Below are 57,671 nucleotides of genomic sequence, written 5' to 3' on the forward strand. Positions count from 1 at the left end.
GAGGGTCATCAATGTTCGAAAAGTACTTGAATAGCTGTAGTTGCGACATGGGTTAACTCACTTCTTACTAAAAAGAAGTATAAGATCACAAACTTAAGTCAAGGTAAAGCTTCGTGATCTTGCCCTGAGTTTATTGCCTACCGACATTTCCATTGCTTATACCGGTGAGTCAAAAGACTTTAAAGAAAACCAATCGGGTGTACTGGTGGTATTTGGCCTAGCACTTCTGATTGCTTACCTGGTATTGGCTGCACAGTTCGAGAGTTTCATTAACCCAGCCGTGGTTATGTTCACCGTACCTATGGGTATTTTTGGTGGTTTTATCGGCTTAGCTCTCACAGATCAAGGCATGAATATTTACAGCCAAATTGGGATGATCATGCTTATCGGTATGGTAACCAAAAACGGCATTTTAATTGTCGAGTTTGCCAACCAATTACGCGATAGAGGTTTACCACTTGATACCGCTATTATCGATGCTTCTGCACGCCGTTTACGGCCTATTCTTATGACCGCATTTACCACCTTAATTGGTGCGATCCCGTTAATCATGTCAACAGGTGCAGGTAGCGAAAGCCGAATTGCGGTTGGAACTGTGATATTCTCCGGCATGGCATTTGCTACTTTCGTCACCTTATTGGTGATCCCAGCAATGTACCGCTTAATCTCAGCCTCAACTCACTCTCCAGGGTACGTTGAAGCGCAACTTAATGACGCCATTGCCGCTCAACAAGCGCAGCAGCCTTAATCAAACAGGTGTAATAATGACTAACCTTGCAGTATTTGTAGACGTACAAAACATTTATTACACCTGTAAACAAGGTTTTGGCCGCTCGTTTAATTACCGGGCCTTGTACCAACAATTGTCACAACGCGGCCACATCAGCCATGCCATTGCATATGCCATTGCACCTGCTGATGATGGCCAAATTAAATTTCAAGATGCCCTCAAACACATTGGCTTTACCGTAAAAACCAAACCTTATATTCAGCGCAGTGACGGTTCAGCAAAAGGTGATTGGGATGTTGGCATCACCATTGATATGCTGGAGATTGCGCCTGAAGTAGACGAGGTTATTTTATTGTCTGGCGATGGCGATTTTGATTTACTCCTTAAAAAAATAAATCAAAGTACACAGTGTTATACCCACGTAATGAGTGTTGAGCGATTAACCGCAAAATCGCTCAGTGACCAATGCCAACAATTTACCCCTATAGACCGCACATTATTGCTTTAATGATTTGATCATTAGCTGCATTTCATATACAACTTACCGACAGTTTTTTACAATATTTCATCCTGTATGGTTGTGTCACGACTTACATCTAGCAATGATCACTCTATAAAAGGTCAGTTATGTTTTTCCCTTTTCACAAAATAACCCATTACCTTTTAGGATTATTGTTATCGTTAACACTCGTTTTAGAAGCTAACGGCAAACAATATCAAATCGAGCGACTCAATGTCGCCGACGGTCTCCCCTCTTCGATGGTGACCATGATTTACCAGCAACAAAATGGCTTTATGTGGTTTGCAACCGATGCAGGTGTTAGCCGATATGATGGCCAAGAGTTTGTTAATTTTCAGTTTTCACCTGGCACAAAAAACCATATATCCAATAACTTTGTGACCGATGTTATCGAAGACAACCTGGGCAATATTTGGTTTGCTACCGAAGACGGTTTAAATCAACTCAACCTTGATGATGAGGTCGTAAACTTCCCGTTATCGCAACAGCACTTTAGCCAAAACACCAATTGGATAATGAAAATGTATCAAGACACAGAGCAAAATCTGTGGGTCGGTACGGGCAGTGGCTTACAATTAAAGCAGCCTAATTCAAGCCAATTTATTTCCATTCCTTTATATCTAAATCAGCAAAACATTGCGGTTGAAACCTCGATTTACAGTATCGTTGCCGATGCACAAAATCGATTATGGCTTGGAACCGATTACGGTTTAGCCATTGTCGAACCTGAACAAAGAAGCATGCGATTATTTGATGCCAGCAAAGCCACTTCAGCAATCGAAAACACCGCGGCGTCCACGTTATTTAGCGATTATGTGCTCGCCAGCGAGGTTGACGCAAAAGGTCAACTTTGGCTAGGCACCCAACACTTTGGACTGGTTCAATTCAACCCAATATCAGCTGAATACCAACAATATGCAAACAGTAAGAAAATAGGCGCTATTCCAAGTGATTATGTCACCAGCATTACCATCGATACAGACAGCAATATATGGGTAAGTACAGACAAAGGTGCTGCGCTCTTATCTGTTAAAACCGGCCTGTTTGACTTGGTTCAAGCGCAAGCATTTAATGAACACACTATCCCGAGTAATTTTGTCGATGATGTGTTTATTGATTCATCTGGGCTCGTTTGGTTTGCCACCACTCAAGGGGCTGCTTATTACAGCCCACTAAAACAACCGAGTCGCATTTATAAACCATTAGCAACAGACTCTGAACTCTCTGGGGCCAACACTTACGCCATATCTGTCAATTCCCAAGGCCATGCATGGATAGCCAATGACGGTGGTATTGATAACATTGACACCCAAAAACAAACCGTCAATCTGTCACCATTAACCGTTGCTCACAATGACGCATTATCAGGCAATATTTGGAACGTCAAAGCCGACAAAAATGACAATGTGTGGATTTCACATTCCAAAGGTTTGAGCTACCTGGACAATAACACTCAGCAAGTGAGTCACTTTAGTAACAAACCTGGCAATATTTATGGTTTTCCTGATACCGACTTCTACACAGTAAACCCTGATAATCGAGGCAATGTGTGGGTTACGGGTTATTTAGATGCTGGCGTCATGCTATTTAATCCAAAACAGGGGCTGTTAAAGCATTACTTTAACGATAATAATAACCTCTACACCTCAGGCGGTAATTTTACTTTTGATTCAATCATCGCCAACAATGGTGATTTGTGGCTCGCGACAACCAGTGGCATTTTTATTATTGATCCCTCAACCGATACAACCGAACATTTAAGCTTGGGTAATGAGCGAGAAAACATACGTATTGGTGGCATTTATCAAGATGAACAAGGCAATATCTGGGCAGCAACTCAAGGCCTTGGGCTAGCCCAAATAACCCCAACACCCAACGCTGAACAGCCTTACCACATTGAATATATTACTCGTAAGCAAGGGTTAGCCGACAATAGAATTAAAGCGGTAACCGGAGATGGTAAAGGTAATTTATGGTTAACCAGCCGTCATGTATTAAGCAAATACGTTATACAAACAAAGCAGATCACCGACTATCCTAGCGCCATTAATGACACAAACTTAACCTTTAATGAAGGTGCGATTGAGTTAACGCAAACTCAACTATTACTGGGCAGTAATAAAGGGGTGATACAAGTTGATACCGACCGTATTAGCCAAAATCACTTCATTGCTCCGGTGCATATCACTTCGGCTAAAATAGCTAATAAAGCTTACACTTACGGTAACACTAACAAGGTCATTGCACCGCCCAGTGTCGATTACGACAACAATATGATCCAATTCTCTTTTGCCTCTCTCGATTTTACCGCACCAGAACGTAATATTTACCGATTTATGTTAGCCGGATTTGACCAGGATTGGATTACCACTCAACAACCTAATGCAATGTACACTAACCTTGCTGCAGGTGATTATATCTTTAAAGTTCAAAGCACTAACAGCGATGGCATATGGAGTCCACAACAAGCTGAATTTGCCTTTACGGTTAATAAAGCATGGTGGTATTACGCGTTAATTGCATCGGCAATGATCATTTTATTGATTGTTATACTGTTTATTTTATCGCGCATTAAACAAATTAAAGAACTCAGCAGTAGAGCTAATTATGACAGCCTGACTGGACTTGCAAATCGATTTAACTTCAATCAGCAATTAGCCTTACTCATTAACGATCCACAAAAGACAGCAGCAGTTGTCTTTATCGATTTAGATCATTTTAAAGAAGTGAATGATTCTATGGGACACGATATTGGCGATGAGCTAATTATCCAGGTCAGTAAACGCTTACAACACTGTTTAAAACAACAAGATGTGCTGGCTCGTTTAGGGGGGGATGAATTTGCACTTATCATAGAATACGAACCAGTTGAAAATGAGGTTAATCAAGATTTAGTCAACATCATCGAACGGATCAGAATGGCCCTTAACGCTGGCTATCAAATTAATCAATATTGGCTCAACAGCTCAGCCAGTATTGGAGTAGCTTGCTACCCAAGTGACGGCTCTGACGCTAAAACATTATTAAAACACGCCGACACGGCGATGTACGCGGCTAAACAAAATGGTCGAAATGGCAGTTATTTCTTTAATGAAAAACTTTCTACTGCACTTTTAGAGAGGCTGTTGATTAAAAATCAGTTAAATAATGCCTTGCCAGACAATCAACTCAGTGTGTTTTATCAACCAAAATGCTGCGTCAGCACCAGCAGGATTTTGGGACTTGAAGCGCTATTACGATGGAACCACCCAACGAACGGGATGATTTCGCCTAGTCGCTTTATTGATGAGGCAGAAGACAGTGGGTTAATTATCGACATTGGTTTATGGGTATTAGCACAAGCGTGTCAGCAAGGTTATCAATGGTATCAACAAGGTATTTTACACGGTAATATTTCAGTCAATATTTCGCCATTGCAATTGTCTCAACCCAGTATAGTGGCCGATATAGCGGCCATTTTACAGCAAAGCCAATTTCCGGCTCATATGCTAGAACTTGAAATTACCGAGTCGTTATTAATTAAAGACATCAAAGCCGCCAAGGCGGTGTTATTCCAGTTAAAACAGCTCAAAGTGCGTATTGCACTCGATGATTTTGGCAAAGGCTATTCATCACTTAACTATCTGACTCAGTTTCCTATCGATACTTTAAAAATTGATAAAGCCTTCATCAACTCAATGCTTCCAAGAGAAACCAGTAATATCGTATTAAAAAGCATCATAAAGCTAGGGCATGAACTAAAATTAGACGTGGTCGCAGAAGGGGTAGAAACCCATGCTCAATTAATAAAACTAAAGCACTACCAATGTAAAATAGTACAAGGCTTTTTATTCAGTCCAGCACTTAACTCAGCGGGCACCCAAAATTTATTGCAACAAAGCAGCATCATGAACGACGAGCTCGAAGCGGCGTATCCATAACGGTTAATATGCTCGCTTACACGCGGGCAACCCAGTCGCACAACATAGAAACGCCTTAACGCAGTGCATATCACTTTGGAGATAAAAGGTGTTATCATCGCCCGTAAAATTAGGGCCAGTCAAAAAGGATTACATGTTGTTTATCGGTTGTTCAAAAAACCTACTTGAAACTAACTTTACGCGTTATTTTACGCGGATTTATACTCAAGTAATGTTTTGTTTACTTGCCATTTTTTGCGCCAGTATGATGACTCATAACGCGATGGCTGAACCGATAAAAATCACCTTAGCCGCCGAAGATGGTTGGCCGCCATTTGCCGACGAATTTGGTAGCGGTATATCTCACAACCTTATCCAACACGCTTTTAAACAAGTCAATGTAGAAGCTTCAACCATTGTGGTTCCCTATACACGCGGGCTCATCATGACCGAGCGCGGTACCGTTGATGGCGTGTTTAATGTCACCAAAGAACAAAGCACACAAGAGCGATTTGTTTTCGGCAACGAGCCATTATTCACAGTAAACGCATCCTTTTTTTTCGCCAAAACACAAACAGTCATCGCTAAAGACAAATGGCAATTACCATTGGGTAGTGTGATAGGCATTATCGACGGTTACGAATATGGCGATGAGCTTCTGCAGCTAATAAACCAACGCCAATTAAAGATAGTGAAGGTAAATAGCCAACGACAATTGATTAATTTACTGCTAGTCAATCGAATAGACGGTGCCATTATGTATGATATGGTTGCCGATGTTTATATTGAGCAAATGGGTGTTAAGCAAGATATTGTCGCTCAGTTTATGAATCACACCAGTGAAATATTCGTGGCATTTTCAAAACAGAATCCACAAGCTACAGAGCTAAGCTTACTGCTTGATAAAGGCTTACAACAATTAAAGCAACAAGGTCACTATCAAAAGTTACTTGTACCACTCGATTTCTAAGCCCTAAGGTCACTGCAAAATGAGCCCAACTGCTAATAAACCACAATACAGCCCGGTCCACACTTTTAAAGTACAAATCTACTACGAAGATACCGATTTTTCAGGTGTGGTTTATCACCCTAATTTTTTAAAGTATTTTGAACGAGCGCGGGAACATGTCATTGGCGCTGAAATACTCAGTGATTTATGGCAGCAACAGCAACTTGGTTTTGCCGTGTATCGAACTGACATGGTGTGCCATGACGGGGTTGAGTTTGCCGATATTATTGAGGTTCGTACTCAATTTTATTTTGAAAGTAAATTTCGCACAGTTTGGCAGCAATCTATTTGGCGCCCTAACGCAACCAAAGCAGCGGTTACCGCTAACATCGAAATGGTGTGCATGAATCAAAAACGACAGCTCGCACCTATGCCGCCATCATTGATTACGCTCTTGTCGAGTGGGATGACGAGCACTTAACGATAAGCGCTCCTGATAGGCCAGTTATAGAGAATGCGTTAATTGCGGATAGATATGTTCAAACTCATCTGCCGTGGCGGGTTTAGCAAAGTAATCACCTTGAATGGTATCAACACCAAACTCATGTAACGTTTCTAACACCGACTTAGATTCGACCCCTTCTACCGTGACCTCAAACCCTAAACTTTTTGCCAATTCTATACTGGTTTTTACAATTTGTTTTGCTGCTTTTGAGGTTTCAAATTCATCTAAAAACGCTTTATCTATTTTGACTTCATCCACAGGTAAAAAACGCAAATACGCTAACGATGAATGACCTGTACCAAAGTCATCAATGGCAATTTTTACGCCGATATCACGTAATTGATTGAGGGTAATAATGGTTTGCTCTAACGACACCATCAAGGCACTTTCAGTGATTTCAATCATAATGCATTCAGCAGGGACTAAATACTGCGCCAGTTTAGTAGCGACATCGTTCGCCAAATTAGGATTATCAAGATCGGTGGACGATAGGTTAAGGGCGACTTTAACGTAAATCCCCTTTTCTCGCCATTTGGCTTGCTGGGCAATAACCGCATCTAACACCCAGGTACTTAACAGATCAATCATGCCCGTTTGTTCTGCTAAAGGGATAAATTCATTGGGTGATATTAACCCTAACCCTTCATGCTGCCAGCGAATTAACGCCTCAACTTGTTGGCACTGGCCACTTTGAATATCAAGTTTGGGCTGAAACACCATAAATAATTGATTGAGCTTTAATCCCTTGGGTAAACCATTAATGATCAGCAGTTCTCGATGCCGAGCTTTATCATCATCATGATCATAAAAAGCAATCGGTTGTTTTAGGGTTTTGGCTTTTTTAAGCGCTAAATCTAAGCGCCTTAACATCAAACTGACATCGGCATGATGTTCTGCTAAAGACAACACTCCTAACTGCATTTTGATACTTATTGGCTGTTGTTCAATCTCAAACGGTAATTGTAAATCCTGCTTTAGCTGGACCAGTTGCGCGAGTGTTAGAGCCTGCGGGAAAAATAACAAAAACTCATTGCCGTTCATACGGGCAATAAATTGCGGTTTGTTATCGACATTCTCTATGCGTTTTGAAAATGCTTTAAGCAGCTTGTCGCCAAACAAAAAGCCGAATAAGTCATTCACAAACCGGAACTGCTTAATGTCCACCAGCACTAACATGCCCTCAGACACAGGCATTTTTGCCAGCATTTTACGTTTAAATCCAACGCGATTTGTTAAGCCGGTCAATTTGTCTCGTTCAGTGCTAAAAAGACTGGATTGATGAAAGTTTTTAAGCGCGATAATGAGGGGTTTTAACGATGAGGATGACGTATCTAAGGTAAAAGTATCTTGATTAAGTATTTGCAACGCTAATGCTTGGGTTAATTGCCGCAACGCACGTTGCTGTCGCCAATGAATAACGCCGACGATACAACTCAATATCACCGCAATAAACACAATCAGTGTCAGCAAATTATTCATTTAAAATGTTTCATTAATAAGTGCTACTTCATTATTATAGGCTAATGGATAATCTCTCCAAGCCACGCTACTTTGAGCTATGCTGTGATTGTTTACACAGTAGGCAACCACCTAATTGACGGCAGAACATACCGTCAATTAGGTCAAGGCATGACGCTTACTCGTAACTTTGTTTAATCGAATGGTACATATCGATAAACTCATCACTGGCTAAGTCTTCTGGCGTTACAGGCAAACCTCTATCGGCAAACACACCTAAACGCTCATCTAACTCTTCACCCGCACGCAATTCACCAGTGTAAAAGGCAGCCGAGCGAATAAAGTCTAAATAAGTGACTTTTTCTGGCATGTAATGCAAGTCAGCCCAACGTTCAACCACTTCCATCACTTCTGGGGCAAAATCCCATGTTTTAAGCACCGCACGACCAATGGGGCCTTGCATTTTGCGCACAAGACTGCGTAATTGATCGATTTTGCTAAACAGTTCAGGATGAACTTCAGCTTCGGTTAAGACAGGTAAGGCACCAATGTTATGGACTAGGCCTGCAAGCGTTAATGTATCGCGATCTAACTTCTTGCCGGGATTTCGTTTGTTGTATATTTCTAACATGGCGCAAGATGATGCCGTCACCTCAATGGAGGTTTTCCACACTTCATCCATTACTTCCCACACCATTTCATTGGTAGAGATAAACAACTGCTCCATGGCCACAGAAGTGGTAATAGACTTAATTTGCACTAAACCAATACGGTTGACGGCTGCGCTAATGTTCTCGGCTTTGTTACCGCGTGAATATAATGCACTGTTAGCCACTTTAATAATACGCGCTGAAATCGCTGCATCTTGGCCAATTACATCACCAACCTGCTTGAGACTGGAATCTTTACGCGCCACCACCTCTTGCACTCTCATGGCCACTTCTGGCAATGTTGGCAACACCAACGCATCGTCTTTAAGCTTCTTTAATAATCCAACCAAGAGTTGATGTTCGGTAGACATGCGGTCTCCATAAAATAATGTTCACTAATGCTAAGATTATATACCCAAACGCATATTATTTGCGACGACTCAAAAACCACCAAGCCAATTAATTACGCTTTTTAGAATATTTATTGATAAGGATGACGGCGAGAACCACAAAAGTACAACCCACTTCACATTTCCCAAGCCTATATTTGTACCCACTAATGTCCTTAAGTAAGCTTTCGCCCCCTAAAGATGCTAACCCTGTTGTAAACCGAGAAAACTATGTTTAAACCTGAATTATTATCCCCTGCTGGCACATTAAAAAACATGCGCTATGCCTTCGCTTATGGTGCTGATGCGGTATATGCCGGCCAACCTCGTTATAGCTTAAGGGTGAGAAATAATGACTTTAAAATGGAAAACCTCGCTACAGGGATTGAAGAGGCGCATGCATTAGGTAAAAAACTTTATGTGGTGAGCAATATCTCACCACACAACGCTAAACTCAAAACCTATATAAAAGACATGGAACCAGTAATAGCCATGAAACCTGATGCGGTCATCATGTCTGATCCAGGCCTGATTATGATGGTACGTGAATCGTTTCCTGAGCAAGTGGTGCATTTATCTGTTCAGGCTAATGCCATTAACTGGGCTTCGGTAAAATTTTGGCAACAACAAGGGATTAAACGGGTTATTTTATCGCGTGAATTATCGTTAGATGAAATAGAAGAAATTCGCCAACGTTGTCCAGATATTGAACTTGAAGTATTTGTTCATGGGGCGCTATGCATGGCTTATTCAGGCCGCTGTTTGTTATCTGGTTATATTAATAAACGCGACCCTAATCAAGGCACATGCACTAATGCTTGTCGCTGGAAATATGACGTACACCCTGCACAGCAAACTGAAACAGGCGATGTGATAGCCATGCCTGCTGAAGTACAAATAGCAACACCAACGTTAGGCGCTGGCGAGCCAAGTAGTGAGATAGTGTTATTGCAAGAAGCAGGTCGTCCTGGTGAATACATGCCGGCTTTTGAAGATGAGCACGGCACCTACATTATGAACTCTAAAGATTTACGTGCCATTCAACATGTTGACCGATTAACCCGTATGGGCATCGACTCGTTAAAAATTGAAGGCCGCACTAAGTCATTTTACTATGTCGCGCGTACCGCACAATTATACCGCCAAGCCATTGAAGATGCCGCTGCAGGTAAAGATTTTGATCGCACGCTAATGAGTAACCTTGAAGGTTTAGCGCATCGAGGCTACACCGAAGGTTTTTTACGCCGTCATGTGCATGATGAGTATCAAAATTATCAGTACGGTCATTCTGTGAGTAATAGCCAGCAATTTGTAGGCGAGTTTACCGGCAAACGTAATGAGCAAGGCTTTGCTGAAATAGATGTTAAAAACAAGTTTTCGGTGGGCGACAGCGTTGAAGTAATGACAACCGAAGGTAATTTTGTTATCACTATTGAATCATTAGTGAATCGCAAAAACCAACCCATCGAAGCCGCGCTAGGCTCGGGACACTTTGTCTTTATGCCTATCCCAATGAATATCGATGTCGAAAAGGCAATGCTAATGCGTAATTTACCTGAGGGAGTTGATACCCGAAACCCTCATCAACCAGGTTAACCCTATATGGCATTAATCATTGACGATAGCTGTATCAATTGCGACATGTGTGAACCCGAATGCCCCAATGAGGCGATTACCATGGGTGAAGAAGTGTATGAAATTGATCCGGCATTGTGTACAGAATGCGTGGGGCATTACGATAAACCCACCTGCGTATCGGTTTGCCCTATCGATTGTATTGACCCAGACCCTTTGCATGTTGAGTCACAAGATGAGCTGTTAATTAAATATGCAGCCATTACGGGCAAGTAAACACAAAAAATCCACTACAGCTTTCGTAACTTAAACGGCGCATTGCCGCCGTTTGAGTTCTCTCTATATCTAATCTCGTTAAAATAGAATAACAATCATTAACCATTCTCTTTTGTCGACGTTAACGTTTGTAAAATTTGAGCCAATTTATTTACTGCGATATTCACTGGAGCCGGCAGTGAATCAAGTTCAATCGACAGCAATATATTTTTCACTTCGAGCCCAAGTTCAGTGTCACCTTCAATGCGTAATTTACGTTGGAAAAATAGAGTGTCAGGATCTTCTTTCCCGGCTACCACTAACAATAACTCAGGCACGTTTGCACTGAAAATAACATTCGGATGACTCAACGGCTGTACCAGCAACTTATTATGCATTCCGACTTGAAACTGCAAATCAATATCATCGATACAAATACCGACTGATTTATCGTTTAAAAATGCCAATTCACCCGAATTCACTTGCTCAGCAAGCACTAGATTAAGCATTTGAGTGATAATCGTCATTTTTATTTTTGTAGGGACTATCGCTAATGAGCGACGGCTCATCTGTGGTGCAAAATGTAAAATGTGTGCCGATAAACGTTGTTGAAATGCTTGAGCCATTAAAGGTTCCTACCTGCAAAGAGATCGATTTAGCAAGCTAGTTTACTGGCAATTTATCCAACGAAACCTGTTTTAAATCAATTCATGTTAACTCAATCACATTTACACTCCTGTTCTTCAAAAATAATGAGCACATCAACATGGAACTCTTATGCCCAGCAGGTAATTTAGCCTCGCTAAAAGCAGCCTTAAATGCTGGTGCCGATGCGGTGTACCTAGGACTTAAAGATGACACCAACGCGCGTTCATTCGCAGGTTTAAATTTTTCGGCGCCACAACTGGCCCAAGCAACTCAACTGGCTCATAGCCAAGGCCGTAAAGTTTTTTTAACCTTAAATACTTTCCCTAAACCTGGGCATGAACAACGTTGGTATCAGGCGGTTGATTTAGCAGCGCAACTCAATATGGATGCGTTAATCGTGGCTGATTTATCATTATTAAGTTACGCCCATCAACATCATCCGCATTTGCCTTTACACTTATCTGTGCAAGCGAGTGCCACCAACTTAGGCGCGTTATCGTTTTATAAAGAAGCATTTAACATAGAGCGCGCAGTCTTGCCTCGAGTGTTATCGATAAAACAAGTCAGAGATTTAGCAAAAGTGAGCCCTGTCGAACTTGAAGTCTTCGCCTTTGGCAGTTTATGTATCATGGCTGAAGGACGTTGCCACTTATCATCCTATGTGACAGGTCAGTCACCCAATACTGGTGGTTCGTGCTCGCCTGCTAATCATGTACGTTGGCAAGACAGTGGCAGCGACAAATTAACCCGATTAAACGATGTGTTAATCGACAAAGCAGATGCCAGCCAGCAATTAGGCTATCCCGTCGTGTGTAAAGGTCGTTATGTAGCTCAATACGATCAAGATGCCAAATACTTACTTGAATCACCCACCAGCTTAAACACCCTGAGTCTGTTACCCGAACTGGCCCAAGCAGGCATTACGTCATTAAAAATTGAAGGGCGTCAAAGGAGTCCGGCCTATGTAAGCCAAGTGACTCAGGTCTGGCGCAGTGCCATTGATACTTATTTAGCATCACCGACATCGTTTGCCGAGCAACCTCAATGGTCACAGGCATTAGCCAAAGTGTCAGAAGGACAAATTACAACATTAGGTGCTTACGAGCGCCAATGGCAATAAGGGTTACGATGAAAATATCTCTTGCACCAATAAGTTATTGCTGGTCTAAAGCGGATGTTGAGCAATTTTATCAACACGTCGCAAACAGCAATATTGATACCGTATACCTAGGCGAAACGGTCTGTAACCGTCGCCGAGAACTCAAGTTTGCTGATTATTTGGCTTTAGCTCACATGCTCAAAGCCCATGGTAAACACGTGGTATTGTCGACGATGGCGTTAGTCGAAGCGCAATCTGAACTCAATGAATTAAAACGTGCAATCAATAATGGTGATTTTAGTATTGAAGCCAACGATATGGCGGGAGTGTATTATGCCCATCAGGCTAAAATACCCTTTGTATGTGGGCCAACAATCAATAATTACAACCGTGCAAGCTTAGATTTATTACATCAAAAAGGCATGTACCGCTTTGTAATGCCTTGCGAATTATCAAAAGATTGGCTGCAAGCTGTTATCGACTCAGGCAGTCAGTTGCAATATGAAATTGAAGTATTAGGCCACGGCTATATGCCATTAGCGCACTCTGCTCGTTGCTTTACCGCAAAGCACTATCAATTGCCTAAAGATAAATGCCAAACCATATGTCAGCGACACAGTAAGGGATTGCTGGCCCAAACACAGGAGTCGCAGCCCTTATTGAGATTAAATGGCATTCAAACCCAATCTGCGGCGCAAGTGGATCTTATCAGCCAGATCCCACAAATGATCAACATGGGTGTCGATTACTGGCGCATATCACCGAATAAATTAGCCGATGTTGCCTTAGGAAATACCTTAGCCACCTTACTTAATCAGGCTCAGCCAAATGATAATGCAACATTGCAAGACGAGCTGACACAATTTGAGCTTTTAAATACCAATGCTCATCATTGTAATGGATATTGGTTTGGGCTGCCGGGAATGAACTTTTCCGCCCCCTCTACTCCAGCAGAATAATCACATCACATCCAATGACAACAGGTTGGCATTGGATGTGAAACTTTTCTTACGAATGATTTTGCAATGTCGCGATATCAATCACAACAGTGCAAAATCCTTTTTATCGCGACCACATCAAAACGTTAAAAATCGAATGACAGCGAGACTATCGCTCATTACTTTGCCTATTCATTAAGACTGATACGTGATCATCAACACGTATATCTACCCACATTTAACTAATATCTATTCGTCTCAGTTATCATTTTACATAGCACAAATAAGGGGGTAACCTTGCCTCCCTAAAAAGTACAGCTGAATGGACATTCACTTATCGTCCATTAATCACAGTGGCCTTGCACAGAGAGCCACTTTAAAGCACATACGTAAGGTGTATTTAACGTGACACACAAAAAACATAATATTAAAACAATACTGACCTTTATTATCCCATCCTTGATTGGTCTGTTACTGTTTATGACGCCTATCAGTATTGATGGCGCTATCACCATTCCAATTGCGATTATTTCTAAAGCGCTACAATCTGGAATGGGCAGTTCTATTCAGCTAATTGTTGCGGGTATTGTCGTATTGATGGCGATAGCCTCTTTACTGACACGTATTATTAATCCCCAGTTTATTCGCAAAAATCACTTTTTACGCACCTTACTTAACGTTAATTTATTTTGGTTAGCGACGCGTATATTGGGCGCCATATTCATTGTGATGGTGTATTTGCAAGTGGGTCCTGAAATGATCACATCTTCAGCGACTGGCGGCCTAGTACTCAACGACTTAGTTCCTGTTTTATTTTCGGTGTTTATTTTTGCCGGCATGTTGTTACCGCTATTGTTAAATTTCGGCTTACTTGAGTTTTTTGGCACATTACTCACTAAAGTAATGCGTCCGATTTTTAACTTGCCAGGTCGAAGCGCTATCGATTGTATGGCTTCTTGGTTAGGTGACGGCAGCGTCGGCATTTTAATGACTAATAAACAGTATGAAACGCGTTTTTATACTGAAAGAGAAGCTGCGGTTATAGGCACAACCTTCTCTGCGGTATCTATCACCTTCAGCCTAGTGGTGATCTCACAAGTTAAGCTTGAGCACTTGTTTGTGCCTTTTTACCTTACCGTCTGTTTAGCAGGTATTGTTGCCGCCGTTATCGTGCCTAAATTACCACCATTGTCGTGGAAGAAAGACACCTATATCGATAATACCCCACGTCATGAAGATGACGAAAGCGTGCCAGAAAACCACGGGGTATTCTCTTGGGGTTTTGAACAAGCTATGCAGCGGGCTTCTACTGCTGGTGGCGTAAAGCACGTATTAGTAGAAGGGATTAAAAACGTTGTCGACATGATATTTGGCGTCATCCCCGTCGTAATGGCAATTGGCACTGTGGCACTCGTACTTGCAGAGCACACACCAATCTTTAACTACCTGGGTATGCCTTTTATTCCTTTGCTAGAGCTACTGCAAATACCGGAAGCCAACGAAGCTTCAAAGACAATTGTCGTTGGTTTTGCGGATATGTTTATCCCTTCTATCCTAGCCAGTTCAATAGAATCTGATTTAACCCGCTTTGTGATTGCGGCGTTATCTGTGACTCAGTTAATTTACATGAGCGAAGTCGGTGCACTCTTAATCGGTAGTAAAATCCCGGTTAACTTTTTTGAGCTATTTGTTATCTTTATCCTGCGTACATTGGTTACACTGCCAATTATCGCGCTAATGGGTCATTTACTCATCTAAAGCAAGACTGGCCATATTTGTGACCCATCCCATAAGGAGCGCAATGCGCTCCTTTTTTTAGCTTAAAAACCCAGCGAAAAAATTGAAAATCGAGTATGCTTAAACAATAACAATAGACTCAATGGTTGCGGACTGTATCCCGTTGCCACTCAATGCATTAAGGGTAACCCATGGACGACAGACGTAAGTTTTCTCGTATTTTATTTGCTGCTAGTGCTCATATAGAGCAAACAGAACAAACTTGGCGTACAAAAATTTTAGACTTGAGCCTTAATGGGGCTTTGGTGGAATTACCGTCAGGTTATACCGGACAACTTAATACCATTGTGACCTTGGCATTTGTGCTGCCAGACTCCGATATTGAGCTGCAAATGCAAGCGGCAATCGTTCATAAAACCCCAGAACATCTCGGGCTCAAATGTGTTCATATCGACGTTGAAAGTATCAGCCATTTACGCCGCATTATTGAATTGAATATGGGTGATGCAGAGCTATTGGACCGAGAGCTTAATTCACTCGTAACCCCAACGCCGTAGCAACGTATACAGCTTTAGTACTAAAAAATGGCAAACCAATCTGGTTTGCCATTTTTGTTTCAATTGCTCTGCCGACTCATAGCATTAATTAATCAATTCAAGTAACTCGTGGATCGTTTTAACCGGAGTAATTTTAGCCCCCAAGCCTTCCATCGATTTATGGTAATTACGAAATGGAATGAAAATCTCAGTAAAACCATGTTGTGCAGCTTCTTTCACTCTGGGCACGCCACTGTCAATAGGCCTAACATCGCCATTTAAACTCAGCTCCCCCATAATGCAGGTGGTTCGAGGGATAACAAAATCATTTAAACTGCTGAGTAACGCCGTGACTAATGCCAAGTCGATGCAGGTTTCAGACTCATCGATTTTCAAACCACCCACGATATTAAAAAAAGTATCATGAAAAATCTTGGTCTTGGTGTGTTTACGCAAAATGCCCGTTAACATTTTAATCCGGTTCATATTCAATCCCACACACACACGCTGTGGAAACTCAGACTCGGTCTCGGTGGTTAAGCATTGAATCTCTAGTAATAAATTACGATTACCTTTACGAATACATGTGATCGTTGAACCTGGCGATTCAGTGGTTGAGCCTGACAAAAATATCTCACTCGGATTATCGACACTGAGCATACCGCGTTCGCTCATGCGGAAAATGCCCACAGTATCGACGTCGCCAAAACGGTTTTTGTTCGCTCTTAAGGTACGAATTTGACCGTCATTGGTATCGATGTGCAATAACGAATCAACAATGTGCACCAAGGTTTGTGGCCCGGCGATTTCGTTATTTTTATTCACATGAGCAATAATGAACATGGTGACGTTATTTTTTTTACAATATTGCGTAAATGCTTGAGCAGCAGTTTTAACTTGCGAAGGCGAACCAGGGCTGCCATTGGCGTTTTCAGTAACCACGGCTTGAATCGAGTCAATAACCGCAAACTTAATTTGCTTCGCTTCTAATTCTTCAATGATGGATTCAACACTGGTTTCAGACAATAAGTATAAATTATCTTCGTTATAGTTAAGCTTTAAACGATTGACGCGGTTTTTAAACTGAGACAATGATTCTTCAGCGGTACAATATAACGATGCGGTAGACTGAGACATGCGTGCGACGAGATCTGACAATAAAGTCGTTTTACCTGCGCCAGGATCACCTGAAATAATATTCACAGAGCCAGTAGTGAGTCCACCACTCAATACTCTGTCTAACTCGCCAATTCCCGTGAGCCTTTTTTCGGCTTCAACAGACTCGACCTCATTAAGCTTTTTAGCACCGCCGCCAGCAGCGCCAGCATAACCTAATACAGCAGGACGAGACGCCGCCGTTTTAGCGCTAGAGAGGCGGACTTCAACCAAGGTATTCCAGGCACCACAACGACATTGTCCCTGCCAACGCGGATAATCCATGCCACAATCGTCACATACAAATGCCATTTTTGGAGCTTTAGCCATGCTATTTCCTACCATTTTCTCAATAAAAATCGGTTATCGGTGTTATTTTACCAAAAGCACTCATGTTAGCGCTAATGCTGGGATCGATGTGAATGACCGAACTAGTGCGAGTACGCTTGTAACCGACACTCAATAAACCGATAGGAACAAAATTGATTTATTGATTCAACACATACAAGTGAACATAGACAAACGCGAGGATGACTGGTTAAATAAGTTAATAAAATGAGATAAATAACAACGATATTAATCTTGAACCTTGCCAATTATTACAATCTTGTTCACACTGATTGTTAATTAGCGGTAAATACACTCTGCTAATTAATTTACAGCCTCACCATATTAACGTACCTATAATGGATTGGTAATGAATAATTATGGTTAATATCATAAAGAACAGCACTTTCTAGCCGATAAAACATCAGCCAGACTCACAATAAGCCCAATAAAACGATAATATAAATGAGTTTAGATAATCACAGTGCATTAATTGAACAACTTAAGCCGCTAATAATGGAACCTGATTTTCAGGAAATTTTTGAGCAGCTTACCGTTGATGAATCAAATTCCACCCGTTTTCTATTGAAAATGGAGCTTAACCGTATTTCATCACAATGCACCCGAGTTATCGATTTACGTGACAAAACTGAACTCCCCTGCGAAGAAGTCGTCATCGCTAACCAGCGACATTTTCTTGATGAGCCCGCAAAAGAATCGTTAATCAACGCACTTCCGTTATACCGTAATAAATACACGCTTGGGGTTTACGAACACGTCGTTAAAGCGCATAAACTGCGACGCTTAAAGCTGAGAAATATCTTACCAGAAGAGGCTACAAACGAAGTCAATCCTTACCTTGTGCCTGGTGTAGTCCTTGGGAGCTATTTTAATCGCTGTGAAGAGCGAATGAATTACAGTATCCGCATATCAGTGACTCAGCCTGGTTTAAGTGAAATCAATGGCGTAACCCTCGATTTGTCTGTCGGCGGTGCCCGGATAAAATTGCCATTAAAGCATCATTTAGATCAAGACAAGCCGATTAAACTCAAATTACTCGAATTGAATGAAGAGTTTTTTGTTGATGAGATTCAACATGGCGTTGATTATCAAATAGTCGACATCCAAAATAAAGACGGTAACGCCATTTTGAGGCTTAAACGCCTAGGTGATGGAAAAGCACTCGACAAAGTGATCACTATGGTGATTCGCAGTTATAAATTCCGCTATAAAGTCGATGTGAACGATGTCATTGTTACTGCTAAGGGTTTAGGCTATGAGCGCCATTATTTACCTTTATTAACTCATTTACCCTTATATGTCAGTATAAAGGAAGAAGTACCGCACATTACTTATGAGTTGCTTGGGCGTGGTAATCAACCCATACAACATTACTTTCAAGATGAAAATGAAGTCAGCCAATTACCGAGTTTTATCAATACTCGACGTTTGACTCAGGTGCTTAAAAACACGGCTGACAGCGACCATAATCTGTTTTTTAGCTTTACGCATAATGCTCAGGGTAAATTACATTATTATTCGGCGACATTAGCTGAGTTAAAAGCCACTAAAAATCTTAACTTATTTCTTGGGTTTGCCTCTTCGAAAGCCAGCTGGCGGGTATTTAAATTAATCGCTCAACCCATTGATCATAATAAAAACTATAAAACCTCAACCCTCCCTGGTGATGATGCTCGTTATAACGCATTAACCGAGCAGCAACTGGCACAATTTAGCCATACTTTACAGCTGATTGATTTGACCAATGAAGAAGCACGTAGAGATTACCAAAGCTGGTTTAATAAAGCTGATGCCAATGGTTTAAAGATTTTTGCTCAAGCAAAGATCAAAAATCACAGTATCAAAAAAGTGTCGATGCCTTTTAGCGAGCGACGCCATGAAGCCCGTTTTGCTTTTAAAACCTCAGTGACAGTCCAGCAAGGTGATAAAAAAGCCACCGGGATTACTCACGATATCTCGAGCCGTGGTTTACAAGTGATTTTAGAGCAAGCTCTAGACTTTACAGAACCGGCTCAAGTGACATTATCTTTCCCGCGGCTCCAAGCTGCTGCCGGTAAAACCAATTTATCTAACTTACCTTATCAATTAATACGCAGCCGTATGAATGGCCTGACTCTGCATTTAAGTGCATTGATTGGCCATGCACCTCATGAAGGTGTTGAGTTTTTAAATAAGTTGATTGCACATAACAAACAAAAACTCGAACAATTATCAGACAATGAAGGACAGCTAAAAGAACTGGCAGACGGATTAAAAAATCTGTTCATGCGCCAATTACCAGGTGTGCCTTATTTTATTGAAAAAACAGTAAAATCAGCGCAAATGGCCTATATAGGTATTGGGACCACTACAGATGAAATTAGCCATTTATTTGCCCAAGACACAGACCAGGTACTGTTGTATAACCTAATGCCATTATTGGATAATAATGTCTTAAAACAGCAAATTATTGATCCGATTAAAGCAATGAAAGCCAGTCACGACATGGACTTTTTTGAAGTGTTTATACAGCTAGTACGCCAGCCTAGAGGGGCAGTGCAAATAAAATGTATACTCAAATCGGAACTGGGTGGCAGAGACAATCAAATACAATTTATTCAACAAAGTAAAAAAGTTGGCCGATTTATGGCACTACGAGTATATCGTGGCGCCACTGATAAACCCGACATGAGTTATATCCGCCGCGAACTAGAATACATCAACATTCATGCCAATCACCGTGCAAAACAGCTAGAAGAACAGCTTTGGAAAGTCATTGGCGCGGGTGAGTTGCTTGATATTACAGCTGAAGTAGAAATACGTTACCCTGGTATTGTGGCCACTAACGCTTAACTGTTAACAAGCCTTATAAAGCTAAATACCACTGTTTAATCGTGACGAAATGATCTTGTTCAGCTTGTTTATTGGTTAACATTCCTGCGTGGTCATAATCAAATAAATTTCCTTGCGCTTTAGACAACAAAGTATATTTCACTTGCTTAAAGCCACACTCGGCAATCATATCGCGCACATCAGATGGATTACCTAATACTCGATCGTTTTTTCCCGCGATAAACCAGCTTGTTGGCCACTGAGTTTGCATTGCCGCGCTAGCATAATCAAAGTTATCATCGTGATCGACCCAGTCACCTCTCACCCAATCAATGGTTTGTAATAATGAAGCCCGGCTTTCGTTATCCATACCAACTCGTAGACGGTTTGCGTCTAAATAACCTTTTCTAGCAACCAAAAAAGGCGCCAAACGATTCCAGAAAAAATCGACCATAAGCCACTTTTTTAGTGATTTCACTCTAATAGTTCGTTTAGAGCCAAATGTTAACAGCGATGCGACACTCGTTTGTAAATCGGTAAAGCGGGCTAAACTACTGGCCATTAATACTCCGCCCCAAGAGTGTGCGCACCAATGCACTTGAGACACTAATGGGTGACGTTGCAAAATGAACTGATGCACTAACGGGAGTTGTTCTCGAATAACCTCTCCTTGGCCCAAAGCAAAATCACGTTGAATTTTAGGTAAACTTAATCCGCGTCCTGCTGTGTCCATCACATAAACATCAAAGCCTGCTTTCGCTAAAAAACATGCCAGTCCGCGACCTGAATCACTATAAAACACGCGGCCGTTAGACATTGCACCATGCAGCATTAAAATAGGAGTTGTCGCCCCATGGGGAGACTGAGGATGAATATGCCTTACGTGAAGTTGGCCTTCACGATAAGGAATAAAAAGAGAGTGTTGTTGGATATCAGTGTTCACAATTGGCAGAAATAAAGGTAACCGTAAGGCTACGCTATCATTACTGCCAGTAAATACAAACAAACTAGAGTAAAAACTTCATATTAGCGAATTTAGTTATCATCGGTTTACTGCGTTAAAACGATGACATTATGCCAAGCTAGGCTTGTAAGCAAAATACCAGAGCACGTAAATCGAGGCGTTGAATGGCGGCATCAGCTGCGGCAATCAGTTTAGGTTTTGCATGAAAGGCTAAACCGAGATCTGCGGCCTGGATCATCGGAATGTCATTTGCACCATCGCCAATTGCCACGCATTGCCCAGAAGCGATTGACCATTGCTGCGCACACTTTGCTATCACGCTGGCTTTGTATTGTGCATCGACCACCACACCCGTCACTTCCCCAAGAAGCTTACCCTCTTGAATGACTAACTCATTAGCATAGGCAGCATCTAAGCCTAGTAAATTCTGTAAATGCCCCACAAAAGGCGTAAATCCACCAGAAGCCACAACCAACTTCCATTGATGCGATTTAAGCTCCGCAATCATAGATTCAAGACCTGGCATTAAAGGCAAGGTATCGCATAATTGTTCGATAATCTGGGCATCGGCTCCCGCGAGTTTAGCAACTCGTTGCCTTAAGGACTGTTCAAAGTCTAATTCACCACGCATGGCACTGGCGGTAACGGCAGCCACATCCTCTCCCACACCCGCCATTGCAGCAAGCTCATCAATGCATTCGATTTGAATCGCAGTGGAGTCCATGTCCATCACTAACAAACCACAAAGATTTAAACGGGCTAAGGGCTGTTGTACAAGAACGATTTCTGCGGCTATCTCTTGTGGAAATAAGATAATCAACTCATCTATTGGCGTTTGAGTTGAGAGCTCAAAACCGACCAAGTCATTTTGGCGATCAAGCTTAGCAATATGTGCATCCACAGAGATTAACGCTAACCATGCTCCTATCTGGACTGAACATTGTGACTCAAATATCACCCGACAACGGTATGGCAAATCCGCTTGCAAGCTGAGTGGATAATCGGTCTCTTGATAACGGTATAATACACAGCCGAGATGTTGATATGTCTCACAAGTCTCTGAAAATAACCAATTTAGTAAAACATTATCATGTTGTTGTAGCATCAATACGGCCTCTTAGTATGTTACGACTATCTACTGGCTATTTTTTCGATTAGTATAGCTTTTTGATAATTCTCTGTAATTGGATTACCGCTGAGCATTGCATAGTGCAACAATCAACCCAAATCAGCCTCCAATTAAATAGAAAAAACACTGAGGATTAAAGTGATTTTTGTTAAAGGTCTTAAGAAAAGACAAAAATTCAGTAGGATATTACAAATCGTAATCGCTATCTCGCTGATTTTTGGTCTGATACATTTATGGCAGGCAAGCCTTCGTAACGGTCAAAACTTGCTGAATTCACAAACCAAGGTGATGGCACGTTTATTAGCGCAACAAGCTGCTAATGGCGCAGCACCAGCCATGTATTTGCAAAATGATGAACAACTTCAATGGTTGGCATCTGCGTTAGCCGCTGATCCTAAAGTCATGTCGGTTAACATCTATAATTCACAAGGTGTTAGGCTAGCCTTTGCTCAAAGTGTGTCATTTGAGCATTTAGAGGCCGACTCAGAAGCACTAAAAGGCTTATTGAAGCCCTACCCGCCACTGATTGAAAACGTAATCCAGGACGATAACAATCTTGGCTATGTTGAAGTGCGTTTAAATCTCGATATCTTTTTTGACGAGATTAAAATTTTGCATGAACAAAACATGGAATTACAGCAAATGATGTTAATTGTTGCTGGTTTTATTGGTTTGTTATTGTCTCGAGCACTGTCATTTAAACGAGCAGATTTCGACCGCCGAAAATCGCGGGCTAAATTACGTAAAAAACCCAAGCGAGTGGCGTTAATTTCAGATGCTGAAAACATTGTACAAATTGCGGACAATAAAGATAAAGATAAAGATAAAGATAAAGATAAAGATAAAGATAAAGATAAATCTTAATTCGATTAAGTAGTAATAAAAAGGGGCACTCATTGAGTGCCCCTTTTTGATTATTACGATGTTGATTACAGTGTTAATGCTGCATCTAAAGTCATAACAATCATGTCATTGAACGTAGTTTGACGCTCATCAGATGTTGTTTTCTCACCAGTACGGATATGGTCAGATACGGTTACAACACATAATGCTTTAGCGCCTAACTCATGTGCTACACCATATAAACCAGCAGCTTCCATTTCGACACCTAGTATGCCCATTTTCTCCATCACATCAAACATTTGTGGATCTGGTGTGTAGAAAAGGTCAGCAGAGAACACGTTACCAACACGGATGTTAGTGCCATGCACTTTTGCAGAATCAACAACAGCACTTAGTAAGCTGTAGTCTGCGATTGCAGCAAAATCGTTATCTTTAAAACGTAAACGGTTAACTCTAGAGTCAGTACATGCACCCATACCGATAATGACATCACGTACTTTTACGTCTGTGCTGATTGCACCACAAGTACCTACACGGATTAAGTTTTTAACACCGTAGTCTTTGATAAGTTCATGTGCATAGATTGAACAAGATGGGATACCCATACCTGAACCCATAACAGAAATGCGCTTACCTTTATAAGTACCAGTAAAACCTAGCATGTTACGTACATCAGTCACTTGCTCAACATTTTCTAAAAATGTTTCTGCAATGTATTTAGCACGTAATGGATCGCCTGGGAAAAGCACTGTTTCAGCAAAAGCACCTTCTACAGCATTAATATGTGGTGTAGCCATGTTATAACCCCTATGTTTCTATTTTATTTGGTGTTGCTTAATAATGTATACAGTTTAGCAAAGACATTAAACTTTATATAGAACCGTCGTTCGAAAATGTGACTAATTAATAAAAGATTTACCATAGTCCATCGGTTCAAGCTTAAAATAGCTTGCGATAGACTGGCCAATATCAGCAAAAGACTGACGACGGCCTAATGAACCTGCGGGTAAACCAGCACCATAAGCCAATACAGGTACACGTTCACGAGTATGCTCAGTACCTACCCAGGTCGGATCACAACCGTGATCCGCAGTAAACACCACAAGATCGTCTGGTTGTAAAATGGCAAATAATTCTGGTAAACGAGAATCGAAATACTCTAATGCTTTAGCATAACCAGCAGTATCACGGCGATGGCCATAATGAGAGTCAAAATCAACGAAGTTGGTGAATACAATAGTCTTATCACCTGCACGTTTAATTTGCGTTAACGTTTCGTCAAATAACTCTTCGAGACCTGTCGCTTTAAATTGTTGAGTAATACCACTATGGGCATAAATATCAGCAATTTTACCGATACTCACAACTTCGCCACCGGCTTCTTTCATTTTATCAAGTACCGTTGGCGCGGGTGGTAACACAGCATAATCGTGACGATTACCCGTGCGAGCAAAATCAGCAGGACCTGTGCCAACAAATGGGCGAGCGATAACACGACCAATGTTATAAGGCTCAAGTTCTTCGCGAGCAATTTTGCATAAGTTGTAGAGGTTTTCTACGCCAAACGACTCTTCATGACACGCAATTTGGAATACTGAGTCAGCAGAAGTATAGAAAATAGGCTTACCAGACTTCATGTGCTCTTCACCCAACTCTTCAAGAATTTGAGTACCTGAGGCATGACAATTACCTAAAAAACCGTCTAAACCAGCACGTTTTAGAATTTTATCAGTTAGCTCTTTCGGGAAAGAGTTGGTTAAGTCACTGAAGTAACCCCATTCATACAGAACAGGTACACCCGCCATTTCCCAGTGACCACTTGGAGTATCTTTACCAGAACTGAGCTCATCAGCGTGGCCATAAGCGCCAATCACTTCAACATCTGCGTTAAAGCCGTCTGCAAATTTACCCGTGCTTTCAAAACCTGCATGGCCTAAACCTAACTTCGCAAGGTTAGGCAGTGTTAACGGACCTTTACGGCCGATGTCAGCTTTGCCTTGAGCACACGCTTGTGCAATATGACCAAAAGTATCAGAGCCAACATCGCCAAACTTATCAGCATCAGTCGCAGCGCCTAGGCCAAAAGAGTCTAGCATTAAGATAAAAGTACGTTTCATTGTGTTTTCCTTTATAAATCTGAAGCGCGGATATAGCGATATATTTCTGGCGTCTTCTCAGGCGCACTATCACTCACCACAATGGCCTGCTGAACTGCTGCTGCAGCTTCGGCGAAGGCATCTTCAGATTGAGCATGGATCATGGCTAACGGAACATCTTTGTTAACTTCTTGACCCAATGCGCAAACTTGAGTTAATCCGACACTGTAATCGAGTGCATCACCCGGTTTACGACGTCCGCCACCTAACGTGACAACGGCTAAACCAAGTTCGCGGGTATCCATTTTGTAAGCAAAGCCGGAAGTATTGGCATAAACAGGGCGAATAATTTTTGCATGAGGTAAATATTTATCATACGCCTCAACAAAGTCAGTAGGACCGCCTAAACCTGAGACCATTTTAGCAAATGCCTCGACCGCTTTACCATTGTCTAATACAGTATTTAGTTTATTACGAGCTTCGGCTTCATTCTGTGCAATACCGCCCAAAACAAGCATTTCTGCACACAAACCCATTGTTACCGCATAAAGGCGCGGATTACGGTATTGACCTGTTAAAAACTGAATCGCTTCACGGACTTCAACCGCATTCCCCGCACAAGAAGCCAATACCTGGTTCATGTCAGTCAATAATGCAGTTGTTTTAGTACCTGCACCATTAGCCACTGCAGTAATGCTACGGGCTAACTCTTCTGATGCCTCATAAGTCGGCATAAATGCGCCACTACCTACTTTAACGTCCATCGCGAGGACATCTAAGCCAGCAGCTAATTTTTTAGATAAAATAGAGGCGGTAATTAATGAGATAGATTCAACAGTGGCGGTATTATCACGAATTGAATAAAAACGCTTATCCGCTGGCACTAAATCACCTGTTTGGCCAATAATGGCCACGCCTGCTTCTTTGACGACTTTACGGAATAATTCACTTGAGGGTTCAGTTTGATAACCAGGGATCGCATCAAACTTATCTAGCGTACCACCGGTATGGCCTAAACCTCGGCCAGAAATCATCGGTACATAACCACCACAAGCAGCAGCCATAGGGCCAAGCATAAGGCTGATGACATCACCAACACCACCGGTGCTGTGTTTATCAATAATCGGGCCATTAACACGTAATGAATCCCAATTTAATACCGTACCTGAATCGCGCATTGCGGCAGTAAGCGCAATACGTTCATCCATATTCATATCTTTGAAGTATACCGCCATACCAAAAGCAGCAATTTGCCCTTCTGATACAGTGTTGTGAGTTATGCCGTCGACAAAAAATTGAATTTCAGCGGTGCTTAACGCATCGCCATTGCGTTTTTTACGGATAATTTCTTGAGCAAGAAACATAATACGTCCCCCGGTAGGCAATCCAACACCTTTAGGATCGCCATTAAATTCTGGAATGCCATCGGTTGATGGCGTCTTTGCACGACACTCTTTGTGTCATGCAAAGCGAAGGTATTTGCTCGTTAAGCCAATCACTTAATGAGCAAATTGTGCTTAATAACCTGAAGTTGCTTTTGGCGCTTCGGTCAATTCAAGCGTATGCAATAAACTATTTAATAGGCTTGAGGCACCAAAACGGAATGTTTGAGGTGTCACCCAATCGTCGCCTAAAATGCGTGCCGCTAAATCTAAAAACTCAGCTGTTTGAGCTGCATCACGAACGCCGCCAGCAGGCTTAAAACCGATGTTACGGTTTTTCTCACTGATGACAGTCAACATAATTTCAGCCGCTTCTAACGTCGCATTAACAGGCACTTTACCCGTTGAGGTTTTGATGAAATCAGCACCGGCATCGATTGAGATTTCAGACGCTTTACGGATTAGCGCAGGGTCTTTTAACTCGCCAGACTCGATAATCACTTTAAGAATGGCATCTTCACCGCACTCTTCTTTACAGGCTTTAACGAGTTCGAAACCAATAGTTTCGTTGCCTTCCATTAATGCACGATATGGAAACACCACATCTACTTCGTCAGCACCGTAAGCAACGGCTGCACGGGTTTCTAATACTGCGATAGCAATATCGTCATTACCATGTGGGAAGTTAGTTACTGTGGCGATTTTGATGTCTTCACAATCAAGCTCGTTTAGTGTTTTACGTGCAATAGGAATAAAACGAGGATAGATGCAGATGGCAGCAGTATTGCCCGCTGCAGATTTGGCTTTGTGGCATAAGTCGATCACTTTTTGGTCGGTATCATCATCATTTAACGTGGTTAAATCCATTAATGAAATGCCAAGTTGCGCCGCTTTTTTTAAATCAGTCATAATTGCTCTCCGAAACGAAAAATCAAAGTCGATAAATTTTGTTCAGGCAACACTATAGCTGGCTATATAATTAAAATAATGGCCGGGCCTTCAGTATTGCCAGTAAATACAGGTGCTATTTACTAACCTAAGTATTCAATCTGATAACGAGTACCACGACTTGAATCCTTGAAGACCGGAAAAGATAAAACAAAGACAGTTGTTTCAACGATTCCGCGAAAAATCCATTTTAGCGCGCGAAAATAAAACTTTGTAGAGTACAAACCTTTATATAAAACTACGATACTTAGACAATAATTTTAGATAAAAATTTCAGTAGTTGAGATATTTTCTTTTTATTTTTTAAAATTTGGAGCCGCTAAAAGCGGCTCCAATATAACTAACTCGTTAGCAACTAGATTTTGTAAGTTGCGCTCAAGAAGTGAGTCCAACCAGTTGTATCTAAGAAGCCAAATGCACCATCATTTAAGCCATAAGCATGGTAGAAGTACTTTCCACCATAACCTAGCGCGAAACGGTCTGTATGGTAGTAAAGACCAAAGAATGCTGCGCCACCATGTTCAGTACGGTTGTATTCGCCGTCAGCTTTCATGCCTGAGTAATCTTCTTCCATATCGAACTGGTAATCAACATAACCTTGGAAAGAAAGGAAGCTTTTGTCTTCGAAGAAAACAAATGGCTTGAACCAGTTAGCAGAGAACTGGTAACCGTTCCAATCTTTACGACCGATGTCATAAGTAGCGAAAAGGTTCATGCCTGTTTTACCTAACCAAGGTACATTAACGTCAGCGCCAAGACCCCAGAAAGACATGTTAACGTCGCCTGCACCAGTACCTGTTGTGCTGATTGCTCCGCCACCCCAGTTGAATAAAGTCGAGAAGTAAACTTCTTGTACTGGGCCGAAAGATAAATCAGTACCAGTGATAGCATCAAGAGAGAAACGTGGTGCTAACTTCATGAACATTTTGCTAGCGCCATCAGATTTATCACCTGAATCGCTGTTAGCTAAGTTGAACACATCTACGTAACCGTATAGATCAAGGAAACCTGAACGGCCGCCAAATTCCATTTCTAAGTAGTTATGTGTAGCTTCATCTTTGTTAGCAATTGGATGCTCATCAATCGCATACATAATGTTAAACTGCATCCACTTATAGTCAGCAGCATGAATATCACCAGTTTGCTCAGCAGCTGAAGCAGTAAATGCTGTACCAGCTAAAGCTAGAGTACCTGCTAATGCTAAAGTATTTAATTTTTTCATCATCAACCCCATGTATATTATTAAACTATCTTCTTGGATAGCACTTCTTTTTAATTCACTCGTATTTTACCGTTAATGATACAAATCTCAACATTAAATCAATAAAAAACGAATACAAAATTCTTTTTTGTGAACAATGTCGCGACTTTATGTCTACGTATTGCTAACAAATGAACAAACTGAACACTGACTAGTGGCTTTAACGCATCCTCTTTCGCAGTATTCGATAAGCCTATAACTTCGCATCGGAAATGGTGGATTAACACAAAAATCAATAACAACGTTCTTACAAACTGGGCCTTTAACATTGACTCACTAAAGACCCAGTGATTGAGGTTTTACCCTCGAGATTAACTCTTAACTTAGATAGCTAAGAATAGACCGGCTAATGTCGCGCTCATTAAGTTAGCTAATGAACCAGCGATAACAGCACGGATACCTAATTTTGCAAGGTCATGGCGACGTGAAGGAGCCATAGCACCTAAACCACCAAGTAGAATTGCAATAGAAGATAAGTTAGCGAATCCACACAGTGCGAAAGAGATAATGGCTTTCGTACGGTCTGTCATCACAGCTTGAGTTGCTTCAACCAAGATACCGCCATCAGCAACATCTTTTAGGTAAGGAGCAAAGTTCAAGTATGCAACGAATTCGTTTACAACAATCTTTTGACCGATGAAAGAACCCGCAACTAATGCTTCGTTCCAAGGTACACCGATTAAGAATGCTAAAGGCATGAAGATATAACCAAGGATAAGCTCTAGAGTAATACCCTCTAAACCAAACCAACCTGTTACACCACCGATGATACCGTTGATCATAGCGATTAAGCCTACGAATGCGATCAACATTGCACCAACGTTAATAGCTAAACTCATACCTGAAGAAGCACCACCTGCAGCAGCGTCAAGGACGTTAGCTGGCTTATCTGGATCTTCTGGTAGGTTTTCCATTTCGTTAATAGCAGTTTCTGTTTCAGGGTGCATCAGTTTAGCCATTAATAGACCACCTGGTGCCGCCATGAATGACGCAGCAACTAAGAATTCAATTGGAACACCCATTTGCGCATAACCGGCTAATACAGAACCTGCGATAGAAGCAAGACCACCCACCATGATGGCGAATAGTTCAGATTGAGTCATTGTCGCAATAAATGGACGAACAACTAAAGGCGCTTCAGTTTGGCCAACGAAGATGTTAGCGGTAGCAGACATAGATTCAGTACGACTTGTACCTAATGCTTTTTGTAAAGCACCACCGATAATACGGATAATCCACTGCATGATGCCTAAGTAGTAAAGCACTGCAATTAAAGAAGAGAAGAATACAATGACTGGTAATACGTTAATGGCGAAAATAAAACCAACTTTAAAGTTAGCTAAATCACCAAATAAGAAGCTAATACCTGCTTGTGCATAACTAATCACACTTGATACTGCGTCTGAAACACCTTTCAGAATATCTTTACCGATTGGAACATATAATACGAAACCCGCGAAGAATGCTTGAATTGCTAAAGCACCACCAACAGTACGTACGTTAATTGCTTTTTTATTATTTGATAGTAGAAAACCTATCACAAGTAGGGTGACCACCCCTACTAAACTCATTAAAATATCCATTAATCATCACCCTTTTGTTAACAGTTTTTTTGAATGTTGTTAACTCACCTAATTTCCGTTGATGATTATAACTGAGCGTGAAACGAAAAGCGTCGTTTTGATCAACTTTTTAGAGTTTAATTTCAACCTCTTAGGCAAATAAGTGTTTTATTTGCTATTTCGTTTCTTGAAAAAGGATTAAAGCTCAAATAGTTGCAACGCATTTTCATTCAACTGTTCTAATATACAGACAGTTTCACTTTCCTTTAAAAATGAGATTTCGGACACAATTCTGTTTAAGACAAGTGGGGTGTTGCGCGTATTAGGTTGGTCAAAAGGGCTCATACTGGGTGAGTCTGTTTCCAATAAAAAGTGTTTCAAAGGTAATTCGACCACAGTTTGTCGAAGCTTTTTGGCACTGGGGTTGAGCAATAATCCACCAACCCCTAATTTAAATCCAAGTGCAATGTACCGCTCAGCAATTTGGCGGTTTCCATAAAAGCCATGAACCACACCACCGCGACTCGGCCTTACCCGAGCTAATAGTGTCAGTAACTCTTGATGGGCTTTGACCGAATGTAAAATGACCGGTAATTGATAAGTTTGAGCAAGCTGTAATTGTTTTTCGAGTAACAACAATTGCTTATCTGACCAATGATGTAATTTATCTAAACCACACTCTCCAACAGCCACCAAACGCTTATTTTCTCTACATTCCTGCAGTTTTCTATCCAGCAGAGATATTGCACTGTCAATATCATCTGGGACATACCAAGGATGGATCCCAAGTGCAAAGTACCATTGATACTTTTCGGCTAACGCCAGTTGTTTTTGCCACTGTTCAACAGCGACACCTGGAATGATGGCTGACGAAATACCATGTTTGCTCATCTCAAAAACGAGCTCGTCTCGGTCATTATCAAACTCAGGCATATCAAGATGTGCATGGGTATCGATCATATATCACCTACTATTGAATATAACTGCCGATAAAATTAACATAAAAAACACCCTTACGATAAATGCAGTATTAGATGAACAACAAGGGGGTCAATAATTAAGGGCGTTATGAATGCCAATATTTACGCGCAGAAAGATTCGACATCACACAAACAGGTTAATTGCTGTGATAACGCTAATAAAAACACAATAAAAAAGGTGGCAACGCCACCTTTTTAACATTAAACCAACATAACGATTAACAATTAGTGTTCACGAGTCTTTGCAAACTCTACGTCAGGATAACGTTCCATAGACAGATTCAAGTTGACCATGGTTGGCGCAATATAAGTCAGGTTATCACCGCCATCTAATGCAAGGTTTGGACTACACTTACGACGAAACTCTTCAAGTTTACGTTCGTCTTTGCAATAAACCCAACGTGCGGTACTGACGCTAATCCCTTCGTAAATAGCCTCAACGTTGTATTCACTTTTTAAGCGACCCACTACCACTTCAAACTGCAACACACCGACCGCACCAACAATCAAATCATTGGAATCAATAGGTCTAAACACCTGCACAGCCCCCTCTTCAGACAACTGCACTAAGCCTTTAAGTAACTGCTTTTGTTTTAATGGATCTTTTAAGCGAATTCGGCGGAACATTTCCGGTGCAAAATTAGGTACACCCGTAAAACGAATTTTTTCGCCTTGCGTAAAAGTATCACCAATGCGCATCGTGCCATGGTTATGCAATCCAATAATATCACCAGGGTATGCAGTTTCAGCACGATTACGATCACCCGCCATAAAGGTTAAGGCGTCACTCACGTTGACATCTTTACCAATACGTACATGATGCATTTTCATGCCTTGCTCATACTTACCAGAACAAACACGCATAAAGGCAACACGGTCACGGTGTTTAGGGTCCATGTTTGCCTGGATCTTGAAAATAAAGCCAGAGAATTTCTCTTCACTTGGCAATACTTTACGAGCATCCGTTTCGCGCGGTAATGGCTTAGGAGACCACTCAACGATACCGTCGAGAATATGGTCAACGCCAAAGTTACCTAACGCCGTACCGAAATATACAGGCGTTAATTCACCTTTCAAAAAAGCGTCTAGATCAAATTCATGTGAAGCCCCCGCCACTAATTCCATTTCATCGCGGATTTCTGATGCGTATGAGCCTAGCGCTTTATCTAATTCAGGATTATTCAATCCTTTAATGATGCGCTCTTCTTGGATCGTATGCCCCATGCCACTTTGGTACAGAATCACTTCGTCACGCAGAATATGATAAACACCTTTAAACTCTTTACCTGAACCAATCGGCCAAGTAATTGGCGCACAGGCAATTTTTAAAATGTCTTCAACTTCATCCATCAACTCGATTGGATCACGAATATCACGGTCACATTTATTCATGAACGTAACGATAGGTGTATCGCGTAAACGAGTGACTTCCATTAATTTAATCGTTCGATCTTCTACACCTTTGGCAGAATCGATCACCATCAAACAAGAGTCTACAGCGGTTAGTGTACGGTAAGTGTCTTCTGAGAAGTCTTCGTGACCTGGCGTATCAAGTAAGTTGATAAGTGCGCCACCGTAAGGAAATTGCATCACAGAAGTCGTGATAGAGATACCACGATCTTTTTCCATCTCCATCCAGTCAGACTTTGCATGCTGTCCTGACTTTTTACCTTTTACCGTACCGGCTTTTTGTAAAGCCTGTCCGAATAAAAGTACCTTTTCGGTGATGGTGGTTTTACCCGCATCGGGGTGCGAAATGATGGCGAAGGTACGACGCTTGTCGACCTCAACGTTGTTGCCTGACATGTTAACCTTGCACTAGCCGCTAAAAAAGGCGCAAATTATAGCGCCTATCGGCATAATTGGCTAGGCAAACTGATGTTTAGCCTTTGTTAGATAATTCAGCCGCCTGTTGAATGATATTTTTCATCTTTGCCAATTCAATTCTGGCATAACGATGTTCAACAAAATCATAAATATTGGTCGCAAGCGTTAAGCGGTAAAAATTAGCGGCTTGTTGATATTGCCCATTAGCTGCAGCTTGCTTAGCTAAGTAAAAATAAGCTTCGCATAAGCGCTCTGCGTATTCTTTTGGTTGCGACAAGCCCACTTTTGCTGCGGCAAATACTTGCTCTTGGTTAATCTTACCTAAATAAAAATCAACTAATACACTCGCCCAATCTTCACTTTTTAACTGTTGGCGTTGTAGCGCTAAGTCAGCTAAAGCTTGATTTTTATCTACAGCTGATGACATTAAATACAGCCACAAAACCCGATATCCATCACTCGGATCTCGCGCAAGAAAAGCTTGCATATCTTCAACGGCTAACTGAAAACGTTCACCATAATACAATGCAATACCGCGATTAAGGTAAGCATAATCATAACCAGGAGAAAGCTCTAACACGCCATCAAACGCTTCATAAGCGCTGTCAAACTCACCTTCTTGGGTATAATAAATACCTAAAAAATTATAAGCATCGGCTAAATCAGGTTGTAGTTTAATCGCTTGATGAAAATCAATTCGGCCTAATAAACGCAATCCGACACTGTCGTAGATGACGCCACGGTCATAATGAAAACGTGCACGTTGTTCGTCTGTCAGTTCCATTGTCGCTAAAATTTCATTTAACTTAGCTAATGTCACTTCCATTTTATAATCTGGCATAACCGGTGCGACAATCATTTGCCCAGTGACATTCTCACTCGAGCTTTGCGTAGCAGCACAGCCTGACAACAACATACTTGCACCGACAACAACGGCAATAACTGTGGTGCGTAGTTTACATTCCATCCGCTTGACCTTATCAGGTTTTATTAATATTCAATATCATAGCAATCTGGCCATCTAAGAGCTATGGACTAACCGAGATTATTTCAATAAACATAAAAAAAGGAGATCATATGATCTCCTTTTTTAATCGCTTAACACGCTAAATTACATTACTCAGCGGCTGCTTTGGTTTGTGCTTCTTTAATTGACAATCTTACGCGGCCTTGACGATCCACTTCCATCACTTTAACAGCAACTTCTTGGTTCATTTCAAGGTGGTCAGATACATTAGCTACACGCTCATCACTGATTTGTGAGATGTGAACTAAGCCATCTTTACCTGGAAGAATGTTAACGAATGCACCGAAATCAACGATACGAATCACTTTACCGTTGTAAATACGACCAACTTCAACTTCAGCAGTGATTTCTTCAATACGACGGATAGCTTCTTTAGTCGCTTCACCGTTTGAAGAAGCAATCTTCACAGTACCGTCGTCATCTAATTCAATCGTAGTACCGGTTTCTTCAGTAAGAGCACGAATAACTGCGCCGCCTTTACCAATAACATCACGGATTTTTTCTGGATTGATTTTGATAGTCGTAATACGTGGAGCATGTGCAGAGATATCGCCACGGTGTGAACCAATCGCTTGATCCATTACATTTAGAATATGTACGCGAGCGCCATATGCTTGTTGTAATGCGATATCCATAATTTCTTTAGTGATACCTTCAATCTTGATATCCATCTGCAGAGCGGTAATACCATCACGAGTACCAGCAACTTTAAAGTCCATGTCACCTAAATGATCTTCATCACCTAGGATGTCAGAAAGGACAACGAAATCGTCACCTTCTTTAACTAGACCCATTGCAATACCGGCAACAGAAGTCTTGATTGGTACACCAGCATCCATAAGTGCTAATGAAGTACCACAAACAGAAGCCATTGAGCTTGAACCGTTTGATTCAGTAATTTCAGAAACAACACGGATGCTGTACGGGAATTCTTCAGCTGTAGGCATAACGGCATTCATACCACGCCAAGCTAGCTTACCGTGACCGATTTCGCGACGCTTAGGTGAACCGACCATGCCAGTTTCACCAACTGAATATGGAGGGAAGTTATAATGAAGCATAAAGCGGTTAGTGCGCTCGCCCATGATGCTATCAATTTTTTGAGCATCACGTTCAGTACCTAAAGTACACGTTACTAAAGCCTGAGTTTCACCACGAGTAAACAATGAACTACCGTGAGTACGTGGAAGTACGCCAGCAAGTACGTTTAGTGCGCGGATCATATCAGGTTCACGACCGTCGATACGTGGCTTGCCACTGATAATACGACCACGAACAACTTTCTTCTCAAGGCTACCAAGTAAGTTGTCTACTTCGCGAGTATCAACATCTGGGTTTTCAGCAACTAAAGCCGCTTTTGCAGCTGCTTTAACAATACCGACTTGAACATAACGGTCTTGCTTAACTTCAATTTGATAAGCTTCTGTCATGCCAGCTTCAGCAAGATCTTTAATCTTAGCTACTAACACTTCATCTTGAACCGGTGCAGTCCAATCCCAAGTTGGCTTGCCAGCTTCAGCTTTAAATTCAGCGATGGCATCAACAACAACTTGTTGTTGATCATGTCCGTAAGTTACCGCACCTAACATGATTTCTTCTGCAAGCGCCTTCGCTTCAGATTCAACCATAAGTACAGCAGCTTTAGTACCTGCTACGACTAAGTTAAGTGAGCTAGTTGCAAGCTGTTCTACTGTTGGGTTAAGTACATATTCGTTATTAATATAACCAACACGCGCTGCACCTAGTGGGCCGCTGAAAGGAATACCAGAAATAGCTAACGCAGCTGAAGTACCAATCATCGAAACAATATCTGGCTCGATTTGTGGATCAACAGAAACCACAGTGATGATAACTTGAACTTCATTTTTAAAACCGTTAGGAAATAAAGGACGGATAGGACGGTCGATAAGACGGGCAATGAGCGTTTCATCTTCAGAAGGACGACCTTCGCGCTTGAAGAAACCGCCTGGGATTTTACCCGCTGCATAGGTTTTTTCTTGATAGTTAACAGTTAGCGGGAAAAAGTCACGGCTTAAATCCGCTACTTTCTTTCCAACTACAGTAACTAATACTGTGGTATCACCCATGCTTGCTAAAACTGCAGCATCTGCTTGACGTGCAATAACACCTGTTTCTAAGGTGACTGTATGTTGACCATACTCAAAACTCTTTACAATTGGATTCACGTGACCCATTCCTTAATTTAATGACCTTTAATTACGCGCACAAGTATACTGCAATTAGCTTGAATAGTTAAATAGACGCGATATCGAGAATGAAAAAAAAGTAAAATAATCATTTTTCTACAACAGAAACCCATATTAATCGCGCTTTTGTTATAAATGATTCAACTTTTGTTACAAATAAGCCATTATAGGTCAATCTTCAATCGGATCACTAATGACAAAAGCAGTCAATTTGACTAGAGTTAACGACAATATCAAGCAATAAAACAGAATAGATAGGTCAGTATCGACCTTAAAAGATACCAATATAGACCTGAGAATATTTCAATATAAAAACAATAAATCATTTGTGTTCACAGCTTACTTTGCTGTGCTAGTTAAACAAAATAGTCACTTACGCGACACGGAATATGACATGACCGCCAGCTTTAAGTCTTTAACATGGAAACAAACGAACTTAGTGGTTTTCACCGCTTTGTTTTTTGCCATTGCTATTTTTATAGTCGAAATAGCCATTCAAGTCATTTCAACCAAAAATCAACTCAGTGATGCGCAACAAGAACTGCTTAATTCGGTCGAACAAACTACCACCAATGCTGTCTGATCTCTGGATGACAAACTTGCTAGCCAAACCCTTGAAGGCATTATAAAAGTCGACAATGTAGGCTCTGCAGTAATCGAGCTCGATGATGGTTCATTGTTTGTCACTACCTCAAATCCCGTCGATAAATCGTCAGCGACTTACACTAATTTAAGCCAACGCTTATTTGGTGATTTAAGAGAAATTTCTAGGCCTTTGTATCGCCCGTTTTACTTTGAGGGTAATAAAGAGCAACAACTCATTGGTACACTGACCGTTTTTTATGACACTCAAAGACTCACCAATAAATTATTCAGCCAACTTAAATTAGGCTTAATTGCCACTTTAGCACGCGCCCTGCTACTCACATTGGTGCTGAGCGTTGTGTTTCACCGCTTTTTAACTCAGCCTATTGCACGTATTAGCGAAGCCATTGATAAAATCGATCCTGATTCGCCAGATGAAAACCTCTTGCCTATGTCTCCCGCGCACAAAGACGACGAGCTTGGCTTAGTGACCAGTAAATTTAATCAAATTCTGCTGCAGTTTAGCCAAACTCAAAACAAATTACGTAAAATGGCAACCCGAGATCCGTTAACAGGGTTACCAAATCGCACTCTGTTACTCGAAACGCTTAATGTGACGATTCAACGTTCACGAGTTCACAAACGTAACTTTGCACTTTTATTCATCGATTTAGACCGTTTTAAAAACGTCAATGACTCGCTTGGGCATGCGCTAGGGGATCAATTCTTAGCACGAATCGCTCGCATATTAGAGCGTGTTGTTGGTGATAGAGGTAGTGTAGCAAGGCTCGGTGGCGATGAATTTGTCATTTTAGCTGATGAAATCCAAACCCCCGCTCAAGCAGCTGACTTTGTTGATAAACTATTAATTCAGTTAAATGCACCAGTTCAATTAAATGAACACGCTATTCATCCTGCTGCGTCAATTGGGATTTCGATTTACCCTGAAGACGGTGACACAGCAGAAGATCTTATCAGACATGCTGACATTGCCATGTATAGCGCTAAGGCTGCGGGTTCTAACCAATGGTCTTTCTTTAAACAACAAATGACCGAACGTGCTGCGGTAAGGCTTCGTACTGAAGCATCGTTACATGATGCATTGAAAAACAATGAATTCTTATTATATTTCCAGCCAAAGTTTGATTTGAAGACAAATAAAGTTGTCGGTTGTGAAGCACTTATTCGCTGGCAAAAAGATGGCAGGCTAATCAGCCCGATGTCGTTTATCCCAGTAGCAGAAGAGACAGGTATTATTATTCCGATTGGTCGCTGGGTCATTGAACAAAGCTGTAAAGTCATTCGTGAATGGCAACGTAAATACAATTATGCCATCCCCATTGCCGTCAATGTGGCCTCTCAACAGTTTGCCGATGCCAGTTTAGTCCCGGACATTAAACAACTTGCGATTCGATACCAAATCCGTCCTGAGTTGTTAGAAGTAGAAATTACTGAAACATCATTAATGAACGATGTAGAACAAGCCATAGTAAAGCTTGAACAGCTCAAATCAGCTGGGTTTGGTATCGCTGTCGATGATTTTGGAACCGGATATTCGTCACTATCCTACCTACGACATTTGCCTATTACGACAATGAAAATCGATCGGGCTTTTGTGAGTGACTTGCCTGAAGACAGTGCGATAGCATCAACTATTTTGATGTTAGGTCGCCAGTTGGATTTAACCATTGTGGCAGAAGGAATTGAAAATGAAGAACAGTTGCAATGGCTTAAAGATAATCAATGTGAAATCGGTCAAGGTTTTTTCTTTAGCCAACCCTTGCCACTAGAAGAATTTGAACAAAAATACATCATGTCTGAAACAGCACAAATCGTTCGCATATAGCGTTTGAACAGACATTTAAATTGAACGGTCACATAGTGAATTTAAATCGAGTACCGTTGAAGTAATACCATTGCGCTTTAATAGTAAAGACTCGTTAATAGTTATCAGGGCTATAATACCAATTCTATTAATTATGTGACCAATCAGAGCCACTCAGATTGTTCAGTTTGAGGCGCATTGTTGAAATAATGGTTATTCCCTTTTAAGGCAATGCAACAAAGAAATGAACGGTCTGAGTGTCTCCTGCAAGGCGGGTTTCTGTGCCTTCCATGCTACTTAATAGCATTTTGACGTAGAACAACTATGCCTACAATTCTATTACTTGCCTAGAAGACACAGAACTCCCGCTGAATGACCAGATAATTAATGGAATTGGTATAAGTTTTGATTAATCACAAATTTTAGACAATAAAAAAGGAGGCTAAGCCTCCTTTTTTACGGTTTAGTTCACTTACATTAGTAAGCGATACATCGAATTAACGACGTAAACCTAACTTCTTGATCAGAACAGCATAACGCTCTGAGTCAGTACGCTTTAGGTAAGCTGTAAGCTTACGACGAGCGCTAACCATGCGTAATAGACCACGACGTGAGTGGTGATCATGGATGTGCTCTTTAAAGTGACCTTGAAGGTGGTTAATTTGAGCAGTTAGTAAAGCTACTTGAACTTCAGTTGAACCAGTATCGTTTTCGCAACGACCAAATTCAGCTAAAATTTTTGCTTTTGCTTCAGCACTTAGTGACATGTGTATCTCCAAAAAAAGTAAATGTATCTCTAGCCGATCACTAACTCAGCCAGAGCGAGCGCGGTATTCTAACTAGATTAGAGAGTAACCGCAATAAAAAAGCATATAAAACTGATCAATTAGGCTATTTAGCACCAATAACATTATTCAGCAGTGTCGTGCATCACAATAAGTCTTTTAGGCGCTAATAAACCATCATCGTTCATACTACCAATACCAACAAACTTACGCTCATCACCGATGGTAATACGCACTAAACAATCAGGTTTTAACCCAGAAGCCTGAATCGCTTGACCTTGCATGACGTAATATAACATTGCGTCTGGGAGGTTAATTTCAGGGAAATTAGCCACTGCGGTATCCATTGGTAACAATAATGGATCTAACAAGGTTTTAGGGGCAATGTCTTGCTCTTGTGCTTGCGCTAATAGTGCTTCTAACTCAGCGAGACTCACCATTTTTTCATATGGATATTCTGCAACCTGCGTACGGCGCAACATAATCACATGAGCACCACACCCTAGCATTTCGCCTAAATCATCAATGATTGTGCGAATATACGTGCCTTTAGAGCAATGAATGTCTAACGTTAACTCATCACCTTCGAGTTTAATAAAATTAAGCTCGAATACCGTAATAGGACGAGACTCTCTAGGAACCTCAATACCTTCACGGGCATATTTATATAAAGGCTGACCTTGATATTTTAATGCCGAATACATTGATGGAATTTGTTGTGTGGTTCCACGAAAAAACTCAAGCTTTTCATCAAGAAGGGCCTGAGTAAAATCCACTGGACGCGTTTGCACCACTTCGCCATCTGAGTCACTGGTGTCAGTACGTTGACCAAGCTTTGCTGTGACAAGGTAGCGTTTATCAGCATCTAATAAATGCTGAGAAAACTTAGTTGCCTCACCTAAACAAATAGGTAACATGCCAGTGGCTAATGGATCTAATGCGCCAGTATGACCAGCTTTGTTTGCATTAAAGATACGCTTAACCTTTTGCAAAGCAAAGTTAGAGCTCATGCCAGTATCTTTATCGAGTAATACGATTCCGTCGATGAAGCGACCTTTAGGGCGACGAGCCATTAATCTTGCTCCTTGTCACCATCAACAGATTCACTGCTATCTGATGCTTGTGGGTCATATTGCTGCTGCTTAGCTTTATCTTTGCTGATAACCTGAGTCACTAGGTTAGACATACGCATGCCTTCTACTAATGAGCTGTCATAAACAAAACGCAATTCAGGCATAACACGTAATTTCATACGTCCTGCCACTAATGTGCGTATGTAAGGCGCCGCTGCACTCAGTGCATCAATTTTCTGCTGAACAAGTTCAATGTCTTCTTCAAAGAAAGTCACAAACACTTTTGCATAGCTTAAATCACGTGAAACGTCTACGTCGTTTACGGTTACAAAGCCAATGCGGGGATCTTTCATATCGCGTTGTAACACCATTGCAAGTTCTTGCTGGAGTTGCTGCGCAATACGTCTTGTACGACTAAATTCTTTTGCCATGATGATGTGCCATAACGTTGGGTATACAATCAAAAAGGGCGGCTAATGCCGCCCTTCCAATGGTGCTTATAAGGTGCGAGCTATTTCGACTATTTCGAAGACCTCAATTTGGTCTCCTACGCGAACGTCATTATAGTTCTTCACGCCGATACCACATTCCATGCCATTACGGACTTCTTGTGCATCGTCTTTAAAGCGACGTAATGATTCAAGTTCACCTTCGAAGATAACCACGTTTTCACGAAGTACACGAATAGGCGCACTACGCTTAACAAGACCTTCGGTAACCATACAACCGGCAATAGCGCCCAGTTTAGGAGACTTAAACACATCACGAACTTCGGCAAGACCAATAATAACTTGCTTAAATTCTGGTGCAAGCATACCGGTCATTGCAGCACGAACTTCATCAATTAAGTTATAGATGATGCTGTAATAACGTAAATCAACACTTTCTGCTTCAATAGTCTTACGAGCCTGTGCATCCGCACGGACGTTAAAGCCGACTAGAATTGCATTTGATGCTGCTGCAAGTGTTGCATCAGTTTCAGTTAGTGCACCTACGCCACGCGCAATGATGTTCACTTTAACTTCGTCTGTAGACAGTTTAGTTAATGATTCACAAATTGCTTCTAATGAACCTTGTACATCAGCTTTAAGTACGATGTTCAGCTCTTGTACTTCACCTTCTTCCATGTTCGCGAACATGTTTTCTAGCTTAGACTTCTGCTGACGCGCTAACTTAACATCACGGAACTTGCCTTGACGATAAAGTGCGACTTCACGTGCTTTACGCTCATCACGTACCACAGTAGCTTCATCACCTGCAGAAGGAACACCTGAAAGACCTAAAATCTCAACAGGAATAGAAGGACCCGCTTCAGTGATTGCTTTACCGTTTTCGTCTTTCATTGCACGGATTTTACCGTACTCTAAACCACATAAAACGATGTCGCCTTGGCGTAATGTACCTTCTTGAACCAAGATAGTTGCAACTGGGCCACGACCTTTATCAAGTTGAGATTCAATAACCACACCAGCTGCCATAGTATCGCGTACCGCTTTAAGTTCTAACACTTCAGCTTGTAACAAGATACCTTCTAACAGTGCATCAACACCTTCACCCGTTTTGGCTGATAAGTGGACGAACATGTTATCTCCGCCCCAATCATCAGACATAACACCGTGTTGCGACAGCTCACTCTTAACGCGTTCAGGATCAGCATCTGGCTTATCCATTTTGTTAATCGCTACGATTAACGGCACGTTACCGGCTTTAGCATGTTGAATAGCTTCAATCGTCTGCGGCATTACACCGTCATCGGCAGCAACAACAAGAATAACGATATCTGTCGCTTTAGCACCACGAGCACGCATTGACGTAAATGCCGCGTGACCAGGGGTGTCTAAGAAGGTGATCATGCCATTGTCAGTTTCAACATGGTATGCACCAATGTGCTGGGTAATACCACCGGCTTCGCCAGCAGCAACTTTTGCACGACGGATATAATCAAGTAGAGATGTCTTACCATGGTCAACGTGGCCCATAATGGTCACAACAGGTGCACGAGACTCAAGCTTGATATTGTCATCACGGTCTTGCAGTACTTGATGCTCTAATTCGTTATCACGGATTAAAACCACTTTATGACCCATTTCTTCTGCAACCATTTGGGCAGTTTCTTGGTCAAGTACTTGGTTAATCGTTACCATTGAACCCATTTTCATCATTTGCTTGATGATCTCAGTGGCTTTAATTGCCATTAAGTGAGCAAGTTCAGAAACGGTAACAGTTTCGCCGATACGTACATCACGGCTTACAGCTGCGGCTGGCTTGTTAAAGCCATGCGCCATTGACTGTGGTGCAGTACTGCGATTACGCATGTGTTTTTCACGACCGTCACGCGCATCTTTACCACCACGTTTCTTATTGGTGTTTTTGTTGCGCGCACGACGACCACGTTTTTCATCATCGGCATCAGAACTGTCTTCTGCTGCACGAGCAACTTTAGACGTTGTAATGTGGTGATCGCTGTTCTTTTCCGCTTCTAGGCGTAAACGCTCTTCATCGGCCCAACGCTTCGAGTTTTCTTCAGCTAATTTGCGAGCTTTTTCTGCCGCTTGCGCTGCTTCTTCTTTCTGCTTTTCGGTTAATACCGCTTCTTGAGTTGCTTTTAAGCGCTCTGCTTCAGCTTTTGCTGCTGCAGTTTCTGGATCGGTTACTTTAGGCGCTTTTGGCTCTGCTTTCGCTTTTTCTGATTTCACTTTGGCTTCTGCTTCTGCTTTTTTCTTGGCTTCTGCATCAGCTTTTGCTTTCGCTTCTGCTGCTGCCTTTGCTTCTGCTTCAACCTTTGCTTTAGCTTCCGCTTCAGCCTGGGCTTTTTCTTGCGCTTCTAATTCAGCTTGTTTAGCTAAATCAGTGTCATCACGTTTAACAAAAGTACGTTTTTTACGGACTTCTACTTTCACGTCTTTAGATTGACCACCAGTGCTCGCAACGCTTAACGTTGACACTGTTTTACGCTGAAGCGTCATTTTAGTCGGTGCAGAATCTGCGCCGTGCTGTTTTTTCAGAAAGTCTAAAAGCTGCTGCTTTTCCTGTTCTGAAACGGTATCTTTCTGTTGTTTCTTAATACCAGCATCTGAAAATTGTTCGATTAAACGCTCAACCGATTTTCCTACTTCTGCTGCTAATTTTTCTACGCTTGTATCTGCCATCAATTAAATCCCCCTGTTGATCGACTTATGCTTCTTCGCCAAACCAACAGATGTTGCGGGCAGCCATAATAAGCTCACCTGCTTTTTCTTCTGTTAATTCTTCAATATCAATTAAATCGTCAATACCTTGCTCGGCCAAGTCTTCTAAAGTCACTACGCCTTTGCTCGCGAGAACATAAGCTAAATGTCTTTCTAATCCTTCCAATGCTAATAAGTCATCACTTGGCTCTGCACCATCTAACGCTTCTTCAGTAGCTAGAGCTCTTGTCGAGATAGCTGCTTTTGCACGTTCACGTAATGCCGCGACGATTCCTTCGTCAAAGCCTTCTATTGCGAGTAGTTCGGATTCTGGTACATAAGCGATTTCTTCAAGCGAAGTAAATCCTTCATCAGCCAGTACTGCCGCAAAATCTTTGTCTACATCTAGCGAAGCTACAAACAAATCAATCACTTTAGCACTTTCGGCTTGGTGTTTCTTGTTCATGTCTTCTACTGTCATTACGTTCAGTTCCCAACCAGTTAGTTGAGTCGCTAAACGTACGTTTTGACCGTTACGGCCAATAGCTTGCGCTAAGCTGTCAGCTTCAACAGCGATGTCCATCGAGTGGTTATCTTCGTCCACAATGATAGACGCAACATCAGCCGGCGCCATGGCGTTGATCACATATTGAGCAGGATTATCATCCCACAACACGATATCAACACGTTCGCCACCTAATTCATTGGAAACGGCTTGTACGCGTGCACCACGCATACCAACACAAGCACCTATCGGATCGATGCGACGGTCATTTGACTTAACCGCGATTTTAGCTCGGGCACCAGGATCACGTGCAGCACCCATTACTTCGATTAGCTCGTCATAAATTTCAGGCACTTCTACACGAAAAAGCTCGATTAACATTTCAGGCTTGCTGCGTGTTAAAAATATCTGAGCACCACGCGCTTCTGGGCGTACTGCGTACAATAATGCACGAACACGGTCACCAGGACGAAATGATTCGCGGCTGATTAAATCTTCTCTAAATATCACACCGTCTGCATTGTTGCCTAAATCAACAACAATACTTTCACGTGAGCTTTTCTTAACGATACCAGTAACAATTTCACCTTCACGCTCAATAAACTGTTCCACAATTTGTGCCCGTTCAGCTTCACGTACTTTTTGTACGATAACTTGTTTAGCAGTTTGTGTTGTGATGCGATCAAATGCGACTGAGTCAATTTGGTCTTCAATATACTCTCCCACTAGAATACCTGGCTCTTCAAAAAGAGCGGCTTCAAGTGTGATTTCACTGTACGGGTTTTCTAAGGCTTCACCCTTATCGTCAACCACCATCCAACGACGGAAAGTATCGTAGTTACCTGTTTTGCGATCAATGGCAACACGAACTTCAATATCACCTTCGTATTTTTTCTTGGTAGCAGTAGCTAAAGCAATTTCTAGCGCTTCAAAAATCTTTTCGCGCGGAACGCCTTTTTCATTGGAAACCGCTTCTGCGACTAGCAGGATCTCTTTATTCATTTGGTCTTGCCTCGTTCTTCACCTGAAACTATCAAAACTTAGCGATAATGTTGCCTTTGCGGATGTTATCCAAAGCAACAATCAAGTCTTTACCATCAACTTTGATGGTGAGCATTTGCCCATCAACACTAGTGATGACGCCTTTTAGATTTCGACTACCCGCAACAGGCATAGTCAACTGTACTTTCGCATCTTCACCGATGTAAGCGGCATACTGCGCTGCTGTAAATAACGGTCTATCTACTCCAGGCGAAGATACTTCTAATGTGTATTCTGTAGAAATCGGGTCTTCAACATCCATAACTGCGCTAACTTGACGACTGGCCTCAGCACAATCTTCAATGTTGATGCCATTCTCGTGATCAATAAACACACGTAGAATTGAATGACGACCAGCTTGAACATATTCAATGCCCCAAAGCTGAAAGCCTGACGCTTCAACTGGAACCGTTAACATTTCAACTAGCTTGGATTCTATTGTTGCCAAAAATGACCCCCAAAAAAAACAAAAAAAGGGCTAAAAGCCCCAGAGCAACCCGTCAAAATCACGGGTATTTAAAAGTCCATATAACAAAAAACCCCGTAATCACGAGGTCATTTTATTATAGAACCTGTAAATTGCGATTTAATTTCAAACAGAAAATAAATCACAAGGAGCTGGTTGCGGGGGCCGGACTTGAACCGACGACCTTCGGGTTATGAGCCCGACGAGCTACCAACTGCTCCACCCCGCGTCAACTGTTTGCAAGTATATTGATTTACGTCATATCTTGCAATAACTAATCAAACACAATCCTTAGTTTGTTAGTTATAATTTGGTGCCGAGAGCGGGACTTGAACCCGCACGTCCGTTAGGACACAGCCACCTCAAGGCTGCGCGTCTACCAATTCCACCACCTCGGCGTAAACTAGTTTACTAGTCAGGAATTTTAGTTTCTGACTGTTCGGTTTGCACAGGCGCTTCATCAATGATTTGCTCTGCTGCAGTACCTAAATCGTTCCATTGATCATTCTGCTGTGTGTGGTTGGCACTTAAATTGCCAATCACTAAACTTAACGCGAAAAAACCAATCGCTAAGACAGCAGTAGAACGGGTCAGAAAGTTACCTGAACCGCTTGAGCCAAATAACGTGCCTGAAGCACCGGCTCCGAAAGATGCGCCCATATCGGCACCCTTTCCTTGTTGAATTAAAATTAAGCCTACTAGACCTAACGCAACCACCAAGTATACAACTATAAGAACTTCGTACATATTATTACGCGCTCATCGCTATGGTACATAAACTTAAAAACTCAGTTGAGTTCAGACTTGCACCGCCAATCAGACCACCATCAACATCAGGTTGGGCAAAAATATCTGCCGCATTATTGGGGGTAACACTACCACCGTAAAGAATCCTAATATTCTCCCCAATAAATGGAGACACTTCAGAGAGGCGGCTGCGAATAAACGCATGTACTTCTTGTGCCTGCTCTGGTGTAGCGCTTTTACCTGTTCCTACTGCCCATAAAGGTTCGTAGGCGATAATCGCGTTATCAAAAGCCATGGTGCCGTTTTTTTCAATAACAATATCTAACTCTTCAGCAATCACCTCAAATGTGCGTCTTGCTTCTCGAGCTGGACCTGATTCACCAACACAAAGTATGGGTGTGAGTCCGTGTTTTTGTGCAGCAGCAAATTTTTCTGCCACAATATTACTCGTCTCTCCGTACATACGGCGACGTTCGGAATGGCCGATAATAACATATCGACATCCTGAATCTTTTAGCATCTGCCCAGATATTTCACCGGTGTACGCGCCAAAGTCATGTTGACTTAGATTTTGCGCGCCCATTCTAACAAGCGCACCGTCTAACGTTTGCTTATTTGCTTCAAGCAGTTGCCTAACACTTTCAAGATAAATTGAAGGCGGGCATAAAACCACTTCAGCTGAATCATTTTGGAGCTTCGAGGCAAACTTCTTAAAAAGCTCTTCAGCTAATGCTGAATTACCATTCATTTTCCAGTTGCCAGCTACCATAGGACGTCTGAGTGCCATCACTGTCTCCTTTGAAAGCGGCGTGAATAATAGCGAACCACTTATCAAGTTACAATAGCTAAAAGGGGAATATTTCAGATTAATGGTCGAAGCGTCTACTTTTTAAGCGCGCAACGACATTCCTGAATATTCAAATAATTAACATGCTGCTTTTACCGCCTCTGCGATACTATTTGCATGTGCAAGTACTTGCGAGTGGTCATCTCCTTCGACCATGACTCGGATTAACGGCTCGGTACCTGACTTACGCAGTAATACTCGTCCGCGAGCACCCAATTGTGCTTCCACTTTTACCTGCGCCATTTTAACTGCATCGGTGTCGAGTGGATTGGTGGTTCCTTCAAAGCGAACATTCACCAGTACCTGAGGTAACATCTTCATTGGCTCAGTGAGTTGTTCAAGCGTTGCTTGCTGTCTTCTCATTGCGGCAAGTACCAAAATACCAGCCACAATACCGTCGCCAGTGGTACCATGATCGAGGTTAAGAATGTGGCCTGAATTTTCACCACCGATGCGCCAGTCATGTTGCTTTAACATTTCCATTACGTACCGATCACCCACATTTGAACGAACAAACGGAATATCAAGCGCTTGCAGTGCTAAGTCTAACCCTAAATTAGACATTAAGGTACCCACTACACCACCTTTTAAAATACCACGCTTTTGCGCATCTACGGCTAAAATATATAATATTTGATCGCCATCTATGACTTCGCCACGATTGTTAACCATCATAATGCGATCGCCGTCACCATCGAGGGCGATACCTAAATCAGCATTTTCGGCTAATACCGTTTCGCATATTTTGGCCATCGAGGTGGCGCCAACTTTGTCGTTAATGTTTAAACCGTTTGGTTTATCACCAATAGCAATAACATCTGCACCCAATTCCCTAAATACATTCGGAGCGATATGATAAGTCGCACCATGAGCGCAATCGACGACAATCTTTAATCCTTCCAAAGTATGATCTGCCGGAAAATTTCCTTTGCAGTATTCAATATAACGCCCTGCGGCATCTTCTATACGGCGCGCCTTACCTAATAAATGAGACTCGACACACACTAGAGGCTTTTCAAGTTCGGCTTCAATCTCAAGCTCAATAGCATCATCAAGCTTGCTGCCGTCAGTTGAAAAGAATTTGATACCATTGTCGTAGTAAGGGTTATGCGACGCACTGATAACCACACCCGCTTCGGCTCTAAATGTTCTGGTTAAATAGGCAACAGCAGGAGTCGGCATTGGTCCTAATAGCAACACATTTAAACCCGCGGCAGATAAGCCGGCTTCTAATGCTGACTCAAATAAATACCCTGAAATACGAGTGTCTTTACCAATGATGACTTTTTGAGTGCCATTTCTGGACAAAACACGACCCGCAGCCCAACCAAGCTTTAATGCCAACTCAGGGGTCATTTTTCCGTCACCCACTTTACCGCGAATGCCGTCAGTCCCAAAAAATTTTCTTTGCTTCACAGTTCCCCACTTAAGTGATTCACTTTGTGTTAAATATTATTATGATTTTGCGATTACGGATTGCCATATTACATATACAACAACCGAGATAATTATAACTGTTCCATGGTGGCTGACATTACCTTTAGTACATCAACTGTTTCAGCTACGTCATGAACACGAATAATCTGCGCGCCTTGTTGCGCCGCAATTAATGCCCCCGCTAAACTGCCGGCAAGGCGCTGATCAGTATCACGACCTAACAAGTTGCCAATCATGCTTTTACGAGATAAGCCGACTAATACCGGCAAATGAAACTCATGTAATTTAGGTAACATAGCTAATAGTCGGTAATTATGCGCTAAAGTTTTACCAAAGCCAAAACCAGGATCAAGAATTAACCGTTCGCGCTCTATACCCGCAGCTTCACAATACGCGATACGCAATTCGAAAAATGCAGCAACTTCATCTACTACATCATCGTAAGCTGGGGCATCTTGCATAGTTTGAGGTTCGCCTTGCATGTGCATTAAGCAAATAGGGACATCAAGCGACGCGGCCATAGCTAGCGCACCAGGTAATTGTAATGCACGTACATCATTGATTAAATTAGCGCCCGCATCGACTGCGGCCTCCATCACTTCAGGCTTACTGGTGTCGATTGAAATCCACACATTATGGGTTTTAGCAATATATTCAATAATAGGAATAACTCGAGCCAACTCCTGCTCAATGGATACCTCTGTAGCGCCAGGTCTTGTTGACTCACCGCCGACATCGATCATTAATGCACCTTGCTCAACCATGTCATCAACATGACGGCACGCCAGCTCAAAATCACTATATACGCCGCCATCAGAAAAAGAATCAGGGGTGACATTAACAATCCCCATCACGATTGGTGCTGTTAAATCGAGGGTTTTACTGGCATGAGTTAATTGAAACACAGGTAATGTCCTAACGTAGATTAAAAACAAGAAAACCCCTTTCGGGGTTTTCTTTATTGGTTTGATTATTTATTTAGCAGGTGATTCATCTGCGTCACTAATATCAGTTTTAGGTTTCTCTTCTGACTTCTCATCTTCAACTTTAGGCGCGCTGTTTCCGCCATCTTTGTCATCAGACGATTCATCTTTTTGCCAATCGGCTGGCATACGTACTTCACGGCGATGCATCAAATCATCGATTTGCAACGAATCAATTGTTTCGTATTTCATCAAAGCATCTTTCATCGCATGTAAAATATCCATATTTTCAGTCAACATGGTTTGCGCACGTTGATAGTTTTTATCGATAAACATTTTGATTTCAGAGTCAATTAATGACGCCGTATCACCTGACATCGCTTTAGATTTACCCATACTGCGGCCTAAGAAAACTTCGTTTTCTTCTTCTGCATACAGTAAAGGCCCCAGCTTGTCAGAGAACCCCCATTGGGTAACCATGTTACGTGCAATTGACGTTGCGTATTTAATGTCTTGCGATGCACCTGTAGAGACTTTTTCACTACCGTAAATAAGTTCTTCAGCTAAACGTCCGCCGTAGGCTACAGAAATCTGCGATTCAAGCTTGCGACGGCTTTGGCTAACAGCATCGGCTTCTGGTAAGAAGAAAGTGACACCAAGAGCTCGTCCACGAGGAATGATGGTTACTTTATGCACAGGATCGTGCTCTGGCACTAAGCAACCTACAATCGCATGGCCAGCTTCATGATAAGCGGTCATCTCTTTGTCTTCTTCAGACATCACCATAGAACGGCGCTCGGCACCCATCATGATTTTATCTTTGGCACGTTCAAACTCTTCCATGCCAACGACGCGGCGATTACCACGAGCAGCAAACAAGGCCGCTTCATTGACTAGGTTAGCTAAATCTGCACCAGAGAAACCAGGCGTACCACGAGCGATAACGCTTGCTTTAACATCGTCAGACAAAGGCACTTTGCGCATGTGCACTTTAAGGATTTGTTCACGACCACGTACATCAGGCAAACCAACAACAACTTGACGGTCAAATCGACCCGGACGAAGCAGTGCAGAATCGAGTACGTCTGGACGGTTAGTTGCCGCAATGACAATCACGCCTTCATTACCTTCAAAGCCATCCATTTCAACCAACATTTGGTTTAATGTTTGCTCACGTTCATCATGACCACCACCTACGCCTGCGCCACGCTGGCGACCTACAGCATCGATTTCATCGATAAAGATAATGCATGGAGCTGACTTTTTGGCCTGTTCGAACATGTCACGCACACGAGATGCACCAACACCCACAAACATTTCCACAAAATCAGAACCTGAAATGGTAAAAAATGGAACTTTGGATTCACCCGCAATAGCCTTAGCTAGCAAGGTTTTACCGGTACCAGGCTGCCCTACCATTAATATACCAGTAGGAATACGACCGCCTAACTTTTGAAACTTGGTTGGATCACGTAAGTAATCAACTAGCTCTTTCACTTCTTCTTTTGCTTCATCACAACCGGCAACATCAGCAAAAGTAGTTTTGATTTGGTCTTCGCTCATCAGTTTGGCTTTACTTTTACCAAATGACATTGCGCCCTTACCGCCACCACCTTGCATTTGTCGCATGAAGAAAATCCATACGCCTATAAGCAGTAACATAGGGAACCAAGAAATAAAGATTTGAGTTAAAAAACCTGACTCTTCTGCTTCCTGGCCTTTTAGGGTAATACCTTTACGGTCAAGATCATTAATTAAATCTTGGTCATACATAGGCATAATAGTGGTGAACTTCTCGCCGGTACGTTTAGTCCCTTCAATCGTTCTTTGGTCGCTTTTAATTTCGACCGTGTTGATTTGACCATTTCGGACGTTGTCCAAAAAGGCGGAGTAATCCATCTTCTGCGAATTCGAAGAAGAGGGGGAATAACCCTGAAACACTGACATCAGCACAACAGCGATGACAACCCAGAGTATTAAATTTTTTGCCATGTCACTCAAATTACTAGACCTCTTAACAGTCCTGCGATTATTAACGTTAGACTACTACAACTTGTAACCAGTCGCCACTAGATAGACTTCTCGAGAGCGCGCTCTAGAGGAGTCTGGTTTTCGGGTTTTTACTACTTTGAATGCCTCTTTAACTGTTTTCATGTACTCGTCAAAGCCCTCCCCCTGAAAGACCTTAACAGCAAAACAGCCATTAGGCGCCAACACTTGATGACACATATCTAGCGCTAATTCCACTAAATACATGGCTCTAGGTTGATCTACAACATCCGAACCACTCATGTTCGGAGCCATATCTGATAGTACCACATCCACTTTATCTTGCCCTACTCGGTCAAGCAATGCCTGTAATACTTTGTCTTCTCTAAAATCACCTTGAAGAAAATCTACGCCAACAATAGGGTCCATCGGTAAAATATCACACGCGATGACTTTACCATTATCCCCCACGAGTTTAACTGCAACTTGTGACCATCCGCCGGGGGCGGCCCCTAAATCTACCACTGTCATGCCAGATCTAATCAAGCTGTCTTTTTGCTGGATTTCTTCTAACTTAAATGCAGCACGTGAGCGTAAGCCTCTTTTTTGCGCTAATTTCACATAGTGATCGTGAAAGTGTTCTTGCATCCAGCGAGTCGAACTCGCTGTACGTTTTTTGGTTACCATTTAAATTCCGCAACGATTCAGAGTTACATAAGCCTTATATAAGGGTAGAATACCGGTTTTTCAACAGTAACTCAGAAAAAGTTGGTACAAATGAACTTAACAACCAAACAAAAACAGCATTTAAAAGGTCTGGCGCACAGTCTAAAGCCAGTGGTGCTGCTTGGTGGCAACGGACTAACTGAAGGTGTTCTGGCTGAAATTGATAGCGCTCTTACACATCATGAATTGATTAAAGTGAAAGTAGCCTCTGCAGACAGAGAGCTAAAAAATGCCATCGTTGACGCCATTATACGTGAAACCCAGTCTGCGAAAGTGCAACTTATCGGTCATGTATTAGTTATCTTCCGTCATTCACCAGAAATGAAGATAGCTTTGCCAAAAGCAAAAAAATAGTAAACCATTTGTTGTGAAAAAGCCGCTGATTTCAGCGGCTTTTTTATTACACATTTTTATGAAACATAATTAATCAATTTATGTTTACGGTGTATCAGGTAACGGCACTATCAGATAATGCTCGGTTTTAAGCCCTAAAAACTCTGGTAAGGTTGCGCCAACAGAAATAGAAGACCATGTGCCGGTTAAAATACCAATAAACATTGCGATTGAAAAACCTTCAAGCGGCGCGCCGCCCATAATCCACAATGCCACCACCGTGAGTAAAGTCGTACCCGATGTCACCATAGTGCGCGAAAACGTAGACTTAACCGCCAAATTATTAATATCCGTCGTTTTCCATTGTGGTTTAGCCACTAATTGTTCACGCACCCTATCGGCAATAATGATGGAGTCATTCAGCGAATAGCCTAAAATGGCCAAAATAGCGGCAAGGACCGTTAAATTAAATTCCATTTGGCTTAATGCAAAAAAGGCTAATACAAACACCACATCGTGCACTAACGCAAATAATGCTCCAGACGCTAAGCGCCATTCAAATCGATAACTCAGATACCCCATAATACACAGCATCGCAACCAACAAAGCCAAACCACCTTGTTCAACTAACTCTTGGCCCACTTGTGGACCCACAATGCTACTGTTTAACACTGTCAGATTAGACGCTAAAGGCGCTAAGACTTGCTGCAATTCAGGACGTTGATTTTCATCGGGGATATTTGCATAACGTAATACCCAACGCCCTGGCTCACTGGCAGAAATCACACTCACATCTTGTTGGTAAGCCGCAGTCATTAACGGTTGAATTTCGCTAGCGGTAATGCGTTGATCGATTTGAATTTCGGTAACAACGCCACCAGTAAAATCTAATCCCCAATTAAAGCCTTTTACCCCAATAACACTTAAAGATAACAACATCAGTACTACCGATATTAGGCTAGATGCATAACGCCATTTGGTTAAATAACTCAAAGATTGTGATAAATTATTCACCTGAGTTGAGTTTACTTGCGTTGAGTTCATTTGTGTTGAGTTCACTTCTTTTGAATTCATTGGTTACACCTTAATCGCGCGACGAGTGTCACGGCCATACACTAAATTAATGATTGCTCGAGAAGCAAAAATGCCAGTAAACATGCTAGTTAACAAACCCAGCCCCAGCGTTAATGCGAACCCTTGAATAGGCCCATTCCCAATTGAAAACAACACAACCGCAGTAATCATTGTGGTAAAGTTAGCGTCAATAATGGTTGAAAAAGCGCTGTCAAAACCGACATCAATTGCACTAGCAAAACTTCGACCTTCTGCTAACTTATCTTTAATACGTTCAAAAATAAGTACGTTGGTATCTACGGCCATACCGACAGTAAGCACTAACCCCGCAATGCCCGGTAACGTCAATACAGCGCCAGGAATCAGTGCCAACAAGCCAAACAACATCACCATATTGGCAATCAATGCTACGTTAGCAACCCAACCTAAACGCCGATACCAACATGCCATAAATAACAACGTTACCGCCAAACCCAATGCCAGCGCGGCAAAGCCATTGACAATATTCTCTGCCCCTAAGCTTGGGCCAATTGTTCGTTCTTCTACTATTGTTACTGGCGCCGTCATTGAACCTGCTCGAAGTAATAGCGCTAATTGTTGTGCCTCTTGATGTGTTCCCGCGCCAGTTATCTCAAATTTGCTACCTAGCTGGCTTTGAATAGTCGCAACACTAATGATTTTAGTGGTTTGTTGTGCTTGGCCCTTATCATTACGGCTGTATTCGCTATACGCTGTCGCCATTGGTTTACCAATGTTGTCGCGTGAAAAATCAGACATTAACTTACCACCGGCAGAATCTAAGCTGATATTCACTTTTGACATGCCAAAGTCGCCAACCGCAGCTCGAGCATCAATAATGTGATCGCCGCCTAACACTGGTTTGCGAGCAACATAAATCGGTTTGCCACTTTCATCTTTAAGCACAATGGCATTGACCGATCCGGTCTCAGCAACGGGGTAAAATGCTAGGCTCGCAGTAGCACCAATCACATTTTTAGCCGTTGCAGGGTCTTGCACTCCAGGTAACTCGATGCGAATACGATTTTCACCTTGGCGTTGCACCAAAGCTTCTGTAATACCGAGCTCTTCAATTCGGCTGCGCATAATTTGTAAGTTTTGTTGCACGGTAAGATTCGTTAGCTTTAATTGCTCGCTTTCACTTAACGAAACAACAAGTGTGTCTTGGTGTCCAGTAACTTGCCATAATGGGTATTGCTGGTTTATAAATTGTCTAACTTGCCCTCTTGCTTCTTGTTGTGATGTGTCAATGGTGATTTCAGCGCCGTCACCTTGACGAATCAACACACCGCCAATACGTTGCTCTCGCACAAATTGCTTTACCGAATCACTCACCATAATGGCTTGATTTTTAAATACTAACTCTAGGTCAACATCAAGTAAAAACTGCACTCCTCCACGTAAGTCCAGCCCTAATTTGATGGGTTCAAAACCCATGTTCAACAACCAATCAGGGGCTGCTGGCGCTAAAGCTAACGTGACTTGCGCACGGTCGGCAAATGATTCTGACAAGATGTTTTTAGCTTGAGTTTGCTGATCAGCTTGTTGCAACACAACCAACACATTTTGCTGCTGTTGATCAATTCGCTTACTGCTAATTCCTGCACGGTTTAATACCTTATAAACCTGTTCAGACGAAATTGTATTAGGGGATTTGGTCGATAACTGCACCGCCGCATCTTCGCCATACCAAGATGGCAAAGCACTTAAAAACAGTATGATTAACGTCACAATGAGCACCCAGTATTTCCACTGAGCGTATTTGTTGAGTTGCTTATTTAACGGTTTATTGTTGTCTATTGATGTCATAACACTTGCTCTCACTACACCGCGGCCAATGGCCACGATAAAAATGAATAGCGAACGATACAATGCCTAAAGCAGTGACCGGTTCACAATGAAATCCATTAGCTTAGCTAATAGAATCGGTAGTCAAAGAAATGTTAGCTAACAGGTTTGAGCGTTTACGAAGAGTAAGTTTGATTCTTTCCAGGCGGAAATACGAGAAGGGCCAGATGCTGATGATAATACCCAGTCTAATTGCGGACTAAAGTTAACTTGATAGCCAATTTCCAGGCTCGGGATCGGCGGGGAAACAAACTCATAAGCGAGTAAATAATTGGGATTTACTTCATCAGGTTGATGTTGAGCAAGGTTAATGTACCGCGCAGAATATGTCGGCACATAATGGAAGTCATTTGAACTAGGTTGCGGATTGATATCCGTATTGATATGTTCGAAGCCAACATAACCTAATAATGTTGTTTTTACATCGATTAATCGAGGGTTAATCATTACGCTTGCACTGATATCAGCGCTAAAACTGTCAATAACGTTTACTTGATTTACAGACGCAGCGGACAAATCGCAATTTGCCAAATGCTGCGATGGTGTGACCACACAATCACTCAATGAAACACTATTAAATTGTGGCGCACTAAGTTGAGCCGTCGACATTATTAAGACACGGCTATTGATAAGGAAGAGTGAACCCAACCCCACAATAAGCAACATCAATAATATTCGAGCCCAAGGAAACGTCATTAATACCTTAACGCATTAGTGTCTATGTACATTTTCAGTCAGCTGACTGTTGTGTTAAGCCGATAGCACACTAAAAATGTAACGATAATGTAAAGAGTGTTGATAGTAGCGATACCCTCATTAATGCGCAAATGAATTCTTATACATGTAGTAATAAAAAAACACTTACTGTGAGCAGTAAGTGTTTTTAATTAATAACATAAGGTACAAAGCGTTCGAATTTGCTTTAAAGACGAATCCCAGTGCAAATTAGATATACTTCACCGACAGGATTTCGTAATCAGTCAAACCACCAGGTGTGGTGATAGACACTTCATCGCCTTCACTTTTGCCAATTAACCCGCGGGCAATAGGAGAGTTCACAGAAATCAAATTCTGTTTAATATCAGCTTCATCATCACCCACGATACGGTAAGTCACTTCAGCATCAGTATCAATGTTCAAAATAGTAACTGTTGTGCCAAAAATAACTCGGCCAGTATTTTCTAATTTTTGCACATCAATGATCTGAGCGTTAGATAATTTACCTTCAATATCGCGAATACGCGCTTCACAAATACCTTGATCTTCACGTGCTGCATGATATTCAGCATTTTCTTTTAAATCGCCTAGTTCACGCGCTGACGCAATGGCCTCGGTAATTTTTGGACGACGATCAAATTTTAAAATTTCCAGTTCTTTACGCAATTGATCTGCGCCAACGACTGTCATTGGGACCTTACTCATAATGTCTTTGTCTCCTTTAAAAACAAAAGCATCCCGTGCTGACAAAAAGTCAACACAGTAAAAAATTCTGTTGGAAGTACGTAAGTGATATCGCGTACGTAGCTAGGATGCATCTTTTAGATGGTTGCTGACAGCTTACCTAAGCTTTTATCGACTTGCTAGTCATCCATCATCAAAATGTCATAAAAAAGGTCGCCAAATGGCGACCTTTTCAATCACACATTATCGTTTAGCCAATAATACGCTTATGAAGCTCTTGGATTGACGTTACTTTCACGCGATCATCTGCCGCATGTGCTAGACATGTTGCAAATGCAGCGTTAAGTGTCGTCGTGTAGTTTACTTTATAGCGTAATGCACCACGACGAATTTGACGAGAATCTTCAATGGCTTGACGGCCTTCGGTGGTGTTTACAATATAAGTGTACTCAC

General features: G+C 41.9%; 46 protein-coding genes, 2 tRNA genes and 2 pseudogenes (1 of these 50 running past the window's edge). 15 read left to right on the forward strand and 35 right to left on the reverse strand.

Translation table 11 applies throughout. The features are described from left to right. Positions 1–121 precede the first annotated feature (121 nt). From AC19MV_RS03435 to AC19MV_RS03455, 5 genes and pseudogenes are all read left to right on the forward strand, one after another. Positions 122–748 (forward strand): annotated as a pseudogene (locus AC19MV_RS03435) (efflux RND transporter permease subunit); the annotation flags it as partial. A 16-nt stretch (positions 749–764) separates the two neighbouring features. Beyond that, positions 765–1,238: a LabA-like NYN domain-containing protein gene (locus AC19MV_RS03440; RefSeq protein WP_432398996.1), complete on the forward strand. Its 474-nt coding sequence runs from the start codon at positions 765–767 to the stop codon at positions 1,236–1,238. A gap of 119 nt (positions 1,239–1,357) precedes the next feature. Then, entirely contained in the window at positions 1,358–5,170 is a 3,813-nt protein-coding gene (locus AC19MV_RS03445) for an EAL domain-containing protein (protein WP_498305816.1), read from the forward strand. A gap of 133 nt (positions 5,171–5,303) precedes the next feature. After that, complete coding sequence (locus AC19MV_RS03450; RefSeq protein WP_498305817.1) at positions 5,304–6,119, forward strand: substrate-binding periplasmic protein; 816 nt, start codon at positions 5,304–5,306, stop codon at positions 6,117–6,119. 19 nt (positions 6,120–6,138) lie between these two features. Continuing rightward, positions 6,139–6,579, forward strand: a complete 441-nt coding sequence (locus tag AC19MV_RS03455; RefSeq protein ID WP_432398999.1) for a thioesterase family protein — start codon at positions 6,139–6,141, stop codon at positions 6,577–6,579. Between the two features lie 24 nt (positions 6,580–6,603). Here the strand turns inward: AC19MV_RS03455 and AC19MV_RS03460 are convergent, their stop codons facing one another. Beyond that, positions 6,604–8,082, reverse strand: a complete 1,479-nt coding sequence (locus AC19MV_RS03460) for a putative bifunctional diguanylate cyclase/phosphodiesterase (RefSeq protein WP_498305818.1) — start codon at positions 8,080–8,082, stop codon at positions 6,604–6,606. Between the two features lie 157 nt (positions 8,083–8,239). Next, positions 8,240–9,082 (reverse strand): HDOD domain-containing protein, encoded by an 843-nt coding sequence (locus tag AC19MV_RS03465; protein WP_432399001.1) that lies wholly within the window; start codon positions 9,080–9,082, stop codon positions 8,240–8,242. Between the two features lie 249 nt (positions 9,083–9,331). Between AC19MV_RS03465 and trhP the strand changes: the two genes are divergently transcribed. Further along, positions 9,332–10,696 (forward strand): prephenate-dependent tRNA uridine(34) hydroxylase TrhP, encoded by a 1,365-nt coding sequence (gene trhP / locus AC19MV_RS03470; protein WP_498305819.1) that lies wholly within the window; start codon positions 9,332–9,334, stop codon positions 10,694–10,696. 6 nt (positions 10,697–10,702) lie between these two features. Further along, positions 10,703–10,951, forward strand: a complete 249-nt coding sequence (locus AC19MV_RS03475; RefSeq protein WP_160055203.1) for a YfhL family 4Fe-4S dicluster ferredoxin — start codon at positions 10,703–10,705, stop codon at positions 10,949–10,951. 98 nt (positions 10,952–11,049) lie between these two features. On the opposite strand, the gene ubiT is transcribed toward AC19MV_RS03475, so the two are convergent. After that, positions 11,050–11,556, reverse strand: coding sequence for a ubiquinone anaerobic biosynthesis accessory factor UbiT (gene ubiT / locus AC19MV_RS03480; protein ID WP_498305820.1), 507 nt, complete (start codon positions 11,554–11,556; stop codon positions 11,050–11,052). 140 nt (positions 11,557–11,696) lie between these two features. Here ubiT and ubiU point away from each other — a divergent pair, with 140 nt between their 5' ends. The 4 genes from ubiU to AC19MV_RS03500 all read left to right on the forward strand — a co-directional run bounded on the left by ubiU (position 11,697) and on the right by AC19MV_RS03500 (position 15,909). Next, positions 11,697–12,698 carry a ubiquinone anaerobic biosynthesis protein UbiU gene (ubiU, locus tag AC19MV_RS03485; protein WP_432399004.1) on the forward strand — a complete coding sequence of 334 codons (1,002 nt, stop codon included), beginning with the start codon at positions 11,697–11,699 and terminating at the stop codon, positions 12,696–12,698. A gap of 8 nt (positions 12,699–12,706) precedes the next feature. Further along, entirely contained in the window at positions 12,707–13,636 is a 930-nt protein-coding gene (locus AC19MV_RS03490; protein WP_498305821.1) for a U32 family peptidase, read from the forward strand. Positions 13,637–14,095: 459 nt separating this feature from the next. After that, positions 14,096–15,373, forward strand: a complete 1,278-nt coding sequence (locus tag AC19MV_RS03495; protein WP_498306239.1) for a YjiH family protein — start codon at positions 14,096–14,098, stop codon at positions 15,371–15,373. Between the two features lie 170 nt (positions 15,374–15,543). Further along, positions 15,544–15,909, forward strand: coding sequence for a PilZ domain-containing protein (locus tag AC19MV_RS03500; RefSeq protein WP_432399006.1), 366 nt, complete (start codon positions 15,544–15,546; stop codon positions 15,907–15,909). Positions 15,910–15,993: 84 nt separating this feature from the next. Here the strand turns inward: AC19MV_RS03500 and radA are convergent, their stop codons facing one another. Further along, positions 15,994–17,373 carry a DNA repair protein RadA gene (gene radA, locus AC19MV_RS03505; protein ID WP_432399008.1) on the reverse strand — a complete coding sequence of 460 codons (1,380 nt, stop codon included), beginning with the start codon at positions 17,371–17,373 and terminating at the stop codon, positions 15,994–15,996. 462 nt (positions 17,374–17,835) lie between these two features. Here radA and AC19MV_RS03510 point away from each other — a divergent pair, with 462 nt between their 5' ends. Continuing rightward, positions 17,836–20,223: a PilZ domain-containing protein gene (locus tag AC19MV_RS03510; protein WP_498305822.1), complete on the forward strand. Its 2,388-nt coding sequence runs from the start codon at positions 17,836–17,838 to the stop codon at positions 20,221–20,223. 13 nt (positions 20,224–20,236) lie between these two features. Here AC19MV_RS03510 and AC19MV_RS03515 read toward each other — a convergent pair whose 3' ends face one another. Continuing rightward, positions 20,237–21,145, reverse strand: coding sequence for an alpha/beta fold hydrolase (locus AC19MV_RS03515; RefSeq protein WP_498306241.1), 909 nt, complete (start codon positions 21,143–21,145; stop codon positions 20,237–20,239). A gap of 139 nt (positions 21,146–21,284) precedes the next feature. Beyond that, entirely contained in the window at positions 21,285–22,271 is a 987-nt protein-coding gene (serB, locus tag AC19MV_RS03520) for a phosphoserine phosphatase SerB (RefSeq protein ID WP_498305823.1), read from the reverse strand. A gap of 162 nt (positions 22,272–22,433) precedes the next feature. Between serB and AC19MV_RS03525 the strand changes: the two genes are divergently transcribed. Continuing rightward, entirely contained in the window at positions 22,434–23,159 is a 726-nt protein-coding gene (locus tag AC19MV_RS03525) for an AhpA/YtjB family protein (RefSeq protein WP_498305824.1), read from the forward strand. Positions 23,160–23,224: 65 nt separating this feature from the next. On the opposite strand, the gene deoD is transcribed toward AC19MV_RS03525, so the two are convergent. From deoD to pnp, 10 genes are all read right to left on the reverse strand, one after another. Beyond that, positions 23,225–23,935, reverse strand: a complete 711-nt coding sequence (gene deoD, locus AC19MV_RS03530) for a purine-nucleoside phosphorylase (RefSeq protein ID WP_498305825.1) — start codon at positions 23,933–23,935, stop codon at positions 23,225–23,227. A gap of 102 nt (positions 23,936–24,037) precedes the next feature. Further along, the gene (locus tag AC19MV_RS03535; RefSeq protein ID WP_498305826.1) at positions 24,038–25,255 is read right to left on the reverse strand and encodes a phosphopentomutase; all 1,218 of its coding nucleotides are present in this window, start codon (positions 25,253–25,255) and stop codon (positions 24,038–24,040) included. Positions 25,256–25,266: 11 nt separating this feature from the next. After that, the gene (deoA, locus tag AC19MV_RS03540) at positions 25,267–26,598 is read right to left on the reverse strand and encodes a thymidine phosphorylase (RefSeq protein WP_498305827.1); all 1,332 of its coding nucleotides are present in this window, start codon (positions 26,596–26,598) and stop codon (positions 25,267–25,269) included. 153 nt (positions 26,599–26,751) lie between these two features. After that, complete coding sequence (gene deoC / locus AC19MV_RS03545; protein WP_498305828.1) at positions 26,752–27,525, reverse strand: deoxyribose-phosphate aldolase; 774 nt, start codon at positions 27,523–27,525, stop codon at positions 26,752–26,754. Positions 27,526–27,919: 394 nt separating this feature from the next. Further along, on the reverse strand, positions 27,920–28,786 hold the full coding sequence (locus AC19MV_RS03550) for a nucleoside-specific channel-forming Tsx family protein (RefSeq protein ID WP_498306243.1): 867 nt from the start codon (positions 28,784–28,786) through the stop codon (positions 27,920–27,922). 362 nt (positions 28,787–29,148) lie between these two features. Then, positions 29,149–30,408, reverse strand: a complete 1,260-nt coding sequence (locus AC19MV_RS03555; protein ID WP_498305829.1) for a NupC/NupG family nucleoside CNT transporter — start codon at positions 30,406–30,408, stop codon at positions 29,149–29,151. A gap of 177 nt (positions 30,409–30,585) precedes the next feature. Further along, complete coding sequence (locus tag AC19MV_RS03560; protein WP_498305830.1) at positions 30,586–31,347, reverse strand: TatD family hydrolase; 762 nt, start codon at positions 31,345–31,347, stop codon at positions 30,586–30,588. Between the two features lie 245 nt (positions 31,348–31,592). After that, positions 31,593–33,173, reverse strand: a complete 1,581-nt coding sequence (prfC, locus tag AC19MV_RS03565) for a peptide chain release factor 3 (protein ID WP_498305831.1) — start codon at positions 33,171–33,173, stop codon at positions 31,593–31,595. 76 nt (positions 33,174–33,249) lie between these two features. Further along, the gene (gene nlpI, locus AC19MV_RS03570) at positions 33,250–34,161 is read right to left on the reverse strand and encodes a lipoprotein NlpI (RefSeq protein ID WP_432399027.1); all 912 of its coding nucleotides are present in this window, start codon (positions 34,159–34,161) and stop codon (positions 33,250–33,252) included. A 149-nt stretch (positions 34,162–34,310) separates the two neighbouring features. Next, positions 34,311–36,407: a polyribonucleotide nucleotidyltransferase gene (pnp, locus tag AC19MV_RS03575; RefSeq protein ID WP_432399028.1), complete on the reverse strand. Its 2,097-nt coding sequence runs from the start codon at positions 36,405–36,407 to the stop codon at positions 34,311–34,313. Positions 36,408–36,822: 415 nt separating this feature from the next. Between pnp and AC19MV_RS03580 the strand changes: the two are divergent. Further along, positions 36,823–38,859: pseudogene (locus tag AC19MV_RS03580) on the forward strand (putative bifunctional diguanylate cyclase/phosphodiesterase). 476 nt (positions 38,860–39,335) lie between these two features. On the opposite strand, the gene rpsO reads toward AC19MV_RS03580, so the two are convergent. The 14 genes from rpsO to rlmE form a co-directional block, all read right to left on the reverse strand. Further along, entirely contained in the window at positions 39,336–39,605 is a 270-nt protein-coding gene (gene rpsO, locus AC19MV_RS03585) for a 30S ribosomal protein S15 (RefSeq protein ID WP_432399030.1), read from the reverse strand. A gap of 143 nt (positions 39,606–39,748) precedes the next feature. Beyond that, positions 39,749–40,696: a tRNA pseudouridine(55) synthase TruB gene (gene truB, locus AC19MV_RS03590; protein WP_498305832.1), complete on the reverse strand. Its 948-nt coding sequence runs from the start codon at positions 40,694–40,696 to the stop codon at positions 39,749–39,751. After that, entirely contained in the window at positions 40,696–41,127 is a 432-nt protein-coding gene (rbfA, locus tag AC19MV_RS03595; RefSeq protein WP_432399032.1) for a 30S ribosome-binding factor RbfA, read from the reverse strand. The genes truB and rbfA overlap by 1 nt, the downstream gene beginning before the upstream one ends. Positions 41,128–41,193: 66 nt before the next feature. Then, entirely contained in the window at positions 41,194–43,845 is a 2,652-nt protein-coding gene (infB, locus tag AC19MV_RS03600; protein ID WP_432399033.1) for a translation initiation factor IF-2, read from the reverse strand. Positions 43,846–43,870: 25 nt separating this feature from the next. Further along, positions 43,871–45,370, reverse strand: coding sequence for a transcription termination factor NusA (nusA, locus tag AC19MV_RS03605; protein ID WP_432399035.1), 1,500 nt, complete (start codon positions 45,368–45,370; stop codon positions 43,871–43,873). A 31-nt stretch (positions 45,371–45,401) separates the two neighbouring features. Beyond that, entirely contained in the window at positions 45,402–45,857 is a 456-nt protein-coding gene (gene rimP / locus AC19MV_RS03610) for a ribosome maturation factor RimP (protein WP_160055251.1), read from the reverse strand. Positions 45,858–46,028: 171 nt separating this feature from the next. Then, positions 46,029–46,104, reverse strand: a tRNA-Met gene (locus tag AC19MV_RS03615). 82 nt (positions 46,105–46,186) lie between these two features. Next, a tRNA-Leu gene (locus AC19MV_RS03620) sits at positions 46,187–46,273 on the reverse strand. A 13-nt stretch (positions 46,274–46,286) separates the two neighbouring features. Then, positions 46,287–46,622, reverse strand: coding sequence for a preprotein translocase subunit SecG (secG, locus tag AC19MV_RS03625; protein WP_188923917.1), 336 nt, complete (start codon positions 46,620–46,622; stop codon positions 46,287–46,289). Positions 46,623–46,626: 4 nt separating this feature from the next. Next, positions 46,627–47,409, reverse strand: a complete 783-nt coding sequence (gene tpiA / locus AC19MV_RS03630; protein ID WP_188954199.1) for a triose-phosphate isomerase — start codon at positions 47,407–47,409, stop codon at positions 46,627–46,629. Positions 47,410–47,547: 138 nt separating this feature from the next. Continuing rightward, positions 47,548–48,885: a phosphoglucosamine mutase gene (gene glmM / locus AC19MV_RS03635; RefSeq protein ID WP_432399036.1), complete on the reverse strand. Its 1,338-nt coding sequence runs from the start codon at positions 48,883–48,885 to the stop codon at positions 47,548–47,550. A gap of 92 nt (positions 48,886–48,977) precedes the next feature. Then, on the reverse strand, positions 48,978–49,757 hold the full coding sequence (folP, locus tag AC19MV_RS03640) for a dihydropteroate synthase (protein WP_498306245.1): 780 nt from the start codon (positions 49,755–49,757) through the stop codon (positions 48,978–48,980). 123 nt (positions 49,758–49,880) lie between these two features. Then, positions 49,881–51,830: an ATP-dependent zinc metalloprotease FtsH gene (gene ftsH / locus AC19MV_RS03645; protein WP_498305833.1), complete on the reverse strand. Its 1,950-nt coding sequence runs from the start codon at positions 51,828–51,830 to the stop codon at positions 49,881–49,883. 45 nt (positions 51,831–51,875) lie between these two features. Then, the gene (gene rlmE, locus AC19MV_RS03650) at positions 51,876–52,505 is read right to left on the reverse strand and encodes a 23S rRNA (uridine(2552)-2'-O)-methyltransferase RlmE (protein WP_432399038.1); all 630 of its coding nucleotides are present in this window, start codon (positions 52,503–52,505) and stop codon (positions 51,876–51,878) included. Between the two features lie 90 nt (positions 52,506–52,595). Between rlmE and yhbY the strand changes: the two genes are divergently transcribed. Continuing rightward, complete coding sequence (yhbY, locus tag AC19MV_RS03655; RefSeq protein WP_160055271.1) at positions 52,596–52,898, forward strand: ribosome assembly RNA-binding protein YhbY; 303 nt, start codon at positions 52,596–52,598, stop codon at positions 52,896–52,898. An 84-nt stretch (positions 52,899–52,982) separates the two neighbouring features. Here the strand turns inward: yhbY and secF are convergent, their stop codons facing one another. The 5 genes from secF to carB all read right to left on the reverse strand — a co-directional run. Continuing rightward, complete coding sequence (gene secF / locus AC19MV_RS03660) at positions 52,983–53,921, reverse strand: protein translocase subunit SecF (protein WP_498306247.1); 939 nt, start codon at positions 53,919–53,921, stop codon at positions 52,983–52,985. Positions 53,922–53,954: 33 nt separating this feature from the next. Continuing rightward, a complete protein-coding gene (secD, locus tag AC19MV_RS03665) occupies positions 53,955–55,778 on the reverse strand; it encodes a protein translocase subunit SecD (RefSeq protein ID WP_498305834.1) in 1,824 nt (607 codons plus the stop codon). A gap of 138 nt (positions 55,779–55,916) precedes the next feature. Then, positions 55,917–56,513 (reverse strand): hypothetical protein, encoded by a 597-nt coding sequence (locus AC19MV_RS03670; RefSeq protein WP_498305835.1) that lies wholly within the window; start codon positions 56,511–56,513, stop codon positions 55,917–55,919. A gap of 249 nt (positions 56,514–56,762) precedes the next feature. Continuing rightward, a complete protein-coding gene (gene greA / locus AC19MV_RS03675; protein WP_432399041.1) occupies positions 56,763–57,239 on the reverse strand; it encodes a transcription elongation factor GreA in 477 nt (158 codons plus the stop codon). Between the two features lie 229 nt (positions 57,240–57,468). Then, positions 57,469–57,671 carry the 3' end of a carbamoyl-phosphate synthase large subunit gene (carB, locus tag AC19MV_RS03680; RefSeq protein ID WP_432399042.1) on the reverse strand. Its footprint extends 3,019 nt past the window's final position, so the window shows 203 of its 3,222 coding nt (coding positions 3,020–3,222); the start codon falls outside the window, past its right edge; the stop codon is at positions 57,469–57,471.

Source organism: Shewanella sp. MF05913, assembly GCF_059758095.1.

What these genes read in the sequence shown, in the direction of transcription:
- AC19MV_RS03440 (WP_432398996.1), top strand. Translation starts at nt 765, where the DNA reads ATGACTAACCTTGCAGTATTTGTAGACGTACAAAACATTTATTACACC.
- AC19MV_RS03445 (WP_498305816.1), top strand. Translation starts at nt 1,358, where the DNA reads ATGTTTTTCCCTTTTCACAAAATAACCCATTACCTTTTAGGATTATTG.
- AC19MV_RS03450 (WP_498305817.1), top strand. Translation starts at nt 5,304, where the DNA reads ATGTTGTTTATCGGTTGTTCAAAAAACCTACTTGAAACTAACTTTACG.
- AC19MV_RS03455 (WP_432398999.1), top strand. Translation starts at nt 6,139, where the DNA reads ATGAGCCCAACTGCTAATAAACCACAATACAGCCCGGTCCACACTTTT.
- AC19MV_RS03460 (WP_498305818.1), bottom strand. Translation starts at nt 8,082, where the DNA reads ATGAATAATTTGCTGACACTGATTGTGTTTATTGCGGTGATATTGAGT.
- AC19MV_RS03465 (WP_432399001.1), bottom strand. Translation starts at nt 9,082, where the DNA reads ATGTCTACCGAACATCAACTCTTGGTTGGATTATTAAAGAAGCTTAAA.
- trhP (WP_498305819.1), top strand. Translation starts at nt 9,332, where the DNA reads ATGTTTAAACCTGAATTATTATCCCCTGCTGGCACATTAAAAAACATG.
- AC19MV_RS03475 (WP_160055203.1), top strand. Translation starts at nt 10,703, where the DNA reads ATGGCATTAATCATTGACGATAGCTGTATCAATTGCGACATGTGTGAA.
- ubiT (WP_498305820.1), bottom strand. Translation starts at nt 11,556, where the DNA reads ATGGCTCAAGCATTTCAACAACGTTTATCGGCACACATTTTACATTTT.
- ubiU (WP_432399004.1), top strand. Translation starts at nt 11,697, where the DNA reads ATGGAACTCTTATGCCCAGCAGGTAATTTAGCCTCGCTAAAAGCAGCC.
- AC19MV_RS03490 (WP_498305821.1), top strand. Translation starts at nt 12,707, where the DNA reads ATGAAAATATCTCTTGCACCAATAAGTTATTGCTGGTCTAAAGCGGAT.
- AC19MV_RS03495 (WP_498306239.1), top strand. Translation starts at nt 14,096, where the DNA reads ATGACGCCTATCAGTATTGATGGCGCTATCACCATTCCAATTGCGATT.
- AC19MV_RS03500 (WP_432399006.1), top strand. Translation starts at nt 15,544, where the DNA reads ATGGACGACAGACGTAAGTTTTCTCGTATTTTATTTGCTGCTAGTGCT.
- radA (WP_432399008.1), bottom strand. Translation starts at nt 17,373, where the DNA reads ATGGCTAAAGCTCCAAAAATGGCATTTGTATGTGACGATTGTGGCATG.
- AC19MV_RS03510 (WP_498305822.1), top strand. Translation starts at nt 17,836, where the DNA reads ATGAGTTTAGATAATCACAGTGCATTAATTGAACAACTTAAGCCGCTA.
- serB (WP_498305823.1), bottom strand. Translation starts at nt 22,271, where the DNA reads ATGCTACAACAACATGATAATGTTTTACTAAATTGGTTATTTTCAGAG.
- deoD (WP_498305825.1), bottom strand. Translation starts at nt 23,935, where the DNA reads ATGGCTACACCACATATTAATGCTGTAGAAGGTGCTTTTGCTGAAACA.
- AC19MV_RS03535 (WP_498305826.1), bottom strand. Translation starts at nt 25,255, where the DNA reads ATGAAACGTACTTTTATCTTAATGCTAGACTCTTTTGGCCTAGGCGCT.
- deoA (WP_498305827.1), bottom strand. Translation starts at nt 26,598, where the DNA reads ATGTTTCTTGCTCAAGAAATTATCCGTAAAAAACGCAATGGCGATGCG.
- deoC (WP_498305828.1), bottom strand. Translation starts at nt 27,525, where the DNA reads ATGACTGATTTAAAAAAAGCGGCGCAACTTGGCATTTCATTAATGGAT.
- AC19MV_RS03550 (WP_498306243.1), bottom strand. Translation starts at nt 28,786, where the DNA reads ATGAAAAAATTAAATACTTTAGCATTAGCAGGTACTCTAGCTTTAGCT.
- AC19MV_RS03555 (WP_498305829.1), bottom strand. Translation starts at nt 30,408, where the DNA reads ATGGATATTTTAATGAGTTTAGTAGGGGTGGTCACCCTACTTGTGATA.
- AC19MV_RS03560 (WP_498305830.1), bottom strand. Translation starts at nt 31,347, where the DNA reads ATGATCGATACCCATGCACATCTTGATATGCCTGAGTTTGATAATGAC.
- prfC (WP_498305831.1), bottom strand. Translation starts at nt 33,173, where the DNA reads ATGTCAGGCAACAACGTTGAGGTCGACAAGCGTCGTACCTTCGCCATC.
- nlpI (WP_432399027.1), bottom strand. Translation starts at nt 34,161, where the DNA reads ATGGAATGTAAACTACGCACCACAGTTATTGCCGTTGTTGTCGGTGCA.
- rpsO (WP_432399030.1), bottom strand. Translation starts at nt 39,605, where the DNA reads ATGTCACTAAGTGCTGAAGCAAAAGCAAAAATTTTAGCTGAATTTGGT.
- truB (WP_498305832.1), bottom strand. Translation starts at nt 40,696, where the DNA reads ATGGCTCGTCGCCCTAAAGGTCGCTTCATCGACGGAATCGTATTACTC.
- rbfA (WP_432399032.1), bottom strand. Translation starts at nt 41,127, where the DNA reads ATGGCAAAAGAATTTAGTCGTACAAGACGTATTGCGCAGCAACTCCAG.
- infB (WP_432399033.1), bottom strand. Translation starts at nt 43,845, where the DNA reads ATGGCAGATACAAGCGTAGAAAAATTAGCAGCAGAAGTAGGAAAATCG.
- nusA (WP_432399035.1), bottom strand. Translation starts at nt 45,370, where the DNA reads ATGAATAAAGAGATCCTGCTAGTCGCAGAAGCGGTTTCCAATGAAAAA.
- secG (WP_188923917.1), bottom strand. Translation starts at nt 46,622, where the DNA reads ATGTACGAAGTTCTTATAGTTGTATACTTGGTGGTTGCGTTAGGTCTA.
- tpiA (WP_188954199.1), bottom strand. Translation starts at nt 47,409, where the DNA reads ATGGCACTCAGACGTCCTATGGTAGCTGGCAACTGGAAAATGAATGGT.
- folP (WP_498306245.1), bottom strand. Translation starts at nt 49,757, where the DNA reads ATGGGGATTGTTAATGTCACCCCTGATTCTTTTTCTGATGGCGGCGTA.
- rlmE (WP_432399038.1), bottom strand. Translation starts at nt 52,505, where the DNA reads ATGGTAACCAAAAAACGTACAGCGAGTTCGACTCGCTGGATGCAAGAA.
- yhbY (WP_160055271.1), top strand. Translation starts at nt 52,596, where the DNA reads ATGAACTTAACAACCAAACAAAAACAGCATTTAAAAGGTCTGGCGCAC.
- secF (WP_498306247.1), bottom strand. Translation starts at nt 53,921, where the DNA reads ATGAACTCAACGCAAGTAAACTCAACTCAGGTGAATAATTTATCACAA.
- secD (WP_498305834.1), bottom strand. Translation starts at nt 55,778, where the DNA reads ATGACATCAATAGACAACAATAAACCGTTAAATAAGCAACTCAACAAA.
- AC19MV_RS03670 (WP_498305835.1), bottom strand. Translation starts at nt 56,513, where the DNA reads ATGACGTTTCCTTGGGCTCGAATATTATTGATGTTGCTTATTGTGGGG.
- greA (WP_432399041.1), bottom strand. Translation starts at nt 57,239, where the DNA reads ATGAGTAAGGTCCCAATGACAGTCGTTGGCGCAGATCAATTGCGTAAA.